The sequence below is a fragment of the Pseudohongiella sp. genome (genome assembly GCF_040877505.1).
Taxonomy (GTDB): domain Bacteria; phylum Pseudomonadota; class Gammaproteobacteria; order Pseudomonadales; family Pseudohongiellaceae; genus Pseudohongiella.
The window spans coordinates 57672-114037 of sequence record NZ_JBBDNQ010000042.1; the positions used below are offsets into that span (position 1 = coordinate 57672).

The window sequence follows — 56366 nt, forward strand, 5'->3', positions numbered from 1 at the left end:
CCCGCTGTCGGAACCGGGACATGTCATGGTTCGAATGACAGGCCTGTTGCATGGCTTGCAGGCGGGTGCGGTGTGCGTTCATTTCTTTCTCCAGCGCGTGCAGGCTGTCACGGGTGGGCGCTGCTCCGATGCCTGGCAACTGCTGCAGCAAGCCCGATATGCGTGCGGTGATATCTTTGACAAAGGCTGCCCCAGGGTTGGCATCTGCATAGGAGAAAAGCTGATTGCGCAGCGCCCCGAACCTGTCAATCTGCACCCGCGCGTCCGGGTCATGCATGATGATCATGGGGTCAGGCGGCGGGCCGGATGCCAGCACACGGGCAACGAGGTCATGGGCAATACCCAGCAGCGGTGCCTGGTCTGCCATGTAGTCGAATGCGGCCAGCTCCACTTGTGTTGCCTGCGCTGATACTGACTGGTCGTGATGCATGAGCAGGGCCAGCAGGCCGCCGGGCCTGAGGATGCGTGCCGCCTCCGTCAGCGCTGACTGGATGTCAGTGTATTCCAGCGCGTACTGACTGACCACGGCATCAAAACTGCTGTCCGGATATCCGGTGTCTTCCACCGGTACGTGGCTGCGGAAGGTGACGCCCTGAGCGCTGATGCCGGCCAGCGCTGCCGCGTGCCCGGGTTGAATGGCGGCGGCGTCGATGCCGTCGATATCAAATTCGAGGCCTGTTTTCAGGCTGACATCTCTGGCCAGGAAAGCGATGGCACCATTGCCGGTTCCCACGTCCAGCACGCGGGCATGGGCGGGCAGGCGTCGGAAGAATTGTGTCCAGAACGTGGATATTTCATCGTCATAGTTGGCGCCGAATGCACCGGGACAGGAATGCAGAGTGCCTTTTTCCCAGTACGTGCTCCAGGCATCTGCTGCTGCCGCAGGTTTGTTGTTGTGATAAGAGTCAGTCATAGGACTTGCTTTATAGCCGATTTACCGCTGCAATAACAGGCGGCCATTTATGCGCTGTTCATATACAACGATGCACAAACGTTGCACTAACAAGGAGCTGGCCTGTGAAGTTCAGTTTGGCAAATAATCTGGATCGGCAGGCTTTGCGGCAGTCATTCGAGCGTGACCGTTTTCTGCACATTCCGGATGTTCTTCATAAGGCGGCTGCGGAAAAGCTGCTCAAGGTCTTGCGGGACAGGACAGACTGGAATCTGTGTTTTAATGACCGCGGCAAACATATTGACCTGGCGCCACAAACAATCTCGGCGATGACAGGCGAGCAGCATCATCGCCTTCAGCAAGCCGTGTTTGCGCAGGCGCAAAACGATTTTCAGTACTTTTACAACAACTACCCGATATTTGACGCCCATCAGGCAGGGCTGAACAAAGGGCATCCCCTGCATGCTTTTTATGAATGGCTGAACAGGCCGGAATTTCTGGGATTTATCCACCAGATCACCGGCATGGACGACATCGGTTTTGCTGATGCGCAGGCGACACGCTTTATGGCAGGTCATTTTCTCAAGCGTCACGATGATCATCAGCCCGGCAAGAACCGTCGGGTGGCCTATATTTTCAATTTCACATCTGACTGGCAACCGGACTGGGGCGGATATCTGCAACTGCTCGACGGTGCCGACCATGTCAGCCGTGGCATCAAACCTGTCTTCAATTCCCTCAACATTCTTGCCGTCCCGCAGGCACACAATGTCAGTTTTGTGGCCCCTTACGCCGCCGGGGTCAGGCTGGCAGTGACCGGCTGGTTGCGTGCCGGTAGTACGGACTGACAGCAGTCGCAGGCAGCAATAATCCGGTCTTGGACAACAAAAACGTGAATTTGTTCATAATTATCAGTCTTTATGACGATAAGCATATTCCAATGTGCCAGCCACTGTGTTAAAAATGCTCCGTACTGTGATGTCACAATTTGTAATGGTGGTGTCACACTTAAAATAAATGTCTACTACTCAGGGTGCTGTCAACGTATTTGATCCATATGGATATGGCGCAGACCTTGAAATCAAAGGTGAGTAACTGATGATAAAAAATACCAAGTTAAGTCGGGCCATTCAGTTGGCCATGCTGTCTGGTGCCTACACAGTTGGAATGGGTGCTGTCTCAACAGCCCAGGCCCAACCTTCGGGCGCTGAAGTCGAAGAGATCGTGGTTACCGGTTCGCGTATCGTTCGCCGCGACTTTGAAGGCACCAGTCCGGTGTTTACACTGGATTCGTCTGCTGTTCGTGACGCGGGTACGCCCCAGATCGAGCAGGTTCTCAACGAACTGCCGCAACTGGTTCCGAGTATCACCACAACATCCAACAACCCGTCCAATGGCGGTCAGGCCAACATTGACCTGCGTGGTCTGGGCACCAGCCGCACCCTGGTACTGATGGACGGTATCCGCCTGCAGCCTTCCAACGTGTCTGGCGTCATCGACCTGAACACCGTTCCGGCGGGCCTGATCGATAACATTGAAATCGTCACCGGCGGCGGCTCTGCTGTTTACGGTTCTGATGCAATCGCGGGTGTTGTTAACATCAAGCTGCGTACAGACTTTGAAGGCGTGCAGGTGGCTTCGACATTTGCCGAGTCAGCCGAAGGCGATGGCGGCACGCAGACTGTCAGTCTGATGCTGGGTGGCAATTTCGATGACAACCGTGGTAACGCGGTCATGTTCATGAGCTATGACAATCGTGATGGCGTCTTTGCCGGCGATCGTGCATTCTCCGAAGTGGCTCGCGGACCCAATCTGGCGCCACTGGGCTCAGCTGCAGTGCCCGACGGTTTTTACGTACCTGCAGGTGCCAACCGTGGCTCCCAGGCGGCGTATGACTCGGTCTTCGGTCCTGGTGCCGTGCCCAACACCGATATCCTCGGTTTTAACCAGGATGGTTCACTGTTCTCACGTACGGGCACAGTCAACTACAAGGGTGACACATCCGATGTTGGCTACAACCCGAATACCTTCAGCTACAACTACTCGCCGGTAAACTACCTGCAGTTGCCATTGGAGCGTCGTCAGATTGCCGCGTTCGGGCATTATGACCTGAGCGACAACGCCGAAGCGTATGCCAAGATGAGCTACACCACCTACAGTGCCCAACAGGAACTGGCTGCCACGCCGGTCACTTCTGGCGTAGGGTCGACAGTGTCGGCGAGCAATCCTTTCATTCCGGCAGATCTGGCCACTATCCTGGCTTCCCGCGCCAACCCAGACGACCCGTTCACCATGTATCGTCGAACGGTTGAAGTCGGGTCGCGTGCCTCTGACAACAACTACGATGTACTGCAGATGACGTTTGGTACCCGTGGTGACTTCCAGCTGGCCGACTATACCTGGAACTGGGATCTGTGGGGCAGCTGGGGTCGCACACAGCGTACTGAAATCCAGACGGGTAACGTGTCCCGCTCCAAGCTGCAGGCTGCCTACAATGCAACGGCTGCCAACCCTGACCCATTGGGTTGTGGTGGTCTGAATCCGTTCGGTCTGGGTAACATCTCTGACGCATGTGCTGCAGAGATTGCCGTGCAGGCGCAGAACACAACGATTCTGACCAACAAAATGGCCGGTGCTACCATGACGGGTGGTGTGTTTGAGCTGCCAGCTGGTACCGTGCAAACCGCATTTGGTGTTGAGTATCGTGACAACGAAGCCGTGTTCCGTCCTGACCAGTTCCTGGCCAGTGGCGATGTGGTTGGTTTCAACGCGCAGCAGCCGACTGTGGGCGGCATCGACGTAATGGAAGTGTTCGCTGAATTCTCTGTTCCGTTGATTAACGATGCGCCCTTGGTCAACTACCTGGGCCTGGATGGTGCGGTACGTTATTCTGATTACAACCTCGCCGGTGGTGTTGACACCTACTCGCTGGGTCTGGATTACGAGCCCGTTGAGAATGTGAAAATCCGTGGTTCCTACAACCGAGCGGTGGCGGCACCGAACGTGTCCCAGTTGTTCCGTCCCCAGAACGAAGGCTTCCCGGCTTACACTGATCCATGCTGGGATGGCAGCGCTCAGCGTACCGGTCCCAACGCAGCGCAGGTAAACGCATTGTGTGCAGCACAAGGTGCACCTGCCAGCTTCCCGCAGGGCAACAGCCAGGTACGTGCCTTGTCAGGCGGTAACCCGGATCTGGATCCGGAAGTTGCCGATACCTATACCTTTGGTACTGTCTGGTCACCTGACCTGCAGGATCTTAACCTGCGTCTGGCAGTGGACTGGTTCCGTTACGAGATCACCGAGCGTATCGGTGGTGTAGGCGCGGCATCAATCGTATCGCGCTGCTTCAATGACCAGGACGCCAACCCGACATACAGCCCGACCAACCAGTGGTGCTCATACTTTGAGCGTAGTGCGGCGGGTGTAGCTGAAAACGTTCGTGCAACAGACCAGAACCTGGGCAAGATGAACCTTGACGGTATCGATCTGCAGATCGATGCTGGCCTGGAAGTGGGTCCTGGCATGCTGACCTCCAACATTGCGCTGACGCATCTGCTGAAATGGGAGCAACAGGAAGATCCTTCTGCGCCGCTGACCAGTCAGGCAGGCACTATCGGTGTTGTCGTCGGGGAAACACTACCTGAGTGGAAAGCACGTATATCTACCGGATACGGTTTCGGTGACTACAGTGTGCAGTGGACCATGAACTACATCGACGGTATGGATGTGGTTAACAGCAACGCAGCCCGTTCGCTGGTGACCAGTGGTGTGGTGCCGACAGTGGGTTCCTATACCTACCATCGTCTGACGGGCACCTGGGCGCCTTCCAGTATGCTGGAAGGTCTGAGCCTGACCGCGGGTATCAACAACCTGATGGACAAACAGCCTCCGATCTACACCGGTGACGCTGGCGCGGGTATCCAGTCCAACACTGATCCATCAACATATGATGTTCTGGGTCGTCGTTACTTCGTGTCTGCTACCTACAACTTCTGATTTTCAGAACGTAGGAACAGAGATTGTGGTATAAAAACACCGCCCCGAAAGGGGCGGTTTTTTTATGAGCCGGAGAAAACCATGAACAAATCTGAACTGGAGATATTCCCGTTATTTGCGGTGCCAGTGGCAACACGGACGCTGGAAGAGGCAGAGACAATGAACCGGGCGCTGGAACAGCTTATCCTGTCGCGTGAAACTGAACAGCACCGCAACCCGAATCCCACGCACATCACCCAACAGGAAGTGTTTGAAAGCAATTTTGACTTCTTTCGCTGGCCCGAACCTTGTGTGCAGAGTCTGCGCGGATTCATGCTGGAATCAATCGGCGAGGTGGTCGCGCAGCTGAACGGTTATGGGCCGCAGGAGATGGCCCGCATGCAATTGCACAATCACACCTGGTTCCATGTCACGCGTCACGGCGGTTCGTTTGTCGCGCACAATCATCCCATGGCGTCCTGGTCTGCGGTGTACTGTGTGAAGGCCGGCGAGCCGGTGGCAGAGCGCAGGGACAGCGGCGTGTTACGCTTTCTCGATCATCGCCCCGGATCCAACATGTTTATGGATCCGGCCAATGTGAAAGTACGCGTGCCCTACAACTTTGGTCACTATTCCATGCGATTGGCAGCCGGTCAGCTGGTCATCTTCCCGTCCTACCTGGTGCATGAAGTGGCCACCTATCTGGGCAACGATAACCGTATCACTATTGCCAGCAATTGCTGGTTCAGTCTGCGGTCCTGAGCAGTCTTTCCACAAATTCAGGCACAACGCCGCTGGCAGGACCGCAGATGTGTTCGTCAAATGGCGCGTCGGTCGGCTCCAGGTTCAGCTCAACGGTATGGGCGCCATGCTCGCGTGCCAATTCAAAAAAACCGGCGGCCGGATACACATTGCCGGAGGTGCCAATGGCAGCAAACAGATCACATTGTTCCAGTGCCCGGGTGATCTGCGCCATGGCCAGGGGTATCTCCCCAAACCAGACTACATGAGGACGAAGATTGCCCGGCACGCGGCAGCAGCGACAACAGGTGTCCAGTGTCAGGTCTTCCCGTAAATCGAAGGTCAGTCCGCTTTGCTGGCAACGCATTTTCAGCAGCTCGCCGTGCATGTGGACCAGGGCGCGACTGCCGGCCCGTTCATGCAGGTTATCGATGTTCTGGGTGACCAGCAGGAAGTCATGTTCCGGCAGATCCACGATACTGTGCTCCAGCCGCGCGAGGGCGGTGTGCGCCGGATTGGGTCGAATCGAATCGCCGAGCAATAACCGTCGCCGATCGTTGTAGAACTGATGCACAGCGATGGGGTTTGCCGCGAACCCTTCCGGCGTGGCAACATCTTCGATACGATGGTTCTCCCACAGGCCGTCACTGGTTCTGAAAGTCTGTATACCGGACTCCGCGGAAATGCCGGCGCCGGTCAGTACAACAATCCGTCTGGGTGCTGCCATAAATCTCTGCTGCCCGTATTATTGCAGTGCCGTATTACTGCAATGTAGTTCATCCCCATTATGGCCTTTAATCACTGCCATTCTCAAGGCGGGCGGTCAGTCCAAGGTTCCACTGGCTGCGTACCGGGCGTTATAATAAATTGTATTCTCCAGGAGAAAAAACATGTCTTTACCTACGACAGGCAAACCAGCACCTGCATTCACCTTGCAGAACCAGGATGCAGAACAGGTGTCTCTGGCCGATTTTAACGGCAGCAAAAATGTCATTCTGTACTTCTACCCCAAGGCGATGACGCCGGGCTGCACGGTTCAGGCCTGTGGTCTGCGCGACAGTGCAGCTGAGCTTGCCGCCCACGACACCGTTGTGCTGGGTATCAGCCCGGACCCGGTCAGCCGATTGCAGAAATTTATCGACAAGGAATCACTCAACTTCACATTGCTGTCGGATGAAGATCACGCGGTGGCCGACAAATACGGCGCCTGGGGTCTTAAAAAATTCATGGGCCGTGAGTACGATGGTATTCTGCGCCAGACCTATATCATCGATAAGGCAGGCAAACTGCGGCATGTCATGGACAAGGTCAAAACCAAGACGCATCACGATGATGTGATGAGCTGGATCAAGGAACATTTGTGAAACTGAATTTCAGGCAATACAGCACCGACGGTGAGCCACTGCTGATATTACATGGACTGCTCGGTAATCTGGCCAACTGGACCTGGCACAGTCGCAGACTGGCTGAACATTTTGCGGTCTATGGGCTGGACTTGCGCAATCACGGTAGTTCGCCGCACGAGCATGACATGTCCTATTCGCTGATGGCACAGGATGTCGTCGAGTTCATGGACGATCAGGGCATCGGGGCCGCGCATGTGCTGGGGCATTCAATGGGTGGCAAGGTGGCCATGCAACTGGCCATGGATCACCCTGAGCGCATCAAGCGCCTGGTGATTGCCGATATCGCGCCGGTGCAGTACGGTGGTGAACGCGGCGAACATGATGAGATCTTTGACGGTTTAAGCGCGCTGGACCTTGATACACTGTCGAGTCGAACCGAGGCGAACAAGCAACTGGCGGCCTGGGTTGAGGATGAGCAGGTAAGACAATTCCTGTTGAGCAATCTGGAGCGTGACGACGACGGGGGGTTTGCCTGGCGCATCAATCTGCCGGCGCTTCGTGACAACTACCCTGCGTTGCGTGAAAAGCCTGCGGGTGACGGTGTATTCGACAGAGATGTGCTGTTCATTCGCGGCGATCTGTCGGACTATATCACCGAGGCGCACCCGGAGGAAACGCTGCGGCATTTCCCGCGGGCGACGATTAAGACACTGATGCAGGCCGGACACTGGTTGCATGCTGAAAAACCCGAGACCTTCAACCGGCTGGTACTCGATTTTCTCTCTGACAAAACTTCTGACAATCAACAGGCTGATTCATGACAGTTCTCAGTGTCAACGTTAACAAGATTGCCCTGCTGCGTAATTCACGAGGCACCAATTATCCCGACCTGTTGTATTTTGTGCGCAAAATCATGGGTCATGGCATTAAAGGTATCACCGTTCACCCCAGGCCCGACGAACGGCATATTACCCGCCAGGACGCCCGCGATATCGCGGCACTGTTGCGTGACCATCCTGACGTTGAGTTTAATGTTGAAGGGTATCCCTCGGCTGACTTCATGGCATTGATAGACGCACTGCGGCCAGCCCAGTGCACGCTGGTACCGGATAAACCAGGGCAGTTGACCTCCGACCACGGCTGGCAGATTGCCCGGAGCCGGGATCTGCTTGAGTCGGTGTTACCGCAGCTGCGGCAGTGGGGCGTGCGCAGCAGCCTGTTCCTGGATCCGGACCCGGCTGCCGCTGAACTGGCTGCAGAAGTTGGTGCAGATCGTATCGAACTGTACACCGAACACTATGCCCGGACGTATGCGGCCGGGGAGGAAGACCGGACGCAGTCCGTGTTACAGGCGTACCTGGACACGGCCGACCGGGCGGTTGCTTGTGGGCTTGGCGTCAACGCTGGCCATGACCTCAATCTGCACAACCTGGCACCCTTCCTGGCGGGCGGTCAGGTGCTGGAAGTGTCCATCGGTCATGCCCTGATTGTTGAGTCGCTGGAACTGGGCATGGACGAGGTACTGCGTCGTTACCTGGCGATTACCAGAGCCGCCCCGCAAGCTACGCCGGGTGCTGCCAACTGTGGCGCGTAAAGGCCCGGTTTTTTACGGTTACTGGATTGTAGCTGCCGCTTTTGTCACCCAGTTTGCGGCCGTCGGATTGCAGAACTACATCATTGGTCCTTTCCTGATTCCGATGACAGAGACCTTTGACTGGACACGAGCGGAGTTCACCTCGGCACGCTCCATTGGTCAGATGGTAGCGGCATTCACGGGTTTTTTTATCGGCGCTGGGGTCGATAAATACGGCGGACGACCGTTTATTCTTGTGGGCGGGGTCATTCTATCCATCGCGGTTTTCTCGCTGGGCAGTGTGCAGACACTGACACAGTGGGTCGTGATCAATGGCGTCATTCTGACCATCGGTGCCGCCATGATCGGCAATCTGGTTGTTAATGTCACACTGAGCAAATGGTTTGTTGAACGCAGAGGGCGAGCAGTCGCCCTCGCTGCGATGGGGATATCACTGAGTGGCGTGTTGTTGCCTGTGCTGACCACCTGGCTGGTTGACATGTTTGGCTGGCGTCAGGCCTGGCACGTGTTGGGCGTTGGTGCTGCGATACTGGTACTGCCAGCTGCCCTGGTCATCCGCCGCAGTCCGGAAGACTACGCGATGAATCCGGATGGACACAGCGCTGATGAAATGGCATCTGAAATGGGCGACAAGGCACGTCTTGACTATGCCAGCTCCATGACGCGCCGACAGGCCATGCGCACCGGGCGCTTTTATGCGCTGGTGGTTGCCTTTGGACTGTTTCAGATCTCCATTACCGTGATGCTGCTGCAGACAGTCCCCTTCATGACCGATGCCGGTTATTCGAAATTTATTGCGGCCTCGATGATTTCGCTGAGCTCTATTCCTTCGTTTCTCAGCAAACCGTTCTGGGGCTTTTTCATTGATCGCTACAGCGCCAAACCACTGGCGGCCATTGGCGCGGGTATCACCGGTTTTTCGCTGATCATCATTGTACTGGCGGTGCAGGCGCAGAATACGTTTCTGGTATATGCCGCATTCCTGATGATGGGGGTCGGCTGGGGTGGACTGATTCCGTTGCAGGAAGTGATCTGGGCGACATTTTTTGGCAGACGCTATCTGGGTTCGGTGCGGGCCACGGCGATGCCTTTTACCTTTGCCCTGACGGCACTCGGGCCGGTGCTGGCGGCAGCCTATTACGACCGCTTCGGCAACTACGACAATGCATTTTTATTGATGGCTTTCTGTAATCTGGGGGCGGCCGCCATGCTGATGCTGATGTCAGATCAGCGACCGGTGGTCAGGGCTGACCCTCTGCCCTGAGCACGCTCTGCAGTATCGGCCAGACAATATCAACAACCATGGGCTGGGCCTCGGCAGTGGGGTGAATGCCATCGTCCTGCATCAGTGCCGGGTTCTCCGCAATGCCATCAAGCAGGAAGGGAATCAGTACCAGTCCGTAATCATCGGCCAGCTCCTGGTACTGCGCATAAAAAGGTCCGGTATAGCGCGGACCGTAGTTGGGCGGTATCTGTATGCCAGCCAGAATGACCTCAGCGCCGGCCTGCTGACTGAGCTGGATCATGCGTTCGAGGTTCTGGCGAATGCTGCTCACTGGCAGTCCGCGCAGGCCGTCGTTCCCGCCCAGTTCCAGAATGACAATGTCCGGTTCATGGCCATCAAGCATGGCCGGCAGTCGCGCAAGTCCGCCGGCCGTGGTTTCGCCGCTGACACTGCCATTGACGACGCGCAATGACATGCCCTCGTCGCGCAGGCGCTGTTGCAGCAGGGCGACCCAGCCATCATTTGTATCCATGCGGTACGCCGCGCTGAGGCTGTCGCCGAACACCAGCACGACACCATTGTCGTCCTCGGCAGCCGCCATGCTGGCCAGGAGCATTAAAATGCCAAGCACGGCGTGGCGCACGGCACCGGGATTGTATGTCCGGCATGTCCGGCGGCACGGTCGGATGAGTCTGCAGATCAGCGATTTAACGTTCATAAGTCGGTACAATGGCCTATTTCGGCGACAGGCGGTGTATGTGCCCCGCGTTTAACAGTTAAAGTACTGTGTATACGTCGCGGATTCAATCCCGGTCCAGCACAATGAACCGGTTCCATGGCTGCGCTCGTAACAACTGTCTGCTTGCAGAGGGTTTTACCACAGCCTGCCAGTCGGGCACAGTTTCAACTCAGAGGCGATAATCTGTATGACAGCAATGATCGAAGCCAGCCACCTGTCCAAGCAGGTGTCTACCAGTGAAGGCCAGCTGGTGATACTGAATGATATTTCGCTGAGCATTGAGGCGGCCGAGGCGGTAGCCATTGTGGGTGTGTCCGGTTCCGGCAAATCAACCCTGTTGGGCCTGATGGCCGGACTGGACAGTGCCAGCTCGGGTGACATGATGCTTGACGGGCATAACCTGAGCACCATGGATGAAGAAGAGAGAGCCCGGCTGCGTGGCCGCTGCGTGGGTTTTGTGTTTCAGTCTTTCCAGCTGTTGCCCAGTCTGACGGCACTGGAAAATGTGATGCTGCCCATCGAGCTTAAGAACGACAGCGATGCGCGCAACAAGGCTGCCCGCCTGCTGCAAAGAGTCGGGCTGGAGTCGCGCGTGCAGCATTACCCCAATCAGCTGTCGGGCGGTGAGCAGCAGCGGGTTGCCATCGCCCGTGCCTTTGCCTCCGAGGCCAAAATCCTGTTTGCCGATGAACCGACCGGGAACCTGGATGCAGCCACTGGCGCAAGGGTGATCGATTTGCTGTTCTCCCTGAATGAGGAGTTCGGTACCACGCTGGTGCTGGTGACCCATGATGACCGCCTGGCACAGCGCTGCAGTCGCATGGTGCGTCTGGTGGCTGGTGAAATCACCGAAGACGTCCGCATTGATGTCGGAGCAACGGCTGATGTCTGAATCTTCCCGGGCGGTTTCTGCGTCGCCACTGACATTGATGCGGGTTGCCTTGCGACTGTTGTGGCGCGACTGGCGTGGCGGCGAGTTGCGTCTGTTGCTGCTGGCCATGGTCATGGCCGTCACCTCGGTCAGCGGTATTGCCCTGTTCACCGATAGACTTGAGCGTGCGCTGTTGCAGGAATCCGCCACCATGCTGGCGGCTGACCGTGTGCTGAGCGGGCGCCAACAACCGCCCAGAGCCTGGCTGCAGGAAGCGACGCAACGGGGGCTGGCGACTGCCGAAGTGCAGGCCTTTGCCTCCATGGTGTTCTCCGACCAGGGCAATCTGCTGGTCGCCGCCAAGGCGGTGAGCGAATCCTATCCACTGCGCGGGGAGCTGCGTGTGGCAGATCAGCCCTTCGGTACTGCCTACACCGAAACCGGCGGACCCGCGCGCGGAGAGGTCTGGGTTGAGTCGCGCGTGCTGCCCAGCCTGGGCATAGACATTGGCGATACCCTGTACGTGGGCAATGCTGAATTTGTTGTCAGCCGGGTGCTGGTGCAGGAGCCGGACCGGCAGCAGGGCGGCATGATGGAAAACGCGGGTCCGCGCGTGTTGATGCATCTGGATGACGTGCCGGTAACCGACATCATTCAGCCGGGCAGCCGGGTGACCTACCGTTATCTGTTTGCCGGTCAGCTTGAGGTGCTTGATGTGTTTGCCGGCTGGGTGCAGGAACAGTCCGCGGGTGATTTCAGGCTGCGAGACGTCCGTGATGAAAGCCAGGAAGTGAGCGAAGCACTGGCGCGTGGTGAGAGCTTTTTGCTGCTGGGCAGTCTGTTTGCAGTGCTGCTGGCGGGCATTGCCATTGCCCTGACGGCACGGCGTTACAGTGAACGTCATTTTGACTACGCGGCCATTCTGAAAACACTGGGCTGCACCTCGAACCAGATATCAGCCATCTACTTTGGCATCCTGCTGGCGTTGTTGATTATTGCAGTCGTGGTAGGCTCCGCGCTGGGCTGGCTGGTGCACGAAGGCATATTGCTTCTGCTGCAGTCGGTGATTCCGGTTGAGTTGCCATCGGCTTCCTTTACGCCATTCTGGCTGGGTGCATTGACCGCCTTCATCTGTTTGTTTGCTTTTGCCATGCCGCCGCTGCTGGCGTTGAAACACACCTCGCCATTGCGGGTGTTGCGTAAAGATCTCGCGGACGCCCCCTTGAGTACTTCGTTGCCCTATGTGTTTGGTATGGCCGGGGCGCTGGTTCTGATTCTCTGGTACAGCCAGGACTTGCTGATCAGCTTCTTCCTGGTCGCTGCCGTGGCAGGGGTCGCTCTGGTATTGAGCGCCATGTCGTATCTTTTGTTGCGTACGGGGTCTGCCGCGGGCATGCGTGCGGGCAGTGCCTGGATGCTGGCGATGTCAGCGGTGCGCCGGCGACGACGGCAAAGTGTGCTGCAGGTGTTGGTGTTTTCATTGACCATCATGTCGTTGTTGACGCTGGCGCTGCTGCGCACAGATCTGATCAATGACTGGCAGGCGCAGTTGCCGGAGGACACGCCGAATCATTTTATGATGAATATTACCGATGATCAGGTCGCGGGCATGCAGTCGTTCCTGCAGGACAACAACGTTGCTGCCAACCCATTTTATCCGATGGTGTCGGCGGGGCTCCTGACTGTCAACGACGAGCCCGTTCGACGGCCGTGGGGCGATGATGATGAGGAACAGGGCAGATCAACATTGACCGAGCGCGCGGGCAGCGAAGAGCCTGACAACGAATCGGGGCTGCCTGACGGAGAAGATGGCACAGAAGGCGCGGACAGGCCGCAGCGGGTGGAGAATCGTCAGGTTACCTGGACGGCGCAGCTACCGCCGGACAATGACATTGTCGCGGGTAGCTGGTGGCAGGATAGCCCCCGTGCCGGCCGGGTGTCGGTAGAGCAGGACTACGCTGAGCGCATTGGTGTCAATCTGGGTGACGAGCTGGTGTTTCGAGTTAATGAACAGGAAGTTACCGCTGTTGTAGACAGTATGCGTACTGTGCGCTGGGACAATATGCAGCCCAATTTCTTTTTCATCTTTTCGCCGGGCACACTCGATCACCTGGGCGCGACCTACCTGTCAACCCTGTTGCTGCAGGATCAGGAAAAGCTGTTGCTGAATGACCTGCTCAGGCAGTTCCCGACAATTGTTGTGCTCGAAGTCGATGCCCTCATTGAGCAGATTCAGAGTATCATTGCCCAGGTCAGCTCGGCGATCGAACTGATTGCCGCTCTGGTGCTGATTGCCGGTGCGCTGGTGCTGTTGTCCTGTGTGAATGCCACTCTGGATGAGCGCTTCCGGGAAAATGCCATCCTGCGTACGCTGGGGGCCGGGCGTAAACTGATCATGACGTCATTATTGATCGAGTTCGCCTTTATCGGGCTGCTGGCGGGTGTTATCGCCACGGTTGGTGCGGAGCTGAGCCTGTATTATCTGCAGACAGAAGTGTTCCAGCAGACCTTTTCGCTGCACTATTGGGTGTGGATAGCCGGTCCTGTGGCAGGGACAGTGATTATTGCCGCGCTGGGCGTGGCGGCGACGCGAAAAGTTGTCAATACCAGCCCGTTGGCGGTGCTCCGCCAGTTGTCGGCATGAGGGTGTCGACATGACTGTTCCGGACGCGGTGTGTTAACAGGAGACAAATATGAGACGACAGATGTCACGGGTTATTAACGCATGTCACCGATGGTCAGTGACCAGCGTGGTGGCAAGTGGTGCACTGGCGCTAGTGCTGGGTATCGGTCTGGCGCCTGCAGCCCTGGCGCAAAGCTGGCTGGCCAGTCCGCCTGCAGAATTGGGTCGCGAGTGCGCATACGGGGACTGCGAGAACGGTTATGGCATTCTCGAGATTCGCACAGAGCTGGGCACCAATCGATACGAAGGTAATTTCCGCGAGGGTGAATTCCACGGCAACGGACGTCTTGAATTCATGGTCAGTCGCAATGAACAGGCCTACTACGACGGTGAGTGGGTGATGGGTGTTCGGGAAGGCCGGGGCACTTACTGGAATGGTGTGTCCAATTTGTATATTGGTCAGTGGCAGAACGATCTTCGACATGGCCGGGGTTCGTATTTTTTTGGTGTGCAGAACTGGTCACCAAACAAGCATTCAGAGCAATGGCTGCAGAACAATGTCGAAAACTACACAGGCAAATTTGTTGAAGACCTGTATGAAGGATCCGGCACCTATCGCTGGCCAGATGGTGCCAGATACGTCGGTGAGTTTTATGCCAACGAAAAACACGGCAACGGCACGTTCTACTACCCCACGGGTACCCGCCGGGATCAGTACTGGCAGTATGGCCGTTTTATCCGCTGACGGGCTACGGTTACGGCGAACAACGACAAGGTAGCAATCATGGATTTACAATCAATTCGCCGCGAGTATCTCAGCGGCAGCCTGACGCGTGAACAACTAAAACCGGACCCGGTTGATCAGTTTATGCTGTGGATGGAGCAGGCCGTCAAAATGGAGTTGCCGGATCCGACGGCCATGGTGCTCGCGACCGTGGATGCAAATCACCAACCGGGTCAGCGTGTGGTTTTGCTGAAAGGTTTTGATGAGCGCGGCTTTGTATTTTTCACCAACTATGAAAGTCGCAAGTCGCATGATATGGCTGTCAACGCCAACGTCAGCCTGCATTTCCCCTGGCATCCCATTGAACGCCAGGTGCTGGTTTGTGGCGTGGCAGAAAAAGTCAGCGTTGACGAATCCAGAGCCTACTTTCAAAGTCGGCCCCGCGAAAGCCAGCTGGGCGCCTGGGCTTCGCCGCAAAGCAGGGTGCTCGAATCGCGCGACGTCATGATGCGGCAGTTTGATTCGGTCAGTAAAGAATTTGCCGACAAGGACATTCCTCTGCCGGACTTCTGGGGGGGATTCCGGGTACGGCCCTCACGTATGGAATTCTGGCAGGGCGGCGCCAACCGCCTGCACGACCGTTTTCAGTATTCACTGCAATCGGGCGGGCAGTGGCAGATAGATCGCCTGGCGCCCTGAGCGGTCAGGGCTTCCAGGTCGGCAGTTTTTTGTTGACCAGAACATTTTTCAGGCGCGCATACTGCGGCAGGCCATTTTTATAGGGCGGATAATCTTCACCACGTATCAGCGGTGAAAAATAATCCCTGGCTTTTTGCGTGATGCCGAATCCGTCTTTCGTAATATAATCACGCGGCATTGGCTTCTCGACATTGGCAACATCCGCCAGGCGCGCTTCGCCTACGCTCCAGCGATAGGTTTTGCCAGGTTTGCGGACAATGGTTGGCATGACTGCATTCTTGCCCGCCAGGGCAAAATCCACTGCGGCTTTGCCCATGGCATAGGCCTGTTCAACATCCGTTGCGGAAGCGATATGGCGAGCAGAGCGTTGCAGATAATCGGCAACCGCCCAGTGATACTTGTAACCCAGTTCCTGTTTTATCAGGTTGGCGAGGAAGGGCGCCACGCCGCCCAGTTGTGTGTGACCAAACGCATCTTTGCCGCCGGCATCAGCAAGGAACTGACCGTCCCTGTAGTGGGCTCCTTCGGAAACCACCACAGCGCAATAACCGAATCGCTTGACACATGCTTTTACCTTGCGCATGAACGCTGCTTTGTTAAAGGCAATTTCGGGAAATATGATGATATGCGGTGCGTCACCTTCCTGCTCGGCAGCCAGTCCGGCCGCCCCCGCAATCCAGCCCGCGTGACGACCCATGACTTCCATAACAAATACTTTGGTCGAGCTTTCACACATGGAGGCAACATCAAGTCCGGCCTCGCGGATGGAAACCGCCACATATTTGGCCACTGAGCCGAAGCCCGGGCAGTTATCGGTAATGGGCAGATCGTTGTCCACAGTTTTCGGAATACCAATACAGGTGATCGGAAAACCTTCTTTCTGACTCAGCATGGACACCTTGTTTGCCGTATCCTGCGAATCGCCACCTCCGTTGTAAAGAAAATAACGAATGTTGTGCGCGCGAAATACATCCATCAGCCGTTGATACTCGGCGCGGTTGTCGTCCAGGCTTTTTAATTTGTAACGACATGAACCAAAGGCGCCTGCAGGTGTGTGACGCAGTGCCGCGATGGTGGCGGCACTCTCCTTGCTGGTATCGATAAGTTCTTCGGTGAGTGCGCCGATAATGCCGTTTTTGCCGGCATAGACCTTGCCGATGTCGGACTTGTGCTGGCGAGCGGTTTCAATCACCCCGCAGGCGCTGGCGTTGATGACGGCGGTGACGCCGCCTGACTGGGCGTAGAATAAATTAGCTTTGGCCATGGAAAAACCTGTTTGCTGCCTGCATGTAACGAACCCGGCTGTAAGGAACCCCGGTTGTGAGGAACCCCGATTGTGAGGAAATAGTGCAATATGAGCTGTGTCGGGCATAATGTTACAAAGTGCCCGTTGGCTTGGCAATCGGTGATGTTGAGTTGTCGAGGCCAGGCAGCCATTAAACCATACAGGATGCACAATGAAACGTTTGATTATAGGGATGTCCGGTGCCAGTGGACTTATTTACGGTATCCGGCTTCTGGAGGTGCTGAAAACAGCGCCCGATATCGAGACTCACCTGGTGTTGACCGGCGCGGCGCGCCTGAATATCAGCCTGGAAACAGACTGGCAGGCCGACACGGTGATGGCCATGGCGGATGAGGTACATTCGGTCAAAGATCTGGCTGCCAGCATTGCCAGCGGCTCGTTCCGCACCGATGGCATGATCGTCGCGCCTTGCTCAATGAAAACCCTGTCGGCCATTGTGCATTCCTATGCCGACAACCTGCTGACCCGGGCGGCTGATGTGGTATTGAAGGAACGGCGACGGCTGGTGTTGATGCCGCGCGAAACGCCATTGCACGTTGGTCATTGTGAACTGCTGTTGAAAGCCTGCCAGCTGGGCGCGATTGTGGCGCCGCCCATGCCCGCGCTCTACACCCGGCCTCAGACCGTCGATGATATTATTAATCACAGCGTCGGCCGGGTGCTGGATCTGTTTGATATCGAGTCGGGACTGGTCAAACGTTGGCAAGGGGCTGCAACCGGCAGTCAAACGCAGTGAAGACTGGCCTGTGTCAATGTTGCCATGATCCGGTCGTCCAGGTTCAGCGCCCGCAAACGGGCATACAGTGCGAGATTTGCATGAACCGCAGTTGCTGCGTCACCATGGCCTGCCTCAACATCAGCGAACATTGACGCCAGTGCCCGCAGCTGCATGAATTCAGCATCCAGCTCTATGGCCTTGATGCGCTGGCGCAAGTCCTCCTGGTCGGCGCCGGGTACGCCGATGGCAGCAGAGGGATGAGATTTGAGCCAGCGCCGTGATTGTCTCAGTGGTTTTACCAGTTGACGGGTCCAGGTGCCGGAAAATGCCGCTGCCTGTTCAAACTGTGCCTGCGACAGTAAACCCCGGCAGCAACCATGCCAGCAGCACATCAACAGTAGAACCACATCGACATCCTGTTCGTCCTGCAAGCGCAGACACAATGTCTGAACGTCGGGCAGGGCGTATACGCTCTGCGCGAAGTGCAGCAGGCCGGGTCGGGGCCGGGAGTCAGGTTTTGCCATGTGCTATCGCCATATTATTTGTGTCTGGTGAGGACAGATTTGCCAGGACAGATTTGGTAAAGTAATCAAAATAGCTTACAGGAACTTATATGCACATTCATATCCTTGGTATTTGCGGTACCTTCATGGGCAGCCTCGCAGTGCTGGCCAAGGAGCTTGGGCATAGCGTCAGTGGCTCCGACGCCAATGTGTATCCTCCCATGAGCACGCAACTGGAAGAACAGGGCATCCGGCTTTGTGAGGGTTTCGACCCGGCGCATCTGCAGCCACACCCGGATCTGGTGGTGGTGGGTAATGCCATGTCGCGCGGCAATCCCGCGGTTGAATATGTGCTGAACCAGGGGCTGCCTTACTGCTCGGGGCCGGAATGGTTGTCACGCTATGTGCTGCAGGGCAAATGGGTGCTGGCGGTTGCCGGCACCCATGGCAAGACCACCACCAGCGCCATGCTGGCATGGATACTGGAATACGCTGGCATGAACCCCGGCTACCTTATTGGCGGCGTGCTGAAAAACTTTCCGGTGTCTGCCCGCCTGGGAGGCAGTGATTTTTTTGTGGTAGAAGCTGACGAGTATGACAGTGCCTTTTTTGACAAGCGCTCAAAGTTCGTCCACTACCGGCCACGCACACTTGTTCTGAACAATCTTGAATATGATCATGCCGATATTTTCCCGGACCTGGCGTCGATTCAGCGGCAGTTTCATCATCTGATCAGGATTGTGCCGGGCGAGGGTTTGATCATACGGCCACGTTTCGACGAAGCGCTGGCGCAGGTACTGGAACAGGGCTGCTGGACGCCGACCCAGAGTTTTGCATTGCTTGATGGCGAACGTGATGACAGTCGTGGCCCGGAACCCAGTGGCTGGGGGGTGCGCCTGCTGCAAGCCGATGGTGGCGTATGTGATATAAGCAAAACCAGCCACCTGGGCAGTACCGTCACGGCCAGGCTGACATGGTCATTGAGCGGGCGGCACAATGTCTGTAACGCGGTGGCGGCGATTGCCGCGGCGCATCATGTGGGTGTGGATATCCCGCTTGCCTGTGAGGCGCTGGGCAAGTTTGCCAGCGTCAAGCGGCGCATGGAATTGCTCGGCGAGGTTCGGGGCATTAGTGTTTACGACGACTTTGCCCATCACCCCACGGCTATTGAGACCACCCTGGACGGTATTCGTCAGCGTCTCAACCAGATTCCGGGTACCCGCCTGATCGCTGTTATCGAGCCGCGCTCAGCAACCATGAAAATGGGTGTGCACCAGAGCTGTCTGGCGGCATCCTGTCGCGCTGCCGATCTGTGTTTATGGATGTCGGGCGCAGGGAATGGTCTGGATATTGAGGGTATTATCGCCGAAAGTCCGGTGCCGGCCCTGAACTTCAACAGCGTTGATGACATTGTTGCCTATCTCAGCCGGCATTGCCGTGCCGGTGACCATATTGTGATCATGAGCAATGGCGGCTTCGGTGGTATTCATCAAAAATTATTGTCAGCGCTGGCCTGAAGGGAGTTGCTGCCATGTCTGCAATGAAAGAGCCCGAACTGATACCGCTGTTCCCGCTCAGATCCGTGCTGTTTCCGGGCGGGCGCCTGCCGCTGCAGATATTTGAGCAGCGTTATATCGATCTGGTCAGCCATTGCATGAAAACCGATACCGGGTTTGGTATTTGCCTTATCAGCAAAGGTGCGGAAGTGGTAAAGCCCGGAAGTAGTCAGCAGGTGGAGCGCGTTGGCATGTATGCCCGCATCGTGGACTGGGACCAACTGCCGAATGGCCTGTTGGGCATTACCGTGGAAGGACGACACAAATTTACGGTCCGGGACTGCTGGACCCGGGATGACAATCTGTTGATGGCAGCCGTACAATTTGCCCGGGAAGACTTCCTGGGTCAGCCGGCGTTGCCCTTGACCGGGCAGCACCAGGCGCTGGTGGATTTGCTGCGGGACCTGTCGGCACACCCCCTGATCGAAAGTCTGGACCTGGCGATCGACTTTGAGGACAGACGTCAGCTGGCCTGGCGCCTGAGCGAACTGCTTCCGGTTCCGGTGCATCAGAAGCAGCAGCTGTTGGCGCTCGACGATACCGAGGAGCGTATCCGGGAAATCGAAAACCTGGTGGCGTCAGTGATGCACCATGGGTGATCAGCGCGGCAGCAGCTCAACAACCCGGCTGAAATCCACCAGAATCAGCAATTGATCATTTTCATTATAGACCCCGTGGATGAACCTTGCAGCTGCCTCGTTACCTGTGGCCGGGGGTATTTCTATCTCCCCTGCGTTCAGATCCACGATTGCCGATACCCTGTCTACCACAACCCCCAGCACAAAATCCTCAATCTCGACCACGATGATGCGCGACTGTTCTGATATGGCCTGATTCGCCAGACCGAACACCCCACGGCCGTTGATCACGGTGACAACATTGCCGCGCAGATTGATAATGCCCAGGATAAACGCCGGTGCTCCCGGCACAGGCGTAATCTCGGTATATCGTAATACCTCATTTACCCGGGCAGCGTTGATGGCGTAGGTTTCCCCACCCAGGGTAAAACTCACGTGCTTGATCAGCTGCGCGGTACTGTCATGTGCTTTGCCTGAGGCTTGCTCTGCGAGGGCGGTATTGGTCATAGGGTGGTTTCCTGCTGTACATTGTGCCGGTCTGACTGATTTAGCGGCAGCTTCGGCAAATAATTGAGGGCAGAGTCACCAGCAGCCCGCAGAGGCTGACATTGGGGCTGCTCTGGTCTTCGTTTCGGGCTTGCCGCATAATACCGGGACATTGGTGTTATCCGCAGGAGGTTGTGTGATGTCGGAAGTGTGGTCAAGTCCTGGTACCTGGACCCACGAGCAGTGGCTGGTTGCGAGCATTCTCGGGTTTATTGTGCTTGCTGTTATCCTTGTTGCCTATCGGCTGGCCAAAATTCTTCGCAGCGTGAACAAAAAACGCGAGCTGCCCAGTTTGCGCCCCGGCCGGCGCCCGCGCGGCTAATGGGCTGCTGGTAAAAGATGGGCTGATCGTAAAAACCGCCTCTACAGCAGCATGATGTCCAGAATTGCCGCTGCCCCTGCCAGACAGATCACGACAACTCCGAGCCAGCCGAGCAGCGCCAGGATACGGAAGGGTTTTTCATTGTCCGGGTAGAGGCCGGATTTCTCGTATTCACGCTCCTGTTCACGTTTGGCCTGTTTTGAATCACTGGTATTGCTCATGACAAACTCCTGCCTGATGTACTCGATTAAAAAAATCAGGTCGAAAAAGGTACCCGGTGCGCCGGAAATCTGCTTTGTACTGCTGTGCCTGGCGTTCGCGCCGGTAAACGCCATCGTGATCAGGCATGATACCGGATACACCCGATACCTCGCCAGTGAAGCCGACTACCCCGGCGTCTTTCCGTTGGCGCAGCAGGGGCGGCGCAAAGTCTGTGTGGCAACAGTCGTGGCGCCGCAATGGGCGTTGACCGCAGCGCATTGTGCTTCGGAGACCGGGTTGCAGGCCACGTTGACCGAAGGCAGGCCATATGCGGTACAGATAGCCCGTCAGACACATTATATTGACGCGCTGCACCTGCACCCGGGGTGGACAGGCGAATTGTCGGAGCACCTGCACCCACGGCAGGTTGACCTGGCATTGCTGCGTCTGTCGGCGCCAGTCAGCGCAGATGTGGTGCTTGAGCTATATCGGGGTGAGGACGAACTGAGGCAGGCCATGACCTTCCTGGGCTGGGGTTACACCGGGATAGGCACCACGGGAATGTCAGTTGACGACGGACAGCTGCGCTTTGCGCAGAATACGGTTGTGCGCGCCGATGAGCGATTGCGTTTCGAATTTAATGATCCGCGGGTCAATAACAGCGAGGTTGAGGAGTTCGAGGGCATCCCCGCCTTGGGTGACAGCGGTGGACCTGCGTTGCTGACGCAGAATGAGACGATGTGGCTTGCCGGCATCGCGGTCGGGGAGTTGACCGGAGAGGCTGGCTCGCCGGGCCCCGGTCGTTACGGTGCCGTTGTTGTTTACGAGCGTGTCAGCCAGCATCTGGCATGGATAGATGCGGTCATCAAAGATGCCCATAAGGGCGAGGGTGTAGTTTCTTTGTCAGCGAATTGACCGATTTTTAACTCTGCTGCGTATACCACAGATGTATATTTATACAATTTTGGTACTATCTGCTCAGACGCTACCTGCTCAGGTGTTATTCTCCTGAGTGTTATTCATTCGAATACTGTCCTGTTTCAGGGACAGCGTAAACAAATCAAAGGTGATTTCATGAGCATTCAAGTCGGCGACAAAATACCTGCAACGACCTTCAAAATCATGGGCAAGGAAGGTCCGGAGAACATCACTTCAGATGATATTTTTACCGGTAAAAAAGTGGTTCTGTTTGCCGTGCCGGGTGCATTTACCCCGGGTTGCTCGGTGACTCACCTGCCCGGCTTTGTGGTGAACGCAGACAAAATCAAGGCAAAAGGCGTTGATACCATCGCCTGTATGGCCGTCAATGATGCTTTTGTCATGTCGGCCTGGGGCAAGGCCCAGAACGCGGAAGAGTTGTTGATGCTGGCTGATGGTAATGCTGAGTTTGCCGAGGCGCTGGGCTTGACCATGGACGCCAGCGGGTTTGGTATGGGCAAGCGCAGCAAGCGCTTTGCGATGATCGTGGATGACGGCAAAGTCAGTTACCTGGGCGTTGAGCCCGCCGGCGGTATTGAGGTCAGCTCGGCCGATAATATCCTGGCTCAGCTGTAATCCCGGCGAAGGAGAACCCTGATGTTGAAAACGGAATACATAGAGTATCGTGATGGCGATACCGTGCTGGAAGCTTATATAGCTTACGATGAAGATGCCACTGACAGGAAACCCTGTGTATTGATCGGCCACGACTGGACCGGTCGCCGGGAATACGCCTGCGCTGCCGCCGAGCGGATGGCGGATCTGGGTTACGTCGGATTTGCTGCCGATGTCTTCGGCAAAGGTGTTTTTGGCAAAGAGGGTGACGCCGAGGGCAATACGGCATTGATGATGCCTTTTGTTGAGGACCGGGCGCTGCTGCGTCGGCGGATGCAGGCGGCCCTGGTGGCGGCGCGCGCGCTGTCGCAGGTTGATGACAGCAATATCGGCGCCATTGGTTATTGTTTTGGTGGTATGGCGGTGCTCGAATTGGCCAGATCCGGCGCTGATGTCAAGGGTGTTGCCAGTGTGCACGGTCTGTTGGGACAGGGTGACGCACCGAGTCAGAAGATTCAGTCCTGTGTGCTGTGTCTGCACGGACATGATGATCCCATGGTGCCGCCCGAGCAGGTACTGGCTTTTGAAACCGAAATGTCAGAGGCGGGCGTCGACTGGCAGGTTCATGTATACGGTGGCACCAAACACGCGTTCACCAATCCGGCAGCCAACAATCCGGACTTTGGCACTGTCTTCAGTCAGACTGCCAATGCCCGCGCTGAGCAGGCGCTGGCGAATTTTTTCCGGGAATTGTTTGAAGATACCCCGCCGCTGGATGTCGCCCCCTGATGAGTGCGTTGCCACCTTGCCCGGACTGCGATGCGAATTGCCAGTATATTGGTGAACTTTGTGAGCTGCGGGAAAGAATCAACGAGCTTACTGAGCAGGTGCGTACGGATGCACTCACCGGCCTGTACAACTATCGGTATTTACTGTGGGCGATAAATCAGGAGATGGAGCGGGTGCATCGTTCCGGTGGCGCGTTTTCCCTGATTGTGCTTGATTTTGATAACTTCAAGGCCATCAATGATCAGCACGGGCATGAGTTTGGCAACAGCGCGTTGAAGACGGTGGGCACATTTTTTAAACGCTCCTTGCGAAAACTGGATGTTCCGTGCCGCTTTGGTGGTGAGGAATTTGTACTGGTGCTGCCGTCAACGGAGTTGCGCGATGCGGTGCAACTGGCCGAGCGCATCCGCGAGGGTGTCACCCGGATTCAGCTGCGGACCGACAACGGCGATCCTGTGCCGATGTCGGTCAGTATCGGGGTTGATGTGTATCGTGCCAGCGATACGGTGACAGCCGAAGCGTTTCTGGATCGGACCGACCAGTATTTGCTGCAGGCCAAGCAGGCAGGGAAAAACCGCGTACATTACCCGCAGATGAGCGAACCCTTTAACGGTATGTCTGCAGATGAGCGGGCGGCGCTGATGGACGGTTTTGTCGAAGACAAAGACGCTTAGCTGCCGTCTTCAAGTTGATGTATCTGTTTTGCCAGGTGGTGCAAAATTGCCGCAGTTGCGCCCCAGATTCGATACCCGTCATAGTGTGTTTCCATGAAGCGGCGCTCCCTGTTCTGGAATTCCATGCTGGCAACCCGGTAATTTTTTGGATTCAACAGAAACGACGTGGGTACGTAAAAAATCTCTGCTACCTCAATCGGACAAGCCTGCAGTTTCACATCCGCATCGACCAGGCCAACAACGGGTGTCACATGGAAGGCCGACGGCATGATCAATGCCGGTAGGGTCCCCATCACCTGAACGGCATGCGCGGGCAGGCAGGTTTCCTCTTCCGCCTCTCTCAGCGCGGTGCCAATGATATCAACATCCTGAGCTTCGGCGCTGCCTCCCGGCAGACTTACCTGCCCGGCGTGACTGCGCAGATGCTGGGTGCGCAAGGTCAGCATGATGCGGCTTTCGGTGCCAGCTCCCGCTTTTATCACGGGAATCAGAACACCGGCATGACGCAGATTTTTGCCGTCAATCGGCTGGTTGGGTCGGTATGAATGTTCGGCGGGATCAGGCGGCAGGATGAGATCCGTTGACGACGGTGACAGCCGGAAAAATTTTTCCAGTCGTGCTATCAATCCGTCATTCATGTTGGTGTCTCATCCTGTCGGCCTGTTACGACCCCGGGCGAATGCTCAAGGTGATCAGTTAAAGCGCCAGTCCAGCGCCACAAACGCGCGTAATGGTTCGCCCGGGAAATAGCGATCGCCACCAAAGGTTGTCCAGTCGGCACGTTCAGCGTATTTGCGGTCAGTCAGGTTCAGGATGTTCACTGATAACGTCAGCGCATCCGAAGCCTGCCAGCGAGTGCGCAGGTTGAACACATTGTGACCATCATAGCTGTTGGCGTTTTCCGGGTTGGTGTAGTACTCGCCCATGGCCACCCATTGCAGCTCAGTGGTCAGCGTGCTCGTGGGTGTCCACTGTATCTGCGCGGTGCCAAAATTGCGTGGCGCGGATTCGACATCGTTGCCATTCAGATTGACGCCACCGACCAGCTGATCATTCTGATAGGTATGGCGAGCATGGTTATAGGCCGCGCTCAGGCGCCAGTCATCAGACAACGCATAAGTACCGCTCAGTTCCAGACCTTTGTGGCGGGTGTGAATGCCATTGAGATTGACGCGGTCAGCGTTGTTGATGATCTCATTATCCTTGTCCATGTAGAACGCCACGGCTTCGTAGGTCCAGCTGCCGGTGGTGCCTTGCAGCGCCAGTTCAACGCTGTCGATTTCCACAGGATCGAGGTCGGCGACATTCTGGTCGTTTTGCAGGCGGTACAGCTCGGTGGCCTGTGGTGCCCGGTAACCCCGTGTCACCCTGAACTGAGCGTTGTGGGTGTCATTGATCTGGTAACGAATGCCCAGTTTGGGGGCTACATTGGCAAAGGTGTCGGAGCGGTCTGCCGGACGGTTGTAACGACATCCACCGAAGCCGCAGACAGTGCCATCTTCGCGTGTACGACCGCTAAGCATGTTGTTGTCGTAGTCATAGTTCATGCGCTCAAAACGCATGCCCAGGGTGATATCAAAACCATTATCCCAGTAGTGTTGAAGCTGCACAAAAGGTGCTATCTGGGTAGCGTCGACATCGTAATCATAATGCTTGCCTTCGGGCACCGTACCGACCAGGAAAGGCGAGCCCTGGGTGGGGCCATCCTGGCTCTGAGTCAGCGTGCCTTCAGTGAACTCCAGGTCGAGACCGGCTGATAACAAAGTGCTTTCGCTCAAGTCTCTGTAGGCCGCAAATTGCATGCCGACACTGCTGTGCTCGTTGGTTTCAGTGGGTGTGCCGGGCAGGAAGTGTTGTTTGAAATCCAGGTCGGTTTTGCGGTAATACGGTGTCATGACCACATCCCAGCCGGAATCCAGAGTGTAGCCGATTCGAGTCCAGGCGCGCATGCTGCGGTTGTCCCGGTACGCTTCAGGGTTTTCATTGACCCGACGCAGGTCTTCGTCTTTGTAAGCATCGGTGCCGTTGATGTAACCGGCCGTTTCCTGATTGAGGTTGGTGGTGGTGATACCACCGTCCAGCTCTGCGCCATTGGCCAGTGTGGTCTGATAAAGCCAGGACAGCTTCTGCTGATCAACGCCGCTTTGCGGTCGATAGCCTTCTTCGCTGATGCCGTTGACCAGGAAGGTATGACTGAAATTGTCGTTTTCAAAACCGATACGGGCATTGCCGCGCAACGTGCCTCGAGGGCCTGCTTCCAGGCTCAGTTGCCGTCGGTCATCAGGTTCCGGCAGCACCACATTGATCATACCGTGTACAGCGTTAGAGCCATAAAAGGCACTGCCCGGGCCACGTATCACTTCAATGCGTTCTGCATTTTCGGAATGCGAATCGAACAGTTCATTGACGTTACAGAAGCCCGCTGCGCGGAGCGGAATACCTTCTTCAGCCAGCAAAAACGCACCACAGGCGCCGCCGCCGCTCAGCACAGGAGAGCGGATTGAGATCAGGCTTTCCTGGCCATTGTTGCGGTTGATGTTGACGCCGGGCAGGCGATTGGCTGCTTCCTGAATGTGGGTGTGGGAAATCAGCCTTAGTTCTTCTTCGGACAGAATGGCAATGCTGGCATTCACATTGCCCAGGTCTTCCGGACGGCGCGATGCTGAGATAACCTGGATTTCTTCAATGGCGGGTGCCGTGTCCTGCGCGTGGGCCGGCATCATCGCAGCAGCGATGGCGGCGGCGCATGAGGCGGCCAGTAATTTGCGTCCATGCAACGGTGTTTGAGTCATAACGATTTTCCGTGCATCTGACTGGTTGGAATATTGTTCCACGTGAGCTCTCCCTTAGAGTCTTTGGCGGGTGGCCTGTTTCAGCCGGTGCAGACGATAGCACAATTTGAGTTGGTTTTCTGCTTGCCGCGTGGCCGATCAGGTGGCTATGCTTGGGGATGAGACAGATAACACGTAACTTAACTGGTTGAACAGGACCGGTAAATCAGGACCGGTAAAAAAGGGGAAATTGTCCATGCAGGTAAAAAACAAGGTTGTGGTTGTCACGGGTGGTGCCAGAGGAATAGGCCGCGCATTGTGTCAGCGCTTTGCCGCTGAAGGCGCCAGCGCCGTGGTGGTGGCGGACATTCAGCAGGCCGGGATAGATGAAGTTGTCGGGCTGATTGGCGGGCAGACTCAGGCACTGGGTGTGGCCACCGATGTCAGCAAGGAAAGCGATGTGCAGGCGCTGGTGGCAAAAACCATCGAGGCCTTCGGTCATATTGACCTGTTTTGTGCCAATGCCGGTATCTTTACCGCCGGTGATGAAAGTGTCGACAACGATGCCTGGCAGCGCATCTGGGATATCAATGTCATGGGGCATATCTACGCGGCCCGCGCGGTGCTGCCCGGCATGCTGGCGCGCGGCGAAGGTTATCTGCTCAATACCGCCTCCGCCGCAGGTCTGCTCAGTCAGATCGGCTCGGCGCCCTATGCCGTGACCAAGCACGCAGCCGTGGGTTTTGCCGAGTGGCTGTCGATTACCTATGGCAGTCGTGGCATCAAGGTCTCGGTGCTGTGTCCGCAGGCGGTAAAAACTGACATGACGGCCAATACCGGGGGCGGTGGCGTCGCCGGGGTAGACGGTATGCTGGAACCCGATGCACTGGCACAAACGGTTATCGAAACCCTCGCCGAAGAGCGCTTCCTGTGTCTGCCCCATCCGGAGGTGCTGACCTATATTCAGCGCAAAGCGGGCGACTATGATCGCTGGCTCGGTGGCATGCGGCGACTGCAGGATCGTTTCGCGGATCAGTACAAAAATCGCTGATAAAGTGCTTATAAGCAGAAAAAAACGGGGAAAAAGCCCATATTCGGGCTCTTGCCAAGACATCCCGGGTGATAAATGTTAGGGTGTCGCCCGTTAAAGTCTAAATACAGGAACTGAACAATGAGTTTAATGATCGGCAAGAATGCGGTAGTGAGTATCAACTACACCCTGACCAACGACGCAGGTGAAGTCATGGATACTTCTGAAGGCCGCGAGCCGCTGACGTATTTGCATGGCGCAAATAACCTGATCCCGGGGCTTGAGAAAGAGATGGAAGGCAAGACCACGGGTCAGAACTTCAAAGTCACGATCCCGCCGGCTGAAGCCTATGGCGAGAGCAACCCGGAGCTGGTACAGACCTTGTCGAAGGACATGTTCAAAGGTGTGGACAAGGTTGAGCCGGGCATGGGTTTCACTGCGCAAGGCCCACAGGGCGAGCAACACATCGTGGTTACCGCGGTTGATGGTGACCAGGTCACTATCGATGCCAACCATCCGATGGCGGGCAAGACGCTGCATTTTGCTGTAGAAATAGTCAGTGTGCGTGATGCCAGCGAAGAAGAGATAGAGCACGGTCACGTGCACGACGGCAGCGAAAGCCACTAAAAACTATTGTCGTTGACATTGCTTGGTTAAAAACAGGCTCAAAATGCTCATTTACTCCGTGTAAACTGCGCGTTTGAGCCTGTTTTTGCTTCGCACTGCCTGCCTCTCGATTACGTTTTTATGCAGCGTCAGTCGGCCTGCAACAACTCCAGCCAGTTGCCATCGGGGTCAACCACCATCGCAATTGTCACCCCCGGCCGTATCACCTTCGGCGGCACAACCACCTTGTGGCCCGCCTGTTCACAAAGCTCAACCACCGCTGCCAGATTGCTGATATGAATTGTCCAGTAGCGATAACCGGTGGCGCCGGGAATGCCGCCAGGCGGCGCATCCGCAGGCGGGTCGCGATCCAGCTGCACAATCTTGACCACACTGTCGCCAATCTTCAGCCGGTGCATGGTGCCGCCCGAGGGCATCGGGATCACGCCCTCGACTTGCAGGCCCAGCAGATCCCGGTAAAAGGCCAGCATGGCCTCCGCATCGCGGGTGATGATACCCAGATCGATCGCCGGTTTGCTGATCATCAGGCTCATGCGTTGTATCCCATCATGGCCTTGATTTCTAGGAATTCGTGGAAACCTTCAATGCCCCATTCGCGGCCATTGCCCGACTGCTTGTAACCGCCGAAGGGGGCAGCAAAATCGGGACCTGCACCATTGATGTGAACCATGCCGGTGCGCAGGCGGCGAGCGACGGCGCGGGCATGGTCGGGCTCACCTGATACATAACCGGACAGTCCGTAATCGGTGTCATTGGCGATGGCAACTGCGTCGTCTTCGTCCTTGTAACCGATGATGCTGAGCACTGGCCCGAAGATCTCCTCCCGGGCAATGACCATGTTGTTGGTGACATTGGCAAACACCGTGGGTTTGACGTAGTAGCCGGTGTCCAGGCCGTCAGGTTTGCCGACGCCGCCTGCAACCAGGGTGGCGCCTTCATCAATACCGGCCTGAATCAGGGATTGGATCTTGTCGAACTGGGCCTTGCTGACCACGGGGCCAATACGTGTGTTTTCGTCCCGGGTATCACCGGGAACTGCCTTGGCGGCAGTCGCTTTGGCGATCTCGATGGCCTCGGCCATGCGGGCTTGTGGCACCAGCATGCGGGTCGGGGCGTTGCAGGACTGGCCGCAGTTGCCGAAACAACCCATGACGCCGCCTGCGACTGCTTTGCCGAAGTCGGCAGCATCGTCCAGGATGATGTTGGCGGATTTGCCACCCAGTTCCTGACACACGCGCTTGATGCCATCGGCAGCCGCTTTGGCCACTTCACGACCGGCGCGGGTCGAGCCGGTAAAGGACACCATGTCTATCTCCGGGTGTGAAGAAATCGCGGCGCCGACAGTCGGTCCATCACCGTTGACCAGATTGAAGACACCGTCGGGCAAACCGGCTTCAGCGATAATCTCGGTCAGAATGATGGCACTGACCGGTGACAGCTCGCTGGGTTTGATGACAATGGTGCAACCGGTGGCGATGGCCGGTGCAATTTTGCAGGTCACCTGATTCAATGGCCAGTTCCAGGGTGTGATAAAACCACAAACACCGACCGGCTCCTTGATAACCTGGGTCTTGCCGCGGGTTTCCTCAAACTGGTAGCTCTCGAGAATGGCGCGTGCGGTGGCAAAATGGCCGATACCAGTGCCTACCTGGGCCGTGCGCGCGAAACTGATGGGGGCGCCCATTTCCTGGGAGATGGCCTGAGCCAGCTCTTCGCTGCGGGCCTTGATGCCGCCGATGATTTTGTCCAGTACTGCCAGGCGCTCCTCGCGCGTGGACTGTGACCAGGCCGGGAAGGCAGCCCGGGCGGCTTTTGCGGCAACATCGACATCCTTGACGGTGCCCATGGCAATTTTTGCAAACGCCTGTTCGGTGGCCGGGTTGATGACGTCAAGTGTTTCGCGGTCGGTTTCCCTGACCCATTGGCCGTTGATATAAAAACTTAAATGGTCTTGCATAACTGACTCCCCCCAGGGCATTGCGAATTAAACTGTTGAATAAACAGGGGACCGATTATCAGGCAAAACCGCACAGACTGCCAGCCAGGTGTCCGTTGGCAGTCTGCGTTTCCCTGGCAAGCGTTGCTCAGGCGGCCTCGGGCAGGGCCGGTTGCTCGCTGTGTGTGTTGTGTTTCTGCTGCTCATCGGCCCAGTGCAGAATCTCCAGCATGCCGTTTGGCCGCTCGATCAGCGCGGTGCAGCTCTCAACCCAGTCGCCGGTGTTGCAGTACAGGGTGTCACCAAAGCGGGTGATTTCGGCGTGATGAATATGTCCGCAGACTACGCCATCGAGCTGCTGTGAGCGCGTGGAATTGATCACCGCTTCCTCAAAACGTCCTATGTAACTGACCACATTCTTCACCCTGTTCTTCAGGTGTGCCGCCAGCGACCAGTAAGGCTTGCCCATCAGTTTGCGGGCAGCGTTAACCAGACGGTTAAGCATCAGCAACTTGCCGTACATGCTGGCACCTATGTGCGCCAACATCGGGCTGACCTTGACGACGGTGTCAAACTGGTCGCCATGCAGCACCAGCAGTTTTTTGTCGTCGGCGGTGGTGTGAATCGCAGTGTCGCGTACCAGAATGTTGTCAAAACTGTGGCCACAAAAATCGCGCGCGCACTCATCGTGATTGCCGGGGGTATAGATGACACGGGTGCCGTTGGCTGCCTTGTGCAGAATCAATTTCACCACTTCCTGGTGCTCGGGTGGCCAGTACGGGCGTTTCTTCATTTCCCAGCCATCAAAAATGTCACCCGCCAGGTACAGGTACTCGGAATCCGTGCTGCGCAGAAAATCGAGCAGTTTGTCGGCCTGGCAGCCCCGGAAGCCGAGATGCAGATCGGATATGAAGATGGTGCGATATTTCTGTGCGGGTTGGGCCTGAAGTCTAGTGACAGCGTTCATCCTGGTTACCTCGCTATGACAGAATTGGGGTTACAGTAACGGGGTGATATGACATTGGCGTAAAGCTTTTATGAATTTATTGTGACAAAAAGGCGTTTATCATATTGTTTATAATGCATTTATTGTGGATAAAACGGTGTCGATGAGGATTTGCCTGAGTGCGGTCGAGATGGCGTATACTGATAACAATGAATGGTGTCAGCAGGGCCGCGGGTCTTGTCTTTACATCAACCGGGAAACCTTATGCGTATGAAGTCCGTGGTCATTGCCAGCCGACGCCTGATCTGGGCAATGTTATTACTGCTGTCGACGTCATTGTCGGCATCGCAGGAAGACGGTGCAGGGGCTGATGGTGCGGCGCAGCCGGAAGAAGATCCTGCCCTGGCGATTCAGCGCCAGGAGAAGCTGGAGCGCGCTCAGGCTCTGCAGGCGCAGATTGAAGGGCTGAGCCATGAGCTGGGCAGTTATGACCCGGCATTGATAGAGCTGCAGGATGATCTGGGCAGGACCTATCTCGAGCTGGAGGAGTTCGAGCTTGCCCACGGCACCCTGGAGCAGGCCATGCAACTGGTCAGGGTGAACGATGGCCTGTACGGTGAGCGTCAGGTTTCGTTGCTGAAATCACTGGTACAGGCCAATCTCGGCCTGCAGGCATGGGAGCAGGTTGATATTTATGCACACCTGCTGTTCGATCTGCAATCCAGGGCTCATGAGCCCGACAGTGAAGCCTATGTTGCGGCGCTGGTATCCTTCAGTGACTGGCAGCTGCAGGCATCGCGTTACAATCTGCTGACCCGGCCCGGTTCCCAGCAGGGTCTGCAGGCCTTGCAGGATTTGCAGGATCGGCACGAGCGGGCGCTGGCATCGGCGCGTGACAGGGGCGATGTTGAACAGCAATGGTCGTTGCTTTACGCCATGGCATCGACCGATGCTGAAGTGGCGCGACAGTTCAACTATCAGCAGCTGTCCGAATTCAATTCGCCGACGCCGCGTTATGTCAGTCAGACCGTGTGTCGTACAGTACCCAATGGCAGTGGCGGCTTTCAGCGCGTGTGCTGGCAGGAGCGCGTCAGTAACCCGGATTATCTGTTTTCGGCGGGCAATGAACGGCGCATGCAGAGTGAGCGGACACGCATGAGTCTGCAGGCCACGATGCGTGATATGGAGGCCTTGCTGGCGGAAAACCCTGACTTTGCTGCGGCCCATGCCGGCGATAGCGGGAAGGCGTTGCAGAATATCGAAGAAGCCATCAAAGAGTTACAGCGTGATGCACGGCGCTCTTCGTTGCAGCGTTGGTAAGGTCAATGAACTATCCAAAACAACCGGCAATGACATGCCAAAACAACAGGCAATGACATGCCAAAATAAGAGGCAATAACATGAAAACGGCAATTAAACAGGTTTTTGCAGTGGTGCTGGGCGCATGTGCCCTGGCTCTGACGTCGGGGGCCGGCGCCCTTGAGGTAGGCGACAAGGCCCCTGATTTCGCCTTGCAGGCGTCGGATGGCAACACCTACAGTCTGTCTGATTTTGTTGGCAAACAACCGGTGATCCTGGCGTTCTTCCCGGCCGCTTTCACCGGGGGCTGCACCATTCAGTGCAAAGCGATTCGGGACAGCAGTGATGAAATCAAGAGCTTTGATGTAGCGTACTTCATGGCCAGCGTCGACAGTGTCGAGAAAAATACCGATTTTGCCGAAGAATACGAACTGGATTTTCCGGTGCTGGCGGACCCGGACAAAACCATGACCGCCGATTACGGTGTGCTGGGTGCCAGTGGCTACGCCAATCGCTGGACCTACTACATTGATGCACAGGGCATTGTGGTACAAATAGACAAGTCCACAAACCCGAGTTCCGCCGGCACCGACCTGGCCAACAGTATGGCTGAGTTGGGTTTCCCGCGTCGTAATCAGACCGCATCGCGTTGAGCGCAGCCCGCGCGGGTGACAAAACGTTTATGGCGGAATCATGATGATTGCAGGCATTACGATGATGCCTGCCGCGTTCGTCTTGCTCCTGTCATTCAGCCTGTGCAAGAATGGATACCACTATGGCACATAAGACACTTGCGATAATTGCGGTTTTGTCCCTGATCGGGGTTCTGTTTCTGGTCTACCTCGGGTTGACCTTTGAATCCCCCGAGGGCGCCACCCGGACCGTCGAAATCGAGCGCCCGGTGCCGCGCCCGGTGACACCTGTCACCCAGCCCGCCGTTGACCCGGTGGACGCGGAGCCGATCGTGATTCAGGAAACCGAACCGGCGCCTGCTCTGGATCTGCAGCAGGTGCCTGAGCCCGATGCCGAGCCACTACCCGCGCTGAACGACAGCGACACTGCCGTAATATCCCGCCTGGCCGGTCTCGAGCTGGGCGCCAGCCTGTTACGCATGCTGGCGCCTGACGACATCATCCGCAAGTTTGTGGTGTTCACCTATAATGTGGCTCAGGACGAGCTGCCGCAGGTAGAGTATCCGCTGCGCGGTGTCGGGGGCGACGTGGTTGTCGAGGAAATTGATAACAATCTTTATGAAATGCAGCCAGCATCATATCGTCGCTTCGATGACATGATTGACACCCTGGTAGGGCTGGAGCCGGAACAGGCGATGACTGTTTACCGGGCCTTGCGTCCGCTGTTCCAGGAAGCCTATGCTGAGCTGGGGCTGGGCAGCGGGGATTTTGATGAAGTGCTGGTGCAGGCTATTGACCGGATCATGGCAGCCGACACCGCAACCGGCCCATTTCAATTGATCAAGCCCTCGGTGATGTATGTTTATGCGGAAGGCCGCATCGAAGATATGTCACCGGTGGAGAAACAGCTTCTGCGTCTCGGCCCGGAAAACACCGAAAAACTCAAAGGCCGCCTGCCTGCTTATCGGGAGCGACTGCAGGCCGGACTGTAACAAACCATGTCTACTACATCTTCTGCGCTGACTGTTCTGCAGTCAGTATTTGGTTATGAGCATTTTCGTGGTGCCCAGACCGAAATCATCGACGAAGTACTGGCCGGTCGTAACGCCCTGGTGCTGATGCCAACGGGCGGTGGCAAGTCGCTGTGCTACCAGATTCCCGCCATCATCCGCCCCGGTGTGGGCGTGATCATTTCTCCCCTTATCGCCTTGATGCAGGACCAGGTGGATGCTTTGCAGCAGCTGGGTGTGCGTGCAGGGTTTATCAATTCCTCGCTTTCTTCCGAGGACTACGGCCAGGTCATGCGAGCTTTGCGACAGGGTGAGCTCGATCTGTTGTACCTGGCGCCGGAGCGCTTGAATCAGCCTGGTACCCTGGACATGCTGGAAGGTTTGTCCATTGCGCTGTTTGCGATTGATGAAGCGCATTGTGTGTCCCAGTGGGGGCATGACTTCAGGGCCGACTATCTGCAATTGTCGGTGCTGCAGCAGCGGTTTCCGCAGACGCCCCGTATCGCGCTGACGGCCACTGCCGATGCGGCCACCCGCACCGAGATTATTGAGCGCCTGGGGTTGCACGATGCCCGGCAATTTGTCACCGGTTTTGACCGGCCCAATATCCAGTATCGCATCACTCAAAAGCGCAATCCTCGGCAGCAGTTGCTGAAGTTTTTGCGTCAGGAGCACAGCGGCGATGCCGGTATCATCTACTGTCTGTCACGGCGCAAGACCGAAGAGACTGCGCTGTGGCTGCAGCAGCAGGGTTTTACTGCCCTGCCGTACCATGCCGGTCTGAGCGCAGCCCAGCGCCTTGAGCACCAGCAACGTTTTCTGCGGGAAGATGGTGTCATTGTGGTGGCCACCATCGCGTTTGGTATGGGCATCGACAAGCCTGATGTCCGGTTTATTGTGCATCTGGACCTGCCCAAAAGCATTGAGTCCTACTATCAGGAAACCGGCCGCGCCGGACGCGATGGGGAACCTGCGACCGCCTGGATGGTCTATGGTTTACAGGATGTGATCAAGTTGCGCCAGATGATGGATGGCTCGCAGGGTAATGAACAATTCAAGCGTCTTGAACGTGTGCGCCTGGATGCGATGCTGGGGCTATGTGAAATCACCAGTTGCCGTCGTCAGGCCCTGCGTGAGTATTTTGGCGAGCAGGCGCCTGACAGTTGCGGCAACTGTGACGCCTGTCTGAATCCGTCACCGACCTGGGATGGCACCGAAGCAGCACAAAAGGCCCTGTCCTGCGTTTACCGGACCGGTCAGCGCTTTGGTGTGGCTTACCTGATAGAGGTTCTCAGCGGCATCGAAAGTGAGCGGGTTTTGCACAACGGACATCATCGTGTCACGACCTTTGGCATAGGCTCTGATATAGACAAGGCGCAGTGGCAATCGGTGTATCGGCAACTGGTGGCGCGTGGTTATCTTGGCGTAGACCATGCCAGTTACGGGGGGCTTTATCTTTCAGAGCGCGCCCGGCCCGTACTGCGCGGAGAGGAGTCAGTGCTGCTGCGTATCGATGTGCAGGAGGTTAGCGCCCGGGCCAAGCGCGGCAAACCCCACGAGCATGATATGCAGCCGCAGGACAAGCGTTTGTGGGAGGCTCTGCGGCAATGCCGCAAACGCCTTGCTGAGGAGTTTGATGTGCCGCCGTATGTCATTTTTCACGACGCGACCTTGCTGGATATGGTGCAGCTACGCCCGCTCACGGGGCAGCAGTTGCTGGCGGTGAACGGGGTCGGCCAGGGCAAGCTGGATAAATATGGTGATGCGTTTTTACGCATAATCAATGAGCACGAGCTGGATCTGGTGTAAACTGCGCGCCTTTTTTGCAATGACCCGATTCATTGCGTAAACAGGCGGCGCCGGATTTACGATCCGGAGACAGCTCAGGAGAAGGAATAGTATGCCAGACATTCAATCAGAGTCAGTGGTTGTGGCAGCGATGTACCGCTTTGTGCGGGTGCCGGATTTTGCCGACCTGCGGGGCCCTCTGCACCGCGTCATGCTGGATAGTCATGTGAAAGGTACCTTGCTGCTGGCGCGCGAGGGCATCAATGGCACCATCGCCGGGTCGCGTGCCGGCATTGACGCCGTGATGGCATGGCTGTGCACGGACGAACGCTTCGGCCCCATCGAGGTGAAAGAATCTTATACCGACGAAAACCCGTTTTATCGCACCAAGGTCAAGCTCAAGAACGAGATTGTCACCATGGGTGTAGATGACATCGATCCCTGCCATATCGTGGGCACTTACGTGCCGGCCAAAGACTGGAACGCACTGATCGCCGATCCTGAGGTGCTGGTCATTGATACCCGCAATCATTATGAGTACCAGATCGGGACTTTCGAGAATGCCGTCAACCCCGAAACCGACGCCTTCCGCGAGTTCCCGGAATTTGTGGAGCGTACACTTGATCCGGCCAGGCACAAAAAAGTTGCCATGTTCTGTACCGGAGGCATTCGCTGCGAAAAATCCACGGCGTATCTGAAACAACAGGGTTTTGACGAGGTCTATCACCTGCAGGGCGGCATTCTGAAATACCTGGAAGAAGTGCCCGAGCAAGAGTCTTTGTGGCATGGTGAATGTTTTGTGTTCGACAATCGCGTGACCGTTAATCATCAGCTGGAGCGTGGTTCCTATGATCAATGTCACGCCTGCCGCATGCCTATCACCGACGAGGAAAAGCGTTCAGAGTTGTTCCGCCCCGGTGTCAGCTGTCCGCATTGCCATGACCGGCACAGTCAGGAGCAGCTGCAGCGTTATGCCGAGCGTGAGCGGCAGATGCAGCTGGCGCGCGAGCGCGGTGAAAGCCATATCGGGGAACCGATGTCGGTCATTATCCGCAAGCGCAGACAGGAGAAGATTGCTGCCAAGGAAGAACAGCGCAAAGTCGGTTAGCGAGCAGCTGCCCGCGCTTACTTACCCGTGTAGTCGAATCTGGGCACGCTGTGGCCATCAACGCTGACGTGCTCGGTGAACATGCCCAGAGGTCGTACCCACAGGCCACGCTCTCCGTACTGGGGGCGGTAGACAACCAGTGATTCCCCGGTTTCACTGTGCCGGGCGACGCCGATGACGTCGTATAGCGGGCCTTTGTAGTGGCGATACACACCCGGCTTGAGCTCAGTCATATTAATCATTCCGTTTTGCATACATTGAAAGGGGCATAGTGTAATGGCGCGTAGTCTATTACACTCGCTGCTGGAATCAAACGAGCGCTAATAAAGGGAGATATACCAATGCGTGCACACAGACTGATCTCATATGCCTCGCTCTGCCTGATGGCTGTTGCCTGTGCCAGTAATACCGGGCCTTCCAAACAGGTCTTGATTCAGGGTGCCTGGCAAGCGGAGTTTGAGGGGCAGGCGATGACGTTGAATTACGGCGTTGAGCAGGTCACAGTGCGCGAATTTGGTATCAGTTTCCCCTATGAATGGGTAGATGACGACCATATTCGCCTGAATGCCATGGGGCAGGAAGTGGTGAGCCGGGTGGAGTTCGAAGGTCAGGATATCATGCGGCAGACGACGGAAGGCGATACTCAGGAGATGCGGCGGGTGCCTTGACAGTCACAGCCTGGTAATCGCCCAACAAAAAAGTCGCCAATTGGCGACTTTTTTGTTGGGCGATTACCAGGACTCAGTTCGCAACATCTTCCACCAGGGGGTCGATTTCACAGACCTTAACCTGTGCCACCAGGGTGAAGTCGCTACCTTCAGGATAGCCCTCGTTGTTAAAGGGAACCACGTTTGCGCCTGAGGAGTAAACGCCTTCAGCCGTTTTGGGTGCTTCGTAGGAAATCAGGGACGCCCCGGCTCCCTGAACAGAGAGTTCTGCATCGGTAATCCGGTAGTCCTGCCCCAGATCCGTTATAACAGCAGCACCGCCCAGTGAGGAGCCGTTGCGCCCGTCATAGGTGGCTGTCATCTCGACCTCAAGCAGGCTTGCCGGGATCAGAATGTCAGAACCAACAGGTAAAGCACTCAGCGTCGGAGTAGTGGTAGCTGACTCATTAGCCGGGAACAGCGCGCTGGCTTCCCAAAGTTGACAAACCTGGAGCTCTGGCGGTGGTTCGGCCGTTTCGCAGTCCGGTGCAATACCGAAATAGGTTGCCCAGTTACCTTTCTTGGTAAAGCGCGTCTCACCGGCCCAGGCCGACTCGTGGTTACCGTTCTTGGATACTTCGCCATGGGCGCCCACCAGCAGAACTGATTCGTCTGTGCACAGCAGGTCAGCATTGACGTTGAGCGAGGATACCGGGATTTCAAAGGTATACTCTTCTACACCTTCAACATCGGCATTGTAGGGGAATTGTCCCGGAATCGGATTGCCGCTCCGGGTGCGCGGTGCGCTGGCCAGCGTATCGCCTATCCACAGGTGCGGATTGGACAGGTCCCAGCCATTTTCCATGATGTAGTTGACTTTCACCGTGTCACCAATGATGGTCAGGCAGACGCTGCCCACTGCGGTGTGTTGACCGGCGCGGAAAATGGCGCAGTTACCCTCAATGATGGTCACTACCGGATCGTCATGGTGGCCATGGCCGCTGCCTGACTTGTCAGATTTATCGGATTTGTCAGATCTGCCTGACCTGTCAGATTTGCTCCACTTTCCTTTGGACTTATCAGATTTGTCTGACTTGCTCCATTTGCTCGACTTATCGGAGTGGCCTGATTTGTCGGATTTATCAGATTTGCCGTGTTGCGAGCTGGACCATGAGCTGGCGCCCCAGCTGCCCCAGCTACTCCAGCCGCCCCAGCCAGCATAGACGGCTGATGTACTGAATAGCACCAGGCTGATTACAGCAAACAGTATGGCAAGTTTGGCAGTCAGTGAATTACGCATGTTGGTGTCCTTCTTTTTTGCTGTCTTGTCCGGATCATGAACCCGGGTCCGGCCCGGAAATGAATACCGCCGCACGATACTGACAGTCACGGCAATTTATAGAACTGTATTCTACGCCACTCAGCGATTTTATCCAGCACTGATGCTCTCTGAATAGGGTAAAAAGCGGGCAGAAAACATCCGGAAATGAGCGTTTTTGGCCTGTTTCGCGTGCATTGACCGGGCAACTATGAACCTGTTCAATTTGCCGTCTGGCATCTATCGACTCGCAGCGTCAGGCTGGGGTATGCTTGCGGCTTGGTGATTTTGACCTACAGGACATCTGCTGGTACATGAAGCAAAAGGACCCCACAGACTTTACTCCTCAGGCCACCGGCGTCACTCAGGCCACCGGCGATAAACTGACCCGGGCAGCAGGAAAGCAACTGGCAGTTTATGCCCTGGCGGCGGTTGCCGTGCTGGTAGCGGCCATGTTCCTGCTCAATGCACTGGCCGGGCTGACCAGCAGTGCCGCCGGTATGTCCCGCATGGCAGTTGATGTGGAGAACAACACCATCACCACCTATCTGCGTGAAGAGCCGCCGCAAATGAGCAGTCTGCGCTCCAGCGATGCGGTCAGCAGCATGGTGATGCATCACGTGATGGAAGGTCTGCTGCGCTTCGATGCCAGCGGTGAACTGGTAGGCGGTGTTGCCGAGCGCTGGGAGCAGGAAGGTACGCGGGTCACGTTCTGGTTGAGGGAAGATGCCCGCTGGAGCAATGGCGAGCCGGTCACCGCCCACGATTTTGAGTTCGCCTGGAAGACAGTGCTCGACCCAGCAACCGCTTCCCAGTATGCCTTCATCATGTACCCCATTCTGAACGCGGAAAAAGCCAATAATGGTGAAATGTCAATTGATGAGATCGGCGTCGAAGCCATCGATGACTTCACCCTGGAAGTCACGCTGGAAACGCCGATTGCCTACTTTGATCGCATGGTCGGCTATGTCACCTATCTGCCGGTCAATGAAGCTTTCTACCACCAGACCAATGGTCGCTACGGCGCCGATGCCGATGAAATGCTCTACAACGGCCCGTTCATCATGACCAGCTGGGTGCACGGCGCCAGTCTGCAGCTACGCAAAAACCCGATGTACTGGGGCGCTGACCGGATCAGGCTGGACGGCATCAACTACGCTCATATGACCTCGGACTCCAACACCCTGCTCAATCTGTTCAAGGACGGCCAGATCGTGATTGCCGATCTTACCTCAGAGATGCTGGATGAGGCCATGTTGCAACGCTGGTCGCTCGGTCAGTTCATGCAGGGGAATGTGTTTTATACCGAATTCAATCACCGGCCAGAGCGGCTGACATCGAACCGGAACCTGCGCAAGGCACTAAGCCTGGTGCATGACTCCAGCGAACTGGTCAACCGGGTCATCAAGCTGCCTGGCTATCTGCCCGGTGAAAGTCTGTTCCCCAACTGGATCCAGGGCATGGACGGGCCGTTCCGTGAGGAATACCCGGTGCCGAATTCGCCACCAAACGTGGCGCTGGCGCAACAGCATCTGGCGCTGGCACTGGAAGAGCTGGGTCTGGAGGAGCTGCCGCCGCTGGTGTTCTTGTCCAGCGAGACGCCGGTCGCCCGAATTCAGGCGGAATACTATCAGGAAGTGTTCAGGCGCGATCTGGGCATAGAATTGCTGATTGATGCGCAGATTTTCCGGCAACGTCTGCAAAAAATGACAGACGGCGATTTTGATCTGGTCGGTTCCGGCTGGGGACCGGATTACAACGATCCGCTGACCTTTGCTGATCTGTTTGCGTCCTGGAACCTGAACAACCGGGGTCGCTACAGCAATCCGGCGCTGGACGCCCAGGTGCGCATTGCGCAAAGTTCACTGGACCGGCAGGAACGCCTGGATGCGTTCGGCGAAATACAGCGCATCTTGCTGGAGGATGTGGTGATAATGCCCGACTACGAACGGGGCTACGTTTATGTAACCGACGCCCGGGTGCGCGGTATCGTACGGCATGTGTTTGGCGCGGAAACTGATTTCACCCATGCCTGGATCGAACCCGGAGAATAATCTGCTATGTGGTGGTATACCTTTAAACGTCTGCTGCAGGGACTGGTCACGGTCTGGTTTATCGCCACCATAACCTTTATTGGCATGCACAATGTTCCTGGTGATCCGCTCTCCGGTGAGCGTGCGACCAATGCGACGATCCGCGCCAACCTGGAGGCGCGTTATGGTCTGGACCAGCCGGTGACGGTGCAGTACTTCATCTACATGCGCAACATGCTGCAGGGCGATTTTGGCATTTCCTACACCCAGCAGAATCGCGAGGTCAACGACATCATTCGCGAGCACTTTCCGGTGTCGGCCACCCTGGGGATACTGGCTGTGCTGTTCGCCGCGCTGGGCGGCATCCTGTTCGGGGCGTTGACGGCGCTGTTTCGCAATCGCCTGCCGGACTACATCATCATGTTCCTGGTTATTCTGGGCATCTCCATCCCGAGTTTCGTCTTTGCCGCGCTGGGTCAACTGGGTCTGGTGAATATCAACACACTGACCGGGGTATCCGTGCTGCCCGTGGCCGGCTGGGGCACGGTGTCACACATGATATTGCCGGCCCTGGTGCTGGGCCTGGGCACCATGGCTTATATGACGCGTCTGATGCGATCGTCGATGCTGGAGGTCATGAGTTCCGACTACATCCGCACCGCCAAGGCCAAAGGCCTGACCCCCACCCGGATATTTACCCGGCACCAGCTGCGCAATGCGGTGCTGCCGGTCATTACGGTGTTGGGGCCCGCCATTGCCGCCATTACCACCGGTGGTTTTGTTGTGGAGCTGGTTTTTGCCATCCCCGGTCTGGGCCGGTATTTTGTGCAGGCGGTGCAGCAGCTCGACTATACCGTGATCATGGGCACGACCGTGTTCTACGGCGCCTTTCTGGTCTTCATGGTGATACTGGTTGACCTGGTGTACAGCTGGATTGATCCACGAGTCAGGTTGCAGTGATGCGCGCACAGGAGCAGATGCAGCATGGAACATAATCCGGTCATTCGCCGACTGCGGCCCGAAGACTTTGAGTCCCTGGCAGAACAATCATCAGCGCCCGCACTGGTGCGACCTTCGCGTTCGTACTGGCAGGACGCCTGGGGCCGGCTCAAGGCAAACAAACGTGCCATTGTCTCGCTCTGCATCATTGTGGGCCTGATGGTGTTTACCTTTATCGGCCCGCTGGTGTGGCAGGTGAACCCGGCGCTGCAGGACATCGACCAGATCAGTATTGCACCCGGCGCGGATCGGCGGGCTGTCATCGTCGAGCCTTTTGTGGCGTGGGACGGCTTTAGCGAAACAACAACCAGCGAAACCGCCGCCAATGCAGACCTGTGGCTGGCGTCCGACCCGGATACGCAGAGCGTCAGACTGAAATGGCAGGTCATCCCCGGGGCTCAGGGGTATCGTGTCTTTCGCAACATCTACCCGCCGGAAAGTTACCTGAGTCTCGGCCTGCCGCTGGCGACCCTCAGCAATCCTGACCTGAACTACTACGAAGACCGGCTCGATCTGTCCCCCGAAACGTACTATTACTCTATTGCGGAAATCGATGAGCTGGGGCAATTGACCGGCAACTACGAAACGGTCACCGCCGAGGTGCGGCGCGTGATCACGGTGGCCGAGGCTGCGGCGCGCAACCTGGTGGATGACCCGGATTCGCTGCGCGTCGGCGACCAGGTATTGCTGTCCTGGCATCCTTTGGGTACAGACTACCTGGGCCGTGACATGCTGGCGCGGCTGATGGCCGGGGCGCGGGTATCACTGTTTATCGGTTTGCTGGCCCCGCTGTTTTTTGTTGCCTTCGGCGTGATCTATGGGGCAACTTCCGGTTTTGTCGGGGGTCGTGTGGATGCGCTGATGATGCGCTTTGCCGATTTTGTAGTGGCGTTGCCATTCCTGCTGTTCATGATTCTGTTTCAGGTGGTGTTTGGCATCGGTCCGGGCGAAAGTGGCATTGTGCCCATGCTGGTCGCGCTGATCATTCTGTCATGGCCGGCCACCGCGCGCCTGGTCCGGGGGCAGATTCTGCAGATTCGCGAAGAAGCCTACGTCAGCGCCGCCCGTTTGTTAGGCGCCTCACAAAACTATCTTATCCTGCGCCACATGATTCCCAACACATTGGGCGTGATTCTGGTGACGCTGACCTTTGCCGTGCCTGCAGCGATTTTTACCGAAGCCTTTCTGTCCTTTATCGGCATGGGTGTGGCACCGCCAACGGCGAGTTGGGGCAGTATGTGCAACGAAGGTCTGAAGACCATGTTGACGCATCCGCATGAACTTATTTTTCCGGCGGCAATGATCAGCATCACGGTACTGGCATTCAATCTGCTCGGTGATGGTCTGCGTGATGCGCTGGATGCGAAGATGAGGAACACGGAATGAGCGCCCGCGAGAGCAATGACAAACTGTTGAGCGTTGACAACCTGCAGGTGGAGTTCGCCACCTACGGCGGTATTGTGCAGGCGGTGCGAGGCGTCAGTTTCAGTGTCGATGCCGGTCAGACGCTGGCGATTGTAGGTGAATCAGGCTGCGGTAAATCGGTGTCCATGCAGGCAGTGATGGGGCTGATCCCGATGCCACCGGGTCGCATCCGCACGGGTTCGGCCAAACTGCGGGGGAAGGAGTTTCTGGGCAAGTCACAGCTGGATGGCAAAGCCATCTGCGGTGATGAAATTGGCATGATTTTTCAGGACCCGATGTCGTCACTGAATCCGACCATGCGCATTGGCGACCAGATTGCGGAGACGCTGGAAGTGCATCGTGGTTATTCACGTTCCCAGGCCTTTGCCCGCGCCATCGAATTGCTGGAACTGGTGAAGATCCCGGAAGCATCCAAGCGCGCCAGGCAATACCCCTTCGAGTTTTCCGGAGGCATGCTGCAGCGCGCCATGATTGCCATGGCCATTGCCTGCAAACCGGCCGTGCTGATCGCTGATGAACCCACCACCGCGCTGGACGTCACCATTCAGGCACAGATTCTGGATCTGCTGAAGGAACTTCAAAAAGAAACCGGCATGGCCATCATTCTGATCACTCACGATCTGGCGGTGGTGGCACGCATGGCAGACAAGGTGGCGGTGATGTACGCCGGGCAGATTGTCGAATCCGCCAGCGTCGATGACCTGTTTTACAAGTCATCGCACCCATATACGCTGGGCCTTAAACTGGCCATGCCCAGTAACCGGTCCGATGCCGCGCATCAACTGCAGCCCATCCCGGGCAGCCCGCCTGACCTGTTTTCGCCTCCGATCGGTTGTGCCTATTGTGCCCGTTGTCCGTGGGCGATGCAGGTGTGTCAGGGTGACAATCCGCCCCCGTTTGTTATCGGGCCGGGCCACTATGCCCGCTGCTGGTTGCAGCATCCGCAACAAGAGCGTGACATCGAGGGTCTTTACCGAGCAGCGCCCGCGACGTCTGCAGGAGCGCCGGTATGACAGAACTCGTCAGACTCGACAGACTCACCAAGTTCTTTGACATGGGTCGGGGCCAGCGTGTGCATGCTGTGGATGGCATCAGTTTCAGTATTCAGGAAGGTGAAACCCTGGGTCTGGTCGGCGAAAGCGGCTCGGGCAAGTCCACGCTGGGCAAAACCCTGCTGGGTCTGCATGACAAAACGTCCGGCACCCTGACTTACCGGGGGGAGGTGTTGCCCGCCAGATACCGGTCAGCAGATTTCCAGCGTCTGGCGCACAAGATGCAGATGATTTTCCAGGATCCGTATTCGTCACTGAACCCGCGCATGACAGTCGGCGAAATTATTGCCGAAGGTTTACGTGGCCGCCCGATGGGCGCAACGCAGAAACAGGCACTGGTCAGCGAGTGGCTGGAGCGGGTGGGCCTCAACGCGGCGCACGCGTCCCGCTACCCGCATGAATTCTCCGGCGGTCAGCGCCAGCGTATTGGCATTGCCCGCGCCCTGATCATGGAGCCCGAGTTTGTGGTCTGTGATGAGCCTATTTCTGCACTGGACGTATCGGTGCAGGCCCAGGTGGTCAATCTGTTGAATGACCTGAAAAAATCCATGGGCCTGACCATGTTGTTTATTGCCCATGACCTGTCCATGGTGCGCTACATCAGCGACCGTATGGCAGTGATGTATCTGGGTTCATTGGTTGAGCTGGGCAAGGCCAGTGAAGTCTATTTTGATCCCCGGCACCCCTATACCGAGGTGTTGATTGCCTCCAATCCGGAGCCTGACCCGGCCACCGAGCGGCATCGCGCATCTACCGCGATTCAGGGTGAAATCCCCAGTCCGGTCAATGTGCCTGCCGGCTGTCGTTTTGCCGGACGCTGTCCGAAAGTGATGCCGGTCTGTCACCAGCAGACGCCACAGTTGATTCCGCTGGCGGATGCGGACCGGTTGGTCGCCTGTCATCTATATAACCAGTAGGCTTGTTATCATCATATTTGACTGTCTGAAGGATATAAGTAAAAAGACCGATGGCAGGTAGGCTGCGATGGGTTGTTTTCGTCCCCTTATCTGTTTTAAGATGGGGCTCCCCAACGAGGAAGAATAATTATGAAGTCCCTGCAATACTTTTCCAGGTCATTGGCTTCGATGCCTATGGCTGCAGCGGCGGTAATGTTTGCCGTGCTGAGTGCTCCGTTAAGCGCACAATCCCTGCAAGAACAGTTTGAACAGGCCAATACCGAACTCGAAGCCCTGACGCTGACCAACGCGCAGCTGCGAAACCGGATTGCTCTGCAAGAGCAGTTGATCGAAGAAATGGCGGAATCCATAGAATATGCCGCCATGATCTCCAACGAAGAAACGTCGCCGTTGAATGATCTTATTGAACGCATGATGTCCAGCATGGAAGCGTTTGTTGAGTCCGATCTGCCCTTCGATCTGGAAGAGCGTCGTGAGGAAGTCGCCCGCATTCGGGGTCTGGTAGACAATCCGGAAGCACCGCTGGCGCAAAAGCTCAATTTGCTGATTGCTTTGTATCAGGCTGAAGGCGGCTATGGCCGAACGCTGGATACCTACGAAACCACACTGGAAGTTGATGGTGTTGAGCAGGAAGTGACCATGACTCGAATTGGTCGTCTGATGCTTGCTTACCAGACCGAAGATCGCACCACAACCGCTGTCTGGGACAAGACGTCAGCGTCCTGGGTCGAGCTGCCAGCTGGAGATTACCGGTCGGCGATCACCACAGCAACAAACGTGGCCAGCAGTCTGACCGCACCGGAACTGCTCGATATCCCGGTGCCGGCACCGGTTGCCGCGCAGTAAACAAGCTTTTCTGATCTGCAGGATTGTTAGCATCAACGCCCGCCGCTGTATATCAGCAGCGGGCGTTCTGGTTTATGGCGCCAGCGATTTCATAACCAGCGCCGCAGCACTAACCTCAGCGCCGCAGCATTAGCCAGCGCCGCAGCATTAACCCCAGCGCCGCAGCATGAGATAGTCCCGACGGATGCGACGCAGCGCCATCCAGGTGCCCGTGGCACACACCAGAGTGACCCCAAGCAACAGCACAATGACCACAATATCCCAGATCGGGCGCAGGCGCAGTACCGGGAAATCCAGGTCGTGCAGGCCGGTGCGAATCCAGCGCGACCAGCGCCCGGTGCTGCCAAGGCTGCGCAAGGCGCCTGTGTCCGGGTTGATATAAAGACGGGTCTGCTCGTTGTCATCCATGATGACGCGATATACTGGCAGCGCAACCTCGCGCTTGTGCCCGTAGTAATAATTGTCTTCCTGATGTATCAGGCCAGCTTCCAGGGCGGGGCTGTCGAGCTGTGTCACCCGCTCCTCAATGTCAGTGCTGGCGAGCGGGGCAGGCTGTGCGCCGCTGTTCAGGCGTGTGCTGCTGTTATTTGCGGTGTGTGCCAACAGGAACAGTTCATGATTGAATACCGCTGGTGTAATCTGTGTTACCTCGCCGCCTTCGAGCGCGTGATCGCCGTTGTCTATCGCACGCAGAAACTGTTTCAGCTCGGACCAGCGCGCGGTGCCGGTGATCTGCGCGCGATAATCAACACCGCCGCTGCCACTCAAGGCGCCCCACGGGTTCATGGTCATCAGGCCGCTGAACACCCAGGTCAGCACCAGTACACCAAAGATCAGACCGCTGATGTGATGCCAGTACCACCAGCCAACATAGGGTGACGCCAGTTTGTTACTCAGCCGGTCTCGCCGCAGGCGCTTGAGCCCGACAAACAAACCAGTAGCGGCGAGGAAGGTGCCCAGCACCGAGGTCCAGATCACGATTTGTGACCACAGCGGGCCGTTTTGTCGCAGCACTGTAGGGTACAGCCAATGGGGAATGGCGCCAAACCAGGACAGCACCCGTTCGCGTCGATTGGTGCGCTGAAACACCTCGCCGGAACTGCCGTTGATGTAGATCTCGGTCGCTGCCCGGTCGCCCAGCGTGACATGCCAGGCCGGGGCATTGCGGCGAGCACTTTGCATTGTCCACTGGTCGATATCAACAATGCCTGCTACTTCTGGCGTGCCCTCCAGGTCATTGCCCTGGGCAAATTCGCGAGCTACCTGCAGCACAGCAGCTTCGTCCAACGGTGACACAGACTCGCCGTTGCGCAGATTGACCGTGCTGATGCCATCCCGCCCACTCAGGCGCAGGACCGGATCGCCCAACAACATTTCCAGGCGGAAGTTGCCCACCGGGGTTTCGTCGTGTGGCGCAAAGTCGGCCAGGTCGCAGCACTGACTCAGGTCCAGGGTTTGCAGGCCTGCCAGGCGGTCATCATTGCTCAGTGCCGGAAAGCTTTGGTACATCATGACAAAACCTGACAGACACCACAGCGTCATCAGCAGACCGACGGCCACCGCCAGGTAACGATGTATTAACAGTATGATTCGCATTGCTAATTGTCTGCTGTCAGATCAGAACGAGTAACTGTAGTTCAGATGCACCGTTCGCGGCACGCCCAGACGCTGCCAGCCGAAACGCTCGGCAGACTCAGAGCCGGTCAGTGCCGCAGACCCGATGGACGTTGCATATTCCTCATCGAGCAGGTTTTCCAGCCGCAAGGTTACGCGGTGGCGTTCGGCATCATCCAGCCAGGCGTGAACGCCTGCGTCCAGAACATAGTAGTCGCCATAGTCCTGCACACCGAAACCGGTTACATCGCTGTTCTTGTCACCCACGTATTTCACCGCCAGATTGGCGCCGAAGGGCAGCATGGGCGAGCTGTAGGCCAGCGAACCTTTGTATTGACGCCGTGGCCGGTCCTGAATCTGTTCACCGGTGCCGCGGTTGATCTCTTTGCTGTAGGTGTAACTGACATCAAATGTCAGAGAATCGCTGAGCGGCCCACGCAGCAGGACTTCCGCGCCGCTGACTTTGACTTCGTCACTGATGTTGGTGAAGGTCTGAGCGAACCCGGCCGGGTATTGATCCAGTTCGTCAACCGGGATCGGCGCCCGCGTGATCAGATTGTCGACGCGGCGGTCCCAGCCGGTCACTTGCCAGCTCAGATCGCGCCGGGCCAGCGTTAACAGGCCGCCAACAGCCAGGTTGTATCCCACGCTTTCTTCGGGGGCCAGGCTGGCATTACCGTGAGTGCAGTTGTCCCCGCTGGGGCAATGGATGCGGTACAGGTTTTCTGCACTGGGCAACATGAACGAGGTGGCGACCATGCCCTGAACATACAGGCTTTCCGTGATGTCGTAGACACCCGAGGCGTTCCACACGGTGGAGTCATTGCCGCCGGTGTTGTTGTAACGCAGGCCAGCGGCAAATCGCGCGCGCTCGGAGAAGTCGTTGTTGCTGCGCACCTGTCCATAAACAGCGTGCACTTTTTCGCGCTGACGGGCAATCAACAGGTAGTCATCCTGCCCGGTATAGGTCTGGAAATCGTAACCCAGGTGGTAATCGACAATGCCGCCGGGTGACAGTTCGGTAGCCGCAGACACCCCCATGTCCTCGTAACCCCAGTAGTCTGAAGGGTTCGGTGGTGTGTAATAGTCCGTGTCCCAGTCGTGATAATACGCTTTGACAATAAATTTGGCGGTATCACTGGGGATGTAGTCAAGCTTGGCACTGACGATGTCTTCGTTGCGATCATTGATCGACATCCGGCTGACATTGGGGTATCCCAGTTCCGCGCGGGTGTGAATGCCGGTCATGCTCAGGCTGACGTCTGGCGTGAAATCGAAACCGTATTTCAGGCCGATACTGTCAACATCGTAACTGCGCTTGCGCTCTCTTGCGGTGGGTTGCGCGCTTGGTTGATAGTTGTTGTAAATCTCATAACCGTCACTTTTGTCCTTTGACGCCCACAGCACCATCTTGTGCTGCCTGTCCTGACCCAGGGCGCCGCGCACATAGCCGTTGATGCGTTGCAGGCCATCGCTGCCGGTGCCCACGGTGACGTTGCCATCCGTGGTTTCTGAGAAACCGCGGGTGACCACATTGATCACGCCGGCAATGGCCTGGGTGCCATACATCAGGCCGTGGCTGCCCTTTAATACCTCGGTGCGTTCAATCATGCTGGAGGGCAGGGTGTCGGCGGGGCTGGTGCTGTTGTAGAGCCGGTTGTTGATACGCACGCCGTCCAGGGTCCACAGAATGTCGCTGCTGCGCGAACCCTGCATTTGTACATTGACGTAACTGAAGGCGCCGGCCTGCGTGGTCAGGTGCAGGCCGGGCACCAGCATTTCCAGGGACTGGGCAACGTCGACAAATGCGTGATCGCGAATCTGCTCTTCGGTTACCACTTCAAGGTCAACACCAAAATTGGCCAATTCCATGGGCAGGGTGTTTTCAATGCTGCGCTCGGATATGAGGATTTCCTGAGGCGCGGGAGCATCAGTGCTTTGCTGGGCCTGAGTGCTGCCAGTCGCGAGCAGGAGCAGACTCAGGGCGCTCAGGCAGTGTGTAGATGCAGGCACGGATCTCTTGGTGACAGGCATGGGTGTGGCAGGCATAGGTCATCCTTTACGGCAATGATAAAAACCGTAAAGGTACAGCAGCAGAGCAGGAAACACGCGAAAGCACTAGTTAGATAACGGTTGGTGTAACGTTAACGTTTTGTTAACAAAACGCCGTTTCACGCGGTTTCCGCTGAATCAGGTCATCTGCCCGTCACAGCTTGCCCAGTTCCTCATTCAGGTCATAATTCTTGTCCGTCACGATGCGCTCCAGCACTGCCAGCCGCTGCTTCACGTTATCCAGCTCTCTCTGCACCTGGCCTTCGTTGACTTCGCCGACCTTGGCATTGAGCTTGGCCATGCTTTTGCGATAATCGAAGAACTGTGTGATCAGTACAATCAACACGATAAAAATGAACACTTCCATAATTCGGATCCCTGTATTGTTATTGATAGATGTCGATGACAGGCCGGATGACAGTGCTACTGTCCGACCGTATGCAACGCTCACAATAATATGAAATGCAATATCAAGGCCAGAAATAATAGTTAGTAAAATCATGCCGGTACAAGTACCATAAGGCTCGCTGCTGGCCTAGATAACAAAAAGTTGGTCAAATTGGCAGTGTTGGCGCGAAACCGGGGATCGTGCTGCTTACAGAAAAGGGAGTAAGTGATGACAAACCTGCTTAGAGCGGGACTTGCAGCGATTTTGTTGCTGGTACTGGTGCTGCTGGTCAATGCGGGTGTTTTCGGTGCCAACTGGCGCTGGGATGATACCCAGATACTGCTGCACTCCCATCAATACTCGTTCTGGCAGGATTTCACCCGGCCAGAGGTCTGGCAACAATTCTCCCCCGCCAATCTGACGCCCTGGCTGATTTTTTCCTTTGAAATCGATGTGATTCTGTTTGGCCTGACGCCCGCCGCATTTTACCTTCATCAGTTATTGGCGATCGCGGCGGCGGCATTCATGTTGCTGCTGTGCCTGCAACTGTGGTGCCGGCCGGTATTTGCCGCCGCCGGCGCAGTACTGTTTGTTATCGGCCTGCCGACCATGCTGGTGGCTGAGCAGTTGATGACTCGGCACTATATCGAGGGGCTGGTGTTTGCCCTGATCGCAGTCTATGCCTTTGTGTGTTATTTGCGTAACGGTACGATCTGGTTATGCCTGCTGGCGCTTCTGATGTATGGCCTGGCCATCACCGCCAAGGAGATTTACGTGCCCTTGCCAGCTTTGTTGCTGCTGTTGCCTGAGGCTGACTGGCGCTCAAGTATCAGGGCCACTATCCCGTTTTTTGCCATGACACTGCTGTATGCCTTGTGGCGCGGTTACATGCTGGGCTCATTCAGCGGTGGTTATGTCGACAGCAGCGAATACCTGTCGGTTGCGTTCATCACGGATGTCCTTGCCAGCTTATCGAGTTTCCCGGCGCTGCTGACGGGGGCAGTGTGGCCCGTGTTTGTGTTGCTTGTGGCTGGGCTGTGGGTCGTCTGCATGATCAGTCAGAAACGCATCCCCTGGCGTGCCTTGCTGATTGCGGCGCTGGTGCTGCTGCCGCTGGTGCCGCTGGTGCGTTCACCGGGCATTGTGCTTGCCGACCGTTATCTGCTGCTGCCCTGGGTGATGCTCAGCTTTTCTCTGGCCTGGTGCGCCGACCGTGTCGCTCACTCTTTGGGCGGGCAGTTGAACTGGCAGAATTTTAATGCGGCAACGCTGGGGCTGCGACCCTGGCACGGCAGAACCGCGCTGGCTGCAGCGCCCTGGTTGGTACTGCCGGTGATCGCCGTGCTGACCCTGACGCAGTCAGTGCCGGTGCGGCATACCGTGGCGAGGGTTGGCACAGAGTTTGATGTACAGGCGGATTTTTTATGGCGCAACGAAGATACCCGGGCGTTTGTGCCCTCGGGCAACGTATTGCCGGCCTACTGGTTTGTCACGGGACTGACAACCCTGAAACAGCGCATCAGCGGCCAGGCTTCACCACTACCAGTGGTTGATGATATCTATCTGGCGGAACAGGACGTGTCTCTGCTGTATACCTACGATGCGGCCTGTCAGTGCATGCGCGACATTTCTGCCGATGTACCGGCACGCCTGGCGGCACATGAGCAGCGCCTGCGTGCGCTGGCACCACTGGCACTGCAATACAGTTATCAGCAGGGCTATTTCAGCTGGCAGTTTGGGCCCTGGCAGGATGGCAGTTACCATGTAGTGTCCGATACACTTGGCGTACTGCCATTGCCGCCGGCCGGGCAGTTAAGGGTTACATTGGCGGACAATGCACCGTTCTACCTGCGTTACACCTCGCCGGAAGGCTGGATAACATACTCCGAACTTAATCGTGTGGTGCGCGATGGCCCCGCTGTTGAATGGTCAAGGAATCAGAACTGAATGAAATCTGTTGCCGTAGTCGTCCCCGCTCTCAACGAGGCGGACAATATAGTCGCCAACATGGCACGGGTACGGACCTGCCTTGATGCTGTGCCTGGTATCACATTTACTTTGATTGTCGTGGATGATGGTTCTACCGACAACACGGCAGCACTGGTGCGCGATGCCGGGGCAGGCGATGCTCTGCTGAAAGTGTTGCGCCTTAACCGTCATTTTGGCAAGGAGTCGGCCATCTTTGCCGGTCTGAGCGTGGCGCGGGAATTTGATGCCTGCGTGGTGATGGACAGCGATCTGCAACATCCGCCGGAGCTGATTTCGCAGATGGTGGCGCACTGGCAGGCAGGTGCACCGGTGGTGGAGGCAGTCAAAAATTCACGGGGCAACGAAACGCGGCTGCGCCGGGCGCTGGTGCAGGTTTACTACGGCCTGTTCAGCTATCTCACCAAACTCGATATCCGCGGTGACAGTGATTTCAAGTTGCTGGATAAATCCGTGGTCAGCGCTTACTGTCAGTTGCCTGAGCACGGGCGTTTTTTCCGTGGTCTGGTCAAGTGGATGGGTTATGACGCGGTGCAGATTCCTTTTGATGTGCCCGAATCTACCCGGGCACGCTCAGCCTGGGGTAACACAGCACTGTTTCGTTATGCCATCAATTCAATAACCTCATTTACCGCCTACCCGTTGCAGATTGTCACCCTGCTTGGCGGCCTGACGTTTCTGGTGAGTCTGGTGATTGGTGGCATGGCACTGTTCGACAAACTGTCCGGGAATGCCGTGGATGGTTTTACCACGGTCATTCTGTTGATTCTGATCATCGGCAGCGTCCTGATGTTCAGTGTCGGTCTGATCGGTATTTATGTTGGGCGTATTTTTGAAGAAGTGAAGCGACGGCCAGGCTACCTGGTGGATCAGGAAGGCAGCACGCTGGGCGAGGCCGCCGTAGTGAAAACAGCAGCCAGAAAGTCCGCCGCCAAAAAAACCGCAGCCATAAAACCCGCCCCTGGAAAACCCGCCCGTGGAAAGTCCAGCGCGGGAAACAGTACAAAAAGGCCTGGTAAACAGGAAGCAGGCAAATCATGAGTAAATACCTGGTGTTGTTAATGCACGCCGCGATTCTGGCGACCTTGCTGGCAACTTCCCACGCGGTGTTGAAGTGGGTGTCGGTTCAAGCGCATGACAACTATGTGCAGCTGCTATTGTCACAATGGAAGGGCGTGCTGTTGGCGCTGTCGTTGTACGGATTCATATTTTTTTATTACATTGTCGTGTTACGCAGCAGTCCGGTGTCTATACTTTATCCTGTATACACCGGGTTATCGGTGCTGCTGGTGTTGCTGGTTGGACGATTCGCATTCTCCGAACCGATCAGCTCGGCGCAGATGCTGGGTGCGGGATTTATTCTGGCTGGTATTGTCTTGATGGGCGGCAATAGCTGAGCGTCGCCTGCATGTTGGTCAGGTTGGTCAGGTTGGTCATGTAGGTCATGTTGGTCATGTTGAAAAGAGTACCGGCAGTAAAACAGGGGGAAGCAGGATTCTTATGAAGAAGACATTTGTACACAGGATAAGGTTGTGCCTGGCGTCTGTGGCGATGCTGTTGTCGCCGCTGGTCAGCGCGCAGGACGTGGATGCCATCGCCGAGCGCATCACCGAGTTTACACTTGAAAACGGGCTGCATTTTATCATCATTGAAAGGCCGGTAGCGCCGGTGGCCACATTCGTCACCTTCGTCAATGTCGGCGGCGTCGATGAGCCGGTAAACAACACGGGTGTGGCGCACATATTCGAGCACATGGCGTTCAAGGGCTCGCGCACTATCGGCACCCGCGACTGGGAAGCCGAGCAGGCCGCGCTGGATAATCTGGACGCCGCCTATCAGGCCTGGCTGGAGGAGTCATACAGCAGCTCGCCCGATCAGGCGCGTCTGGATGAACTGTGGCAGACATTCGAGCAATGGCAGGAAGAAGCCGGCACCTACATTAACAGTGAAGAGTTTTCGCAACTTATCGAACGTGAAGGTGGCGTTGGACTGAATGCATTTACCAGTGCCGATGCCACCGGTTATTTCTATTCACTGCCGCAGAACAAGGCGGAGCTCTGGTTCTACCTGGAAGCAGAACGTTTTCGTGAACCGGTGTTCCGCGAATTCTATGTAGAAAAAGATGTGATCATGGAAGAGCGTCGCATGCGTACTGATTCCAACCCTCAGGGACGTCTGCTGGAAGAGTTCCTGAGCGTGGCCTATTCCGCACATCCCTATGGCAACCCGGTCGTGGGTTGGGCATCGGATATCGCTGCCACCACCATGGCTGACACGCAGGCATTTTTTGAAACCTATTACGTGCCTTCGAACATGACGGTGGCGATTGCCGGCGACGTTGATCCGCAGCAAATGCGGGAACTGGCAGAAAAGTACCTGGGCCAGCTGCCCGCTGCGGAGCACCCGCCGGGAGTAAAAACTGTCGAGCCGCCTCAACGCGGGGAACGTCGTTTTGTTATTGAAGAACAGAGCCAGCCTTTATTTATTGCCGGTTACAAAACCGTGGCGGCCGATCATCCGGATGCAGCCGCGCTGGAAATGCTCAGCACGATTCTGTCTTCGGGCCGAACCTCGCGTCTCTATCGTCGCATGGTACAGGATGAGCAGCTGGCGCTTGGGGTGCAGGCGCTCACCGGATTTCCCGGCTCCCGCTACCCTTCGTTATTTGTCACCTTCGCTGTGCCGAATGCCGGTGTGGCGCTGGCTGACATTGAGCGGGTGCTGGAAGAAGAAATCGGGAAAGCCAGGTCGGGGGATATCCGTCAACAGGAGCTGGACCGTGCGGTGACCAATGCCCGGGCAACGGCCGTGCGGGGGCTGAATTCCAATATGGGGCTGGCGTTGAATCTGGCGCAGGCGCACGCGCAGCGGGGCAGTTGGCAAGAGGCCTTTGCCTATCTTGAAGATCTGGATGCAGTGACACTGGACGATCTGCAGCGGGTGGCCCGCGAATATCTGATTAAACGCAATCGTACCGTGGGCAGCATACAAAACGCCGCTGCGGTAAGTGCGGCTGACGGGGAGGGCCAGGGAGATGATTAACGGTATCGGTAAATGGGCAATTGCTGCGTGTGTCAGCCTCGTTGCGTCATTGGCTGTGGCCCAGGAGCGTCCCTGGGAGCAGTTTGACTATCCGGCTATCAATAACTTCGACATGCCCGCGCTGGAGATCTTTGAACTGGACAATGGCATGCGTTTCTATCTTGTCGAGGACAGGGAGCTGCCACTGATTGATGTCAATGTCATGGTGCGTACCGGCGGTGTTCTGGTGCCGGATGACAAGGTTGGCCTGCAAAGCCTGACCGGAACCGTGATGCGCAGTGGTGGCAGCCGCGAGTATCCCGGTGACGCGCTTAATGAATTGCTGGAAGACCGTGCGGCCGTTATGGAAACCAGCATCGGCTTCAGTTCCGGTTCTGCACGCTTCAATGTATTGTCGGACGATTTCAGTGACCTGCTGCCGGTGTTTGTTGATTTGCTGCGCAACCCGGTATTTCCCGACGCCAGGGTTGAGTTGGCCAAAACGCAGCAGCGCAGCAGCATTGCAAGGCGCAACGATGATCAGGGCGCTGTAGCCGGGCGCGAGTTTCAGCGCCTGATTTACGGCCAGGATTCTCCTTACAGCCGCCGCATCGAATACGCCACGCTTGACAATATCAGCCGTCAAGACATGCTTGCATTCCATCAGCAGGCATTTGTCGGGCGCAATATGATGGTTGGCGTCACCGGCGATTTTGACATGGATGAAATGAAAGCCTGGCTCAGTGAGGCTTTCTCCGGCATCCCG

55 protein-coding genes (2 of these 55 cut by a window edge) are annotated in these 56366 nt (G+C 56.6%); 38 read left to right on the forward strand and 17 right to left on the reverse strand.

The annotated features are described in order from the left end of the window. A protein-coding gene (locus tag WD071_RS15320) for a class I SAM-dependent methyltransferase (protein WP_368049267.1) crosses the window boundary here: on the reverse strand, positions 1–913 show its 5' portion. Its footprint begins 92 nt before the window's first position; the window shows 913 of its 1005 coding nt (coding positions 1–913); the start codon lies at positions 911–913; its stop codon lies beyond the left edge, outside the window. A gap of 104 nt (positions 914–1017) precedes the next feature. On the opposite strand from WD071_RS15320, the gene WD071_RS15325 reads away from it, so the two are divergent. The 3 genes from WD071_RS15325 to WD071_RS15335 all read left to right on the forward strand — a co-directional run bounded on the left by WD071_RS15325 (position 1018) and on the right by WD071_RS15335 (position 5629). Beyond that, positions 1018–1740: a 2OG-Fe(II) oxygenase family protein gene (locus WD071_RS15325; protein ID WP_368049268.1), complete on the forward strand. Its 723-nt coding sequence runs from the start codon at positions 1018–1020 to the stop codon at positions 1738–1740. Positions 1741–1990: 250 nt separating this feature from the next. After that, positions 1991–4888 carry a TonB-dependent receptor gene (locus WD071_RS15330; RefSeq protein ID WP_368049269.1) on the forward strand — a complete coding sequence of 966 codons (2898 nt, stop codon included), beginning with the start codon at positions 1991–1993 and terminating at the stop codon, positions 4886–4888. An 81-nt stretch (positions 4889–4969) separates the two neighbouring features. Further along, positions 4970–5629, forward strand: a complete 660-nt coding sequence (locus WD071_RS15335) for a putative 2OG-Fe(II) oxygenase (protein ID WP_368049270.1) — start codon at positions 4970–4972, stop codon at positions 5627–5629. On the opposite strand, the gene cobB is transcribed toward WD071_RS15335, so the two are convergent. Beyond that, positions 5613–6335, reverse strand: a complete 723-nt coding sequence (gene cobB / locus WD071_RS15340; RefSeq protein WP_368049271.1) for a Sir2 family NAD+-dependent deacetylase — start codon at positions 6333–6335, stop codon at positions 5613–5615. The genes WD071_RS15335 and cobB overlap by 17 nt on opposite strands. A 163-nt stretch (positions 6336–6498) precedes the next feature. Between cobB and bcp the strand changes: the two genes are divergently transcribed. Genes bcp through WD071_RS15360 form a run of 4 tightly spaced genes read left to right on the forward strand, consistent with a single transcriptional unit; the run spans position 6499 to position 9812 of the window. After that, entirely contained in the window at positions 6499–6972 is a 474-nt protein-coding gene (gene bcp / locus WD071_RS15345; protein WP_368049272.1) for a thioredoxin-dependent thiol peroxidase, read from the forward strand. After that, the gene (locus tag WD071_RS15350) at positions 6969–7775 is read left to right on the forward strand and encodes an alpha/beta fold hydrolase (RefSeq protein WP_368049273.1); all 807 of its coding nucleotides are present in this window, start codon (positions 6969–6971) and stop codon (positions 7773–7775) included. The genes bcp and WD071_RS15350 overlap by 4 nt, the downstream gene beginning before the upstream one ends. Then, positions 7772–8548 carry a pyridoxine 5'-phosphate synthase gene (locus tag WD071_RS15355; protein ID WP_368049274.1) on the forward strand — a complete coding sequence of 259 codons (777 nt, stop codon included), beginning with the start codon at positions 7772–7774 and terminating at the stop codon, positions 8546–8548. The genes WD071_RS15350 and WD071_RS15355 overlap by 4 nt, the downstream gene beginning before the upstream one ends. Next, positions 8538–9812 carry an MFS transporter gene (locus tag WD071_RS15360; protein ID WP_368049275.1) on the forward strand — a complete coding sequence of 425 codons (1275 nt, stop codon included), beginning with the start codon at positions 8538–8540 and terminating at the stop codon, positions 9810–9812. Before WD071_RS15355 ends, WD071_RS15360 begins: the two co-directional genes overlap by 11 nt. Here the strand turns inward: WD071_RS15360 and WD071_RS15365 are convergent. Further along, positions 9790–10389: an arylesterase gene (locus WD071_RS15365; RefSeq protein ID WP_368049394.1), complete on the reverse strand. Its 600-nt coding sequence runs from the start codon at positions 10387–10389 to the stop codon at positions 9790–9792. The genes WD071_RS15360 and WD071_RS15365 overlap by 23 nt on opposite strands. A gap of 310 nt (positions 10390–10699) precedes the next feature. On the opposite strand from WD071_RS15365, the gene WD071_RS15370 reads away from it, so the two are divergent. Genes WD071_RS15370 through pdxH form a run of 4 tightly spaced genes read left to right on the forward strand, consistent with a single transcriptional unit; the run spans position 10700 to position 15429 of the window. Beyond that, the gene (locus tag WD071_RS15370; RefSeq protein ID WP_368049276.1) at positions 10700–11404 is read left to right on the forward strand and encodes an ABC transporter ATP-binding protein; all 705 of its coding nucleotides are present in this window, start codon (positions 10700–10702) and stop codon (positions 11402–11404) included. Further along, positions 11397–14027 (forward strand): ABC transporter permease, encoded by a 2631-nt coding sequence (locus tag WD071_RS15375; RefSeq protein WP_368049277.1) that lies wholly within the window; start codon positions 11397–11399, stop codon positions 14025–14027. Before WD071_RS15370 ends, WD071_RS15375 begins: the two co-directional genes overlap by 8 nt. Positions 14028–14076: 49 nt before the next feature. Further along, positions 14077–14751, forward strand: a complete 675-nt coding sequence (locus tag WD071_RS15380) for an MORN repeat-containing protein (RefSeq protein WP_368049278.1) — start codon at positions 14077–14079, stop codon at positions 14749–14751. Between the two features lie 39 nt (positions 14752–14790). Further along, positions 14791–15429 (forward strand): pyridoxamine 5'-phosphate oxidase, encoded by a 639-nt coding sequence (pdxH, locus tag WD071_RS15385; RefSeq protein ID WP_368049279.1) that lies wholly within the window; start codon positions 14791–14793, stop codon positions 15427–15429. 4 nt (positions 15430–15433) lie between these two features. Here the strand turns inward: pdxH and WD071_RS15390 are convergent, their stop codons facing one another. Beyond that, positions 15434–16693, reverse strand: a complete 1260-nt coding sequence (locus WD071_RS15390) for a 6-phosphofructokinase (protein ID WP_368049280.1) — start codon at positions 16691–16693, stop codon at positions 15434–15436. A 193-nt stretch (positions 16694–16886) separates the two neighbouring features. Here WD071_RS15390 and WD071_RS15395 point away from each other — a divergent pair, with 193 nt between their 5' ends. Then, positions 16887–17471 (forward strand): UbiX family flavin prenyltransferase, encoded by a 585-nt coding sequence (locus tag WD071_RS15395; protein ID WP_368049281.1) that lies wholly within the window; start codon positions 16887–16889, stop codon positions 17469–17471. Here WD071_RS15395 and WD071_RS15400 read toward each other — a convergent pair. Beyond that, a complete protein-coding gene (locus WD071_RS15400; protein ID WP_368049282.1) occupies positions 17459–17977 on the reverse strand; it encodes a TIGR02444 family protein in 519 nt (172 codons plus the stop codon). The two genes, WD071_RS15395 and WD071_RS15400, sit on opposite strands and share 13 nt — an antisense overlap. Positions 17978–18066: 89 nt before the next feature. Here WD071_RS15400 and mpl point away from each other — a divergent pair, with 89 nt between their 5' ends. Both mpl and WD071_RS15410 read left to right on the forward strand, forming a co-directional pair. Then, complete coding sequence (gene mpl, locus WD071_RS15405; RefSeq protein WP_368049283.1) at positions 18067–19473, forward strand: UDP-N-acetylmuramate:L-alanyl-gamma-D-glutamyl-meso-diaminopimelate ligase; 1407 nt, start codon at positions 18067–18069, stop codon at positions 19471–19473. A 14-nt stretch (positions 19474–19487) separates the two neighbouring features. Next, positions 19488–20111: an LON peptidase substrate-binding domain-containing protein gene (locus tag WD071_RS15410; RefSeq protein WP_368049284.1), complete on the forward strand. Its 624-nt coding sequence runs from the start codon at positions 19488–19490 to the stop codon at positions 20109–20111. Here WD071_RS15410 and WD071_RS15415 read toward each other — a convergent pair whose 3' ends face one another. After that, positions 20112–20597 (reverse strand): chemotaxis protein CheW, encoded by a 486-nt coding sequence (locus WD071_RS15415; protein WP_368049285.1) that lies wholly within the window; start codon positions 20595–20597, stop codon positions 20112–20114. Positions 20598–20775: 178 nt separating this feature from the next. On the opposite strand from WD071_RS15415, the gene WD071_RS15420 reads away from it, so the two are divergent. Beyond that, positions 20776–20958, forward strand: a complete 183-nt coding sequence (locus tag WD071_RS15420; protein ID WP_368049286.1) for a hypothetical protein — start codon at positions 20776–20778, stop codon at positions 20956–20958. 41 nt (positions 20959–20999) lie between these two features. Here the strand turns inward: WD071_RS15420 and WD071_RS15425 are convergent, their stop codons facing one another. Then, positions 21000–21179 carry a hypothetical protein gene (locus tag WD071_RS15425; protein WP_368049287.1) on the reverse strand — a complete coding sequence of 60 codons (180 nt, stop codon included), beginning with the start codon at positions 21177–21179 and terminating at the stop codon, positions 21000–21002. Between WD071_RS15425 and WD071_RS15430 the strand changes: the two genes are divergently transcribed. The 4 genes from WD071_RS15430 (at position 21178) to WD071_RS15445 (ending at position 24155) form a co-directional block, all read left to right on the forward strand. Next, entirely contained in the window at positions 21178–22074 is an 897-nt protein-coding gene (locus WD071_RS15430; RefSeq protein WP_368049288.1) for a trypsin-like serine protease, read from the forward strand. The two genes, WD071_RS15425 and WD071_RS15430, sit on opposite strands and share 2 nt — an antisense overlap. Before the next feature lie 159 nt (positions 22075–22233). Further along, positions 22234–22713 (forward strand): peroxiredoxin, encoded by a 480-nt coding sequence (locus WD071_RS15435; RefSeq protein WP_368049289.1) that lies wholly within the window; start codon positions 22234–22236, stop codon positions 22711–22713. A 21-nt stretch (positions 22714–22734) separates the two neighbouring features. Beyond that, positions 22735–23481, forward strand: coding sequence for a dienelactone hydrolase family protein (locus WD071_RS15440; RefSeq protein ID WP_368049290.1), 747 nt, complete (start codon positions 22735–22737; stop codon positions 23479–23481). Further along, complete coding sequence (locus WD071_RS15445) at positions 23481–24155, forward strand: GGDEF domain-containing protein (protein WP_368049291.1); 675 nt, start codon at positions 23481–23483, stop codon at positions 24153–24155. The genes WD071_RS15440 and WD071_RS15445 overlap by 1 nt, the downstream gene beginning before the upstream one ends. Here the strand turns inward: WD071_RS15445 and WD071_RS15450 are convergent. Together WD071_RS15450 and WD071_RS15455 are read right to left on the reverse strand one after the other, a co-directional pair. Further along, on the reverse strand, positions 24152–24793 hold the full coding sequence (locus WD071_RS15450; RefSeq protein WP_368049292.1) for a CoA pyrophosphatase: 642 nt from the start codon (positions 24791–24793) through the stop codon (positions 24152–24154). The two genes, WD071_RS15445 and WD071_RS15450, sit on opposite strands and share 4 nt — an antisense overlap. 54 nt (positions 24794–24847) lie before the next feature. Then, positions 24848–26947 carry a TonB-dependent receptor gene (locus WD071_RS15455; protein ID WP_368049293.1) on the reverse strand — a complete coding sequence of 700 codons (2100 nt, stop codon included), beginning with the start codon at positions 26945–26947 and terminating at the stop codon, positions 24848–24850. Positions 26948–27182: 235 nt separating this feature from the next. Between WD071_RS15455 and WD071_RS15460 the strand changes: the two genes are divergently transcribed. Next, positions 27183–27977: an SDR family oxidoreductase gene (locus WD071_RS15460; protein WP_368049294.1), complete on the forward strand. Its 795-nt coding sequence runs from the start codon at positions 27183–27185 to the stop codon at positions 27975–27977. Between the two features lie 120 nt (positions 27978–28097). Beyond that, positions 28098–28583, forward strand: coding sequence for a peptidylprolyl isomerase (locus WD071_RS15465; RefSeq protein WP_368049295.1), 486 nt, complete (start codon positions 28098–28100; stop codon positions 28581–28583). Between the two features lie 128 nt (positions 28584–28711). Here the strand turns inward: WD071_RS15465 and WD071_RS15470 are convergent, their stop codons facing one another. The 3 genes from WD071_RS15470 to WD071_RS15480 form a co-directional block, all read right to left on the reverse strand. Next, on the reverse strand, positions 28712–29116 hold the full coding sequence (locus WD071_RS15470) for a VOC family protein (RefSeq protein ID WP_368049296.1): 405 nt from the start codon (positions 29114–29116) through the stop codon (positions 28712–28714). Continuing rightward, positions 29113–30540, reverse strand: a complete 1428-nt coding sequence (locus WD071_RS15475; RefSeq protein ID WP_368049297.1) for an aldehyde dehydrogenase family protein — start codon at positions 30538–30540, stop codon at positions 29113–29115. Before WD071_RS15475 ends, WD071_RS15470 begins: the two co-directional genes overlap by 4 nt. 127 nt (positions 30541–30667) lie before the next feature. After that, positions 30668–31486: a UDP-2,3-diacylglucosamine diphosphatase gene (locus WD071_RS15480; RefSeq protein ID WP_368049298.1), complete on the reverse strand. Its 819-nt coding sequence runs from the start codon at positions 31484–31486 to the stop codon at positions 30668–30670. Between the two features lie 243 nt (positions 31487–31729). Between WD071_RS15480 and WD071_RS15485 the strand changes: the two genes are divergently transcribed. The 5 genes from WD071_RS15485 to WD071_RS15505 all read left to right on the forward strand — a co-directional run bounded on the left by WD071_RS15485 (position 31730) and on the right by WD071_RS15505 (position 37302). Further along, positions 31730–32785 carry a hypothetical protein gene (locus WD071_RS15485; RefSeq protein WP_368049299.1) on the forward strand — a complete coding sequence of 352 codons (1056 nt, stop codon included), beginning with the start codon at positions 31730–31732 and terminating at the stop codon, positions 32783–32785. Positions 32786–32865: 80 nt separating this feature from the next. Further along, entirely contained in the window at positions 32866–33417 is a 552-nt protein-coding gene (locus tag WD071_RS15490) for a peroxiredoxin (protein ID WP_368049300.1), read from the forward strand. 122 nt (positions 33418–33539) lie between these two features. Continuing rightward, the gene (locus WD071_RS15495) at positions 33540–34388 is read left to right on the forward strand and encodes a DUF3014 domain-containing protein (RefSeq protein WP_368049301.1); all 849 of its coding nucleotides are present in this window, start codon (positions 33540–33542) and stop codon (positions 34386–34388) included. 6 nt (positions 34389–34394) lie between these two features. After that, positions 34395–36215: a DNA helicase RecQ gene (gene recQ, locus WD071_RS15500; protein ID WP_368049302.1), complete on the forward strand. Its 1821-nt coding sequence runs from the start codon at positions 34395–34397 to the stop codon at positions 36213–36215. A 91-nt stretch (positions 36216–36306) separates the two neighbouring features. After that, positions 36307–37302, forward strand: a complete 996-nt coding sequence (locus tag WD071_RS15505) for a rhodanese-related sulfurtransferase (protein WP_368049303.1) — start codon at positions 36307–36309, stop codon at positions 37300–37302. A gap of 17 nt (positions 37303–37319) precedes the next feature. Here WD071_RS15505 and WD071_RS15510 read toward each other — a convergent pair whose 3' ends face one another. After that, complete coding sequence (locus tag WD071_RS15510; RefSeq protein ID WP_368049304.1) at positions 37320–37535, reverse strand: DUF1653 domain-containing protein; 216 nt, start codon at positions 37533–37535, stop codon at positions 37320–37322. A 108-nt stretch (positions 37536–37643) separates the two neighbouring features. On the opposite strand from WD071_RS15510, the gene WD071_RS15515 reads away from it, so the two are divergent. Beyond that, on the forward strand, positions 37644–37970 hold the full coding sequence (locus WD071_RS15515) for a hypothetical protein (RefSeq protein WP_368049305.1): 327 nt from the start codon (positions 37644–37646) through the stop codon (positions 37968–37970). 73 nt (positions 37971–38043) lie between these two features. Here the strand turns inward: WD071_RS15515 and WD071_RS15520 are convergent, their stop codons facing one another. Beyond that, on the reverse strand, positions 38044–39249 hold the full coding sequence (locus WD071_RS15520; protein WP_368049306.1) for a hypothetical protein: 1206 nt from the start codon (positions 39247–39249) through the stop codon (positions 38044–38046). Between the two features lie 332 nt (positions 39250–39581). Between WD071_RS15520 and WD071_RS15525 the strand changes: the two genes are divergently transcribed. From WD071_RS15525 to WD071_RS15550, 6 genes are all read left to right on the forward strand, one after another. Continuing rightward, entirely contained in the window at positions 39582–41321 is a 1740-nt protein-coding gene (locus WD071_RS15525) for a peptide ABC transporter substrate-binding protein (protein ID WP_368049307.1), read from the forward strand. A 6-nt stretch (positions 41322–41327) separates the two neighbouring features. Continuing rightward, positions 41328–42260 carry an ABC transporter permease gene (locus WD071_RS15530; RefSeq protein ID WP_368049308.1) on the forward strand — a complete coding sequence of 311 codons (933 nt, stop codon included), beginning with the start codon at positions 41328–41330 and terminating at the stop codon, positions 42258–42260. A 24-nt stretch (positions 42261–42284) separates the two neighbouring features. Next, positions 42285–43685 (forward strand): ABC transporter permease subunit, encoded by a 1401-nt coding sequence (locus WD071_RS15535; RefSeq protein WP_368049309.1) that lies wholly within the window; start codon positions 42285–42287, stop codon positions 43683–43685. Next, positions 43682–44737, forward strand: a complete 1056-nt coding sequence (locus tag WD071_RS15540; protein WP_368049310.1) for an ABC transporter ATP-binding protein — start codon at positions 43682–43684, stop codon at positions 44735–44737. The genes WD071_RS15535 and WD071_RS15540 overlap by 4 nt, the downstream gene beginning before the upstream one ends. Further along, positions 44734–45693: an ABC transporter ATP-binding protein gene (locus WD071_RS15545; protein WP_368049311.1), complete on the forward strand. Its 960-nt coding sequence runs from the start codon at positions 44734–44736 to the stop codon at positions 45691–45693. Before WD071_RS15540 ends, WD071_RS15545 begins: the two co-directional genes overlap by 4 nt. A 129-nt stretch (positions 45694–45822) precedes the next feature. Further along, entirely contained in the window at positions 45823–46539 is a 717-nt protein-coding gene (locus WD071_RS15550) for a DUF3450 domain-containing protein (RefSeq protein ID WP_368049312.1), read from the forward strand. Positions 46540–46686: 147 nt separating this feature from the next. Here WD071_RS15550 and WD071_RS15555 read toward each other — a convergent pair whose 3' ends face one another. From WD071_RS15555 to WD071_RS15565, 3 genes are all read right to left on the reverse strand, one after another. After that, the gene (locus WD071_RS15555; protein ID WP_368049313.1) at positions 46687–48135 is read right to left on the reverse strand and encodes a PepSY domain-containing protein; all 1449 of its coding nucleotides are present in this window, start codon (positions 48133–48135) and stop codon (positions 46687–46689) included. A 21-nt stretch (positions 48136–48156) separates the two neighbouring features. Next, entirely contained in the window at positions 48157–50202 is a 2046-nt protein-coding gene (locus tag WD071_RS15560; RefSeq protein ID WP_368049314.1) for a TonB-dependent receptor plug domain-containing protein, read from the reverse strand. Between the two features lie 157 nt (positions 50203–50359). Beyond that, positions 50360–50572 carry a hypothetical protein gene (locus WD071_RS15565; protein ID WP_368049315.1) on the reverse strand — a complete coding sequence of 71 codons (213 nt, stop codon included), beginning with the start codon at positions 50570–50572 and terminating at the stop codon, positions 50360–50362. Between the two features lie 249 nt (positions 50573–50821). Here WD071_RS15565 and WD071_RS15570 point away from each other — a divergent pair, with 249 nt between their 5' ends. The 5 genes from WD071_RS15570 to WD071_RS15590 form a co-directional block, all read left to right on the forward strand. After that, a complete protein-coding gene (locus WD071_RS15570) occupies positions 50822–52540 on the forward strand; it encodes a hypothetical protein (protein ID WP_368049316.1) in 1719 nt (572 codons plus the stop codon). Then, positions 52541–53620 carry a glycosyltransferase gene (locus WD071_RS15575; RefSeq protein ID WP_368049317.1) on the forward strand — a complete coding sequence of 360 codons (1080 nt, stop codon included), beginning with the start codon at positions 52541–52543 and terminating at the stop codon, positions 53618–53620. Next, positions 53617–53976 carry a hypothetical protein gene (locus WD071_RS15580; RefSeq protein WP_368049318.1) on the forward strand — a complete coding sequence of 120 codons (360 nt, stop codon included), beginning with the start codon at positions 53617–53619 and terminating at the stop codon, positions 53974–53976. Before WD071_RS15575 ends, WD071_RS15580 begins: the two co-directional genes overlap by 4 nt. Positions 53977–54079: 103 nt before the next feature. Further along, on the forward strand, positions 54080–55621 hold the full coding sequence (locus WD071_RS15585; RefSeq protein WP_368049319.1) for a M16 family metallopeptidase: 1542 nt from the start codon (positions 54080–54082) through the stop codon (positions 55619–55621). Further along, on the forward strand, positions 55614–56366 hold the 5' portion of the coding sequence (locus tag WD071_RS15590) for a M16 family metallopeptidase (RefSeq protein WP_368049320.1). It continues 678 nt past the right edge of the window; 753 of the gene's 1431 nt are visible here — the first part of the coding sequence; it begins with the start codon at positions 55614–55616; its stop codon lies beyond the right edge, outside the window. The genes WD071_RS15585 and WD071_RS15590 overlap by 8 nt, the downstream gene beginning before the upstream one ends.

Excerpts from the sequence above, each read along its gene's own strand:
- WD071_RS15455 (WP_368049293.1), bottom strand. The coding sequence starts at position 26,947 with ATGACTCAAACACCGTTGCATGGACGCAAATTACTGGCCGCCTCATGC.
- WD071_RS15575 (WP_368049317.1), top strand. The coding sequence starts at position 52,541 with ATGAAATCTGTTGCCGTAGTCGTCCCCGCTCTCAACGAGGCGGACAAT.
- WD071_RS15495 (WP_368049301.1), top strand. The coding sequence starts at position 33,540 with ATGGCACATAAGACACTTGCGATAATTGCGGTTTTGTCCCTGATCGGG.
- WD071_RS15395 (WP_368049281.1), top strand. The coding sequence starts at position 16,887 with ATGAAACGTTTGATTATAGGGATGTCCGGTGCCAGTGGACTTATTTAC.
- WD071_RS15570 (WP_368049316.1), top strand. The coding sequence starts at position 50,822 with ATGACAAACCTGCTTAGAGCGGGACTTGCAGCGATTTTGTTGCTGGTA.
- WD071_RS15440 (WP_368049290.1), top strand. The coding sequence starts at position 22,735 with ATGTTGAAAACGGAATACATAGAGTATCGTGATGGCGATACCGTGCTG.
- WD071_RS15380 (WP_368049278.1), top strand. The coding sequence starts at position 14,077 with ATGAGACGACAGATGTCACGGGTTATTAACGCATGTCACCGATGGTCA.
- WD071_RS15515 (WP_368049305.1), top strand. The coding sequence starts at position 37,644 with ATGCGTGCACACAGACTGATCTCATATGCCTCGCTCTGCCTGATGGCT.
- WD071_RS15540 (WP_368049310.1), top strand. The coding sequence starts at position 43,682 with ATGAGCGCCCGCGAGAGCAATGACAAACTGTTGAGCGTTGACAACCTG.
- WD071_RS15390 (WP_368049280.1), bottom strand. The coding sequence starts at position 16,693 with ATGGCCAAAGCTAATTTATTCTACGCCCAGTCAGGCGGCGTCACCGCC.
- WD071_RS15415 (WP_368049285.1), bottom strand. The coding sequence starts at position 20,597 with ATGACCAATACCGCCCTCGCAGAGCAAGCCTCAGGCAAAGCACATGAC.
- WD071_RS15555 (WP_368049313.1), bottom strand. The coding sequence starts at position 48,135 with ATGCGAATCATACTGTTAATACATCGTTACCTGGCGGTGGCCGTCGGT.
- bcp (WP_368049272.1), top strand. The coding sequence starts at position 6,499 with ATGTCTTTACCTACGACAGGCAAACCAGCACCTGCATTCACCTTGCAG.
- mpl (WP_368049283.1), top strand. The coding sequence starts at position 18,067 with ATGCACATTCATATCCTTGGTATTTGCGGTACCTTCATGGGCAGCCTC.
- WD071_RS15335 (WP_368049270.1), top strand. The coding sequence starts at position 4,970 with ATGAACAAATCTGAACTGGAGATATTCCCGTTATTTGCGGTGCCAGTG.
- WD071_RS15505 (WP_368049303.1), top strand. The coding sequence starts at position 36,307 with ATGCCAGACATTCAATCAGAGTCAGTGGTTGTGGCAGCGATGTACCGC.
- WD071_RS15490 (WP_368049300.1), top strand. The coding sequence starts at position 32,866 with ATGAAAACGGCAATTAAACAGGTTTTTGCAGTGGTGCTGGGCGCATGT.
- WD071_RS15510 (WP_368049304.1), bottom strand. The coding sequence starts at position 37,535 with ATGACTGAGCTCAAGCCGGGTGTGTATCGCCACTACAAAGGCCCGCTA.
- WD071_RS15545 (WP_368049311.1), top strand. The coding sequence starts at position 44,734 with ATGACAGAACTCGTCAGACTCGACAGACTCACCAAGTTCTTTGACATG.
- WD071_RS15485 (WP_368049299.1), top strand. The coding sequence starts at position 31,730 with ATGCGTATGAAGTCCGTGGTCATTGCCAGCCGACGCCTGATCTGGGCA.
- WD071_RS15580 (WP_368049318.1), top strand. The coding sequence starts at position 53,617 with ATGAGTAAATACCTGGTGTTGTTAATGCACGCCGCGATTCTGGCGACC.
- WD071_RS15430 (WP_368049288.1), top strand. The coding sequence starts at position 21,178 with ATGACAAACTCCTGCCTGATGTACTCGATTAAAAAAATCAGGTCGAAA.
- cobB (WP_368049271.1), bottom strand. The coding sequence starts at position 6,335 with ATGGCAGCACCCAGACGGATTGTTGTACTGACCGGCGCCGGCATTTCC.
- WD071_RS15330 (WP_368049269.1), top strand. The coding sequence starts at position 1,991 with ATGATAAAAAATACCAAGTTAAGTCGGGCCATTCAGTTGGCCATGCTG.
- WD071_RS15410 (WP_368049284.1), top strand. The coding sequence starts at position 19,488 with ATGTCTGCAATGAAAGAGCCCGAACTGATACCGCTGTTCCCGCTCAGA.
- WD071_RS15445 (WP_368049291.1), top strand. The coding sequence starts at position 23,481 with ATGAGTGCGTTGCCACCTTGCCCGGACTGCGATGCGAATTGCCAGTAT.
- WD071_RS15355 (WP_368049274.1), top strand. The coding sequence starts at position 7,772 with ATGACAGTTCTCAGTGTCAACGTTAACAAGATTGCCCTGCTGCGTAAT.
- WD071_RS15550 (WP_368049312.1), top strand. The coding sequence starts at position 45,823 with ATGAAGTCCCTGCAATACTTTTCCAGGTCATTGGCTTCGATGCCTATG.
- WD071_RS15480 (WP_368049298.1), bottom strand. The coding sequence starts at position 31,486 with ATGAACGCTGTCACTAGACTTCAGGCCCAACCCGCACAGAAATATCGC.
- WD071_RS15565 (WP_368049315.1), bottom strand. The coding sequence starts at position 50,572 with ATGGAAGTGTTCATTTTTATCGTGTTGATTGTACTGATCACACAGTTC.
- WD071_RS15400 (WP_368049282.1), bottom strand. The coding sequence starts at position 17,977 with ATGGCAAAACCTGACTCCCGGCCCCGACCCGGCCTGCTGCACTTCGCG.
- WD071_RS15365 (WP_368049394.1), bottom strand. The coding sequence starts at position 10,389 with ATGCTCCTGGCCAGCATGGCGGCTGCCGAGGACGACAATGGTGTCGTG.
- WD071_RS15460 (WP_368049294.1), top strand. The coding sequence starts at position 27,183 with ATGCAGGTAAAAAACAAGGTTGTGGTTGTCACGGGTGGTGCCAGAGGA.
- WD071_RS15420 (WP_368049286.1), top strand. The coding sequence starts at position 20,776 with ATGTCGGAAGTGTGGTCAAGTCCTGGTACCTGGACCCACGAGCAGTGG.
- WD071_RS15370 (WP_368049276.1), top strand. The coding sequence starts at position 10,700 with ATGACAGCAATGATCGAAGCCAGCCACCTGTCCAAGCAGGTGTCTACC.
- WD071_RS15535 (WP_368049309.1), top strand. The coding sequence starts at position 42,285 with ATGGAACATAATCCGGTCATTCGCCGACTGCGGCCCGAAGACTTTGAG.
- pdxH (WP_368049279.1), top strand. The coding sequence starts at position 14,791 with ATGGATTTACAATCAATTCGCCGCGAGTATCTCAGCGGCAGCCTGACG.
- WD071_RS15425 (WP_368049287.1), bottom strand. The coding sequence starts at position 21,179 with ATGAGCAATACCAGTGATTCAAAACAGGCCAAACGTGAACAGGAGCGT.
- recQ (WP_368049302.1), top strand. The coding sequence starts at position 34,395 with ATGTCTACTACATCTTCTGCGCTGACTGTTCTGCAGTCAGTATTTGGT.
- WD071_RS15375 (WP_368049277.1), top strand. The coding sequence starts at position 11,397 with ATGTCTGAATCTTCCCGGGCGGTTTCTGCGTCGCCACTGACATTGATG.
- WD071_RS15465 (WP_368049295.1), top strand. The coding sequence starts at position 28,098 with ATGAGTTTAATGATCGGCAAGAATGCGGTAGTGAGTATCAACTACACC.
- WD071_RS15560 (WP_368049314.1), bottom strand. The coding sequence starts at position 50,202 with ATGCCTGCCACACCCATGCCTGTCACCAAGAGATCCGTGCCTGCATCT.
- WD071_RS15435 (WP_368049289.1), top strand. The coding sequence starts at position 22,234 with ATGAGCATTCAAGTCGGCGACAAAATACCTGCAACGACCTTCAAAATC.
- WD071_RS15475 (WP_368049297.1), bottom strand. The coding sequence starts at position 30,540 with ATGCAAGACCATTTAAGTTTTTATATCAACGGCCAATGGGTCAGGGAA.
- WD071_RS15585 (WP_368049319.1), top strand. The coding sequence starts at position 54,080 with ATGAAGAAGACATTTGTACACAGGATAAGGTTGTGCCTGGCGTCTGTG.
- WD071_RS15470 (WP_368049296.1), bottom strand. The coding sequence starts at position 29,116 with ATGAGCCTGATGATCAGCAAACCGGCGATCGATCTGGGTATCATCACC.
- WD071_RS15520 (WP_368049306.1), bottom strand. The coding sequence starts at position 39,249 with ATGCGTAATTCACTGACTGCCAAACTTGCCATACTGTTTGCTGTAATC.
- WD071_RS15525 (WP_368049307.1), top strand. The coding sequence starts at position 39,582 with ATGAAGCAAAAGGACCCCACAGACTTTACTCCTCAGGCCACCGGCGTC.
- WD071_RS15530 (WP_368049308.1), top strand. The coding sequence starts at position 41,328 with ATGTGGTGGTATACCTTTAAACGTCTGCTGCAGGGACTGGTCACGGTC.
- WD071_RS15450 (WP_368049292.1), bottom strand. The coding sequence starts at position 24,793 with ATGAATGACGGATTGATAGCACGACTGGAAAAATTTTTCCGGCTGTCA.